Annotated in this window: 49 protein-coding genes and 1 tRNA gene (1 of these 50 running past the window's edge); 36 read left to right on the forward strand and 14 right to left on the reverse strand. The window is 66.0% G+C overall.

Annotation, left to right across the window (positions count from 1 at the left end; all coding sequences use genetic code 11):
- Window positions 1–143: 143 nt before the first annotated feature.
- The 7 genes from DN824_RS04660 to DN824_RS04690 all read left to right on the forward strand — a co-directional run bounded on the left by DN824_RS04660 (window position 144) and on the right by DN824_RS04690 (window position 8,203).
- Window positions 144–644: a DUF2059 domain-containing protein gene (locus tag DN824_RS04660; RefSeq protein ID WP_138407174.1), complete on the forward strand. Its 501-nt coding sequence runs from the start codon at window positions 144–146 to the stop codon at window positions 642–644.
- A 13-nt stretch (window positions 645–657) separates the two neighbouring features.
- Entirely contained in the window at window positions 658–969 is a 312-nt protein-coding gene (locus DN824_RS04665) for a BolA family protein (RefSeq protein WP_138407175.1), read from the forward strand.
- 167 nt (window positions 970–1,136) lie between these two features.
- Entirely contained in the window at window positions 1,137–2,072 is a 936-nt protein-coding gene (gene trhO, locus DN824_RS04670) for an oxygen-dependent tRNA uridine(34) hydroxylase TrhO (RefSeq protein WP_138407176.1), read from the forward strand.
- Between the two features lie 40 nt (window positions 2,073–2,112).
- Window positions 2,113–2,745 carry a DsbA family protein gene (locus DN824_RS04675; protein WP_138407177.1) on the forward strand — a complete coding sequence of 211 codons (633 nt, stop codon included), beginning with the start codon at window positions 2,113–2,115 and terminating at the stop codon, window positions 2,743–2,745.
- Window positions 2,738–4,519, forward strand: a complete 1,782-nt coding sequence (locus DN824_RS04680; RefSeq protein ID WP_138407178.1) for an ABC transporter ATP-binding protein — start codon at window positions 2,738–2,740, stop codon at window positions 4,517–4,519. The genes DN824_RS04675 and DN824_RS04680 overlap by 8 nt, the downstream gene beginning before the upstream one ends.
- A gap of 217 nt (window positions 4,520–4,736) precedes the next feature.
- A complete protein-coding gene (locus tag DN824_RS04685; protein ID WP_138407179.1) occupies window positions 4,737–6,692 on the forward strand; it encodes a HAMP domain-containing methyl-accepting chemotaxis protein in 1,956 nt (651 codons plus the stop codon).
- Window positions 6,693–6,886: 194 nt separating this feature from the next.
- Entirely contained in the window at window positions 6,887–8,203 is a 1,317-nt protein-coding gene (locus tag DN824_RS04690; protein ID WP_138407180.1) for an APC family permease, read from the forward strand.
- Here DN824_RS04690 and DN824_RS04695 read toward each other — a convergent pair.
- Window positions 8,190–9,230 (reverse strand): metal-dependent hydrolase, encoded by a 1,041-nt coding sequence (locus tag DN824_RS04695; protein WP_138407181.1) that lies wholly within the window; start codon window positions 9,228–9,230, stop codon window positions 8,190–8,192. The two genes, DN824_RS04690 and DN824_RS04695, sit on opposite strands and share 14 nt — an antisense overlap.
- A 137-nt stretch (window positions 9,231–9,367) precedes the next feature.
- On the opposite strand from DN824_RS04695, the gene arfB reads away from it, so the two are divergent.
- Window positions 9,368–9,781: an alternative ribosome rescue aminoacyl-tRNA hydrolase ArfB gene (gene arfB, locus DN824_RS04700; protein ID WP_138407248.1), complete on the forward strand. Its 414-nt coding sequence runs from the start codon at window positions 9,368–9,370 to the stop codon at window positions 9,779–9,781.
- Window positions 9,782–9,820: 39 nt separating this feature from the next.
- On the opposite strand, the gene DN824_RS04705 is transcribed toward arfB, so the two are convergent.
- The 3 genes from DN824_RS04705 to DN824_RS04715 all read right to left on the reverse strand — a co-directional run bounded on the left by DN824_RS04705 (window position 9,821) and on the right by DN824_RS04715 (window position 13,595).
- Window positions 9,821–11,131 carry an MFS transporter gene (locus DN824_RS04705; protein WP_138407182.1) on the reverse strand — a complete coding sequence of 437 codons (1,311 nt, stop codon included), beginning with the start codon at window positions 11,129–11,131 and terminating at the stop codon, window positions 9,821–9,823.
- Between the two features lie 140 nt (window positions 11,132–11,271).
- Window positions 11,272–12,603 (reverse strand): DUF2254 domain-containing protein, encoded by a 1,332-nt coding sequence (locus DN824_RS04710; RefSeq protein ID WP_138407183.1) that lies wholly within the window; start codon window positions 12,601–12,603, stop codon window positions 11,272–11,274.
- 101 nt (window positions 12,604–12,704) lie between these two features.
- A complete protein-coding gene (locus DN824_RS04715; protein ID WP_138407184.1) occupies window positions 12,705–13,595 on the reverse strand; it encodes a LysR family transcriptional regulator in 891 nt (296 codons plus the stop codon).
- Window positions 13,596–13,726: 131 nt separating this feature from the next.
- Between DN824_RS04715 and DN824_RS04720 the strand changes: the two genes are divergently transcribed.
- From DN824_RS04720 to DN824_RS04755, 8 genes are all read left to right on the forward strand, one after another.
- On the forward strand, window positions 13,727–14,554 hold the full coding sequence (locus DN824_RS04720; RefSeq protein ID WP_138407185.1) for an HTD2 family dehydratase: 828 nt from the start codon (window positions 13,727–13,729) through the stop codon (window positions 14,552–14,554).
- A gap of 144 nt (window positions 14,555–14,698) precedes the next feature.
- A complete protein-coding gene (locus tag DN824_RS04725; protein ID WP_138407186.1) occupies window positions 14,699–15,862 on the forward strand; it encodes an acyl-CoA dehydrogenase family protein in 1,164 nt (387 codons plus the stop codon).
- A gap of 106 nt (window positions 15,863–15,968) precedes the next feature.
- A complete protein-coding gene (locus tag DN824_RS04730) occupies window positions 15,969–16,352 on the forward strand; it encodes a VOC family protein (protein WP_138407187.1) in 384 nt (127 codons plus the stop codon).
- Between the two features lie 18 nt (window positions 16,353–16,370).
- Complete coding sequence (locus tag DN824_RS04735; RefSeq protein WP_138407188.1) at window positions 16,371–17,723, forward strand: MmgE/PrpD family protein; 1,353 nt, start codon at window positions 16,371–16,373, stop codon at window positions 17,721–17,723.
- Window positions 17,724–18,013: 290 nt separating this feature from the next.
- Entirely contained in the window at window positions 18,014–19,219 is a 1,206-nt protein-coding gene (locus tag DN824_RS04740; RefSeq protein ID WP_138407189.1) for a CaiB/BaiF CoA transferase family protein, read from the forward strand.
- Between the two features lie 60 nt (window positions 19,220–19,279).
- Complete coding sequence (locus tag DN824_RS04745; protein ID WP_138407190.1) at window positions 19,280–20,107, forward strand: HpcH/HpaI aldolase/citrate lyase family protein; 828 nt, start codon at window positions 19,280–19,282, stop codon at window positions 20,105–20,107.
- Between the two features lie 59 nt (window positions 20,108–20,166).
- A complete protein-coding gene (gene dctP / locus DN824_RS04750; RefSeq protein ID WP_138407191.1) occupies window positions 20,167–21,156 on the forward strand; it encodes a C4-dicarboxylate TRAP substrate-binding protein DctP in 990 nt (329 codons plus the stop codon).
- Between the two features lie 105 nt (window positions 21,157–21,261).
- Window positions 21,262–21,930 (forward strand): nitroreductase, encoded by a 669-nt coding sequence (locus DN824_RS04755; RefSeq protein WP_138407192.1) that lies wholly within the window; start codon window positions 21,262–21,264, stop codon window positions 21,928–21,930.
- 10 nt (window positions 21,931–21,940) lie between these two features.
- Here the strand turns inward: DN824_RS04755 and DN824_RS04760 are convergent, their stop codons facing one another.
- From DN824_RS04760 to DN824_RS04770, 3 genes are all read right to left on the reverse strand, one after another.
- Window positions 21,941–24,646: a S8 family peptidase gene (locus DN824_RS04760; protein WP_158295366.1), complete on the reverse strand. Its 2,706-nt coding sequence runs from the start codon at window positions 24,644–24,646 to the stop codon at window positions 21,941–21,943.
- A 239-nt stretch (window positions 24,647–24,885) separates the two neighbouring features.
- Window positions 24,886–25,815, reverse strand: coding sequence for a hydroxymethylglutaryl-CoA lyase (locus tag DN824_RS04765; protein WP_138407194.1), 930 nt, complete (start codon window positions 25,813–25,815; stop codon window positions 24,886–24,888).
- A 153-nt stretch (window positions 25,816–25,968) separates the two neighbouring features.
- A complete protein-coding gene (locus DN824_RS04770) occupies window positions 25,969–27,171 on the reverse strand; it encodes a CaiB/BaiF CoA transferase family protein (protein ID WP_138407195.1) in 1,203 nt (400 codons plus the stop codon).
- A 185-nt stretch (window positions 27,172–27,356) separates the two neighbouring features.
- Here DN824_RS04770 and DN824_RS04775 point away from each other — a divergent pair, with 185 nt between their 5' ends.
- Together DN824_RS04775 and DN824_RS04780 are read left to right on the forward strand one after the other, a co-directional pair.
- Window positions 27,357–28,253 (forward strand): LysR family transcriptional regulator, encoded by an 897-nt coding sequence (locus DN824_RS04775; protein WP_138407196.1) that lies wholly within the window; start codon window positions 27,357–27,359, stop codon window positions 28,251–28,253.
- Between the two features lie 124 nt (window positions 28,254–28,377).
- A complete protein-coding gene (locus DN824_RS04780; RefSeq protein ID WP_138407197.1) occupies window positions 28,378–29,379 on the forward strand; it encodes a TRAP transporter substrate-binding protein in 1,002 nt (333 codons plus the stop codon).
- 144 nt (window positions 29,380–29,523) lie between these two features.
- Here DN824_RS04780 and DN824_RS04785 read toward each other — a convergent pair whose 3' ends face one another.
- Complete coding sequence (locus DN824_RS04785) at window positions 29,524–30,849, reverse strand: DUF2254 domain-containing protein (protein WP_138407198.1); 1,326 nt, start codon at window positions 30,847–30,849, stop codon at window positions 29,524–29,526.
- 234 nt (window positions 30,850–31,083) lie between these two features.
- Between DN824_RS04785 and acs the strand changes: the two genes are divergently transcribed.
- The 5 genes from acs (at window position 31,084) to DN824_RS04810 (ending at window position 37,371) form a co-directional block, all read left to right on the forward strand.
- On the forward strand, window positions 31,084–33,039 hold the full coding sequence (gene acs, locus DN824_RS04790; RefSeq protein WP_138407199.1) for an acetate--CoA ligase: 1,956 nt from the start codon (window positions 31,084–31,086) through the stop codon (window positions 33,037–33,039).
- A 361-nt stretch (window positions 33,040–33,400) separates the two neighbouring features.
- On the forward strand, window positions 33,401–34,810 hold the full coding sequence (locus DN824_RS04795; RefSeq protein ID WP_138407200.1) for a circularly permuted type 2 ATP-grasp protein: 1,410 nt from the start codon (window positions 33,401–33,403) through the stop codon (window positions 34,808–34,810).
- A 2-nt stretch (window positions 34,811–34,812) separates the two neighbouring features.
- Window positions 34,813–35,763 carry an alpha-E domain-containing protein gene (locus tag DN824_RS04800; RefSeq protein ID WP_138407201.1) on the forward strand — a complete coding sequence of 317 codons (951 nt, stop codon included), beginning with the start codon at window positions 34,813–34,815 and terminating at the stop codon, window positions 35,761–35,763.
- Window positions 35,760–36,554, forward strand: coding sequence for a transglutaminase family protein (locus DN824_RS04805; RefSeq protein WP_138407202.1), 795 nt, complete (start codon window positions 35,760–35,762; stop codon window positions 36,552–36,554). The genes DN824_RS04800 and DN824_RS04805 overlap by 4 nt, the downstream gene beginning before the upstream one ends.
- A gap of 82 nt (window positions 36,555–36,636) precedes the next feature.
- The gene (locus DN824_RS04810) at window positions 36,637–37,371 is read left to right on the forward strand and encodes a proteasome-type protease (RefSeq protein WP_138407203.1); all 735 of its coding nucleotides are present in this window, start codon (window positions 36,637–36,639) and stop codon (window positions 37,369–37,371) included.
- Window positions 37,372–37,396: 25 nt separating this feature from the next.
- On the opposite strand, the gene DN824_RS04815 is transcribed toward DN824_RS04810, so the two are convergent.
- Window positions 37,397–38,518, reverse strand: a complete 1,122-nt coding sequence (locus DN824_RS04815) for a mechanosensitive ion channel family protein (protein ID WP_138407204.1) — start codon at window positions 38,516–38,518, stop codon at window positions 37,397–37,399.
- A 688-nt stretch (window positions 38,519–39,206) separates the two neighbouring features.
- Here DN824_RS04815 and DN824_RS04820 point away from each other — a divergent pair.
- On the forward strand, window positions 39,207–39,698 hold the full coding sequence (locus DN824_RS04820) for a hypothetical protein (RefSeq protein WP_138407205.1): 492 nt from the start codon (window positions 39,207–39,209) through the stop codon (window positions 39,696–39,698).
- Window positions 39,699–39,750: 52 nt separating this feature from the next.
- Here the strand turns inward: DN824_RS04820 and DN824_RS04825 are convergent.
- Window positions 39,751–39,840: transfer RNA gene (locus tag DN824_RS04825), tRNA-Ser, on the reverse strand.
- A gap of 212 nt (window positions 39,841–40,052) precedes the next feature.
- On the opposite strand from DN824_RS04825, the gene DN824_RS04830 reads away from it, so the two are divergent.
- The 5 genes from DN824_RS04830 (at window position 40,053) to DN824_RS04850 (ending at window position 44,829) form a co-directional block, all read left to right on the forward strand.
- Window positions 40,053–41,357, forward strand: coding sequence for an HD-GYP domain-containing protein (locus DN824_RS04830; protein ID WP_138407206.1), 1,305 nt, complete (start codon window positions 40,053–40,055; stop codon window positions 41,355–41,357).
- A gap of 89 nt (window positions 41,358–41,446) precedes the next feature.
- Complete coding sequence (locus DN824_RS04835) at window positions 41,447–42,136, forward strand: crotonase/enoyl-CoA hydratase family protein (RefSeq protein WP_138407207.1); 690 nt, start codon at window positions 41,447–41,449, stop codon at window positions 42,134–42,136.
- A gap of 133 nt (window positions 42,137–42,269) precedes the next feature.
- Window positions 42,270–43,490 (forward strand): aspartate aminotransferase family protein, encoded by a 1,221-nt coding sequence (locus DN824_RS04840; protein ID WP_138407208.1) that lies wholly within the window; start codon window positions 42,270–42,272, stop codon window positions 43,488–43,490.
- Window positions 43,491–43,543: 53 nt separating this feature from the next.
- Entirely contained in the window at window positions 43,544–43,825 is a 282-nt protein-coding gene (locus tag DN824_RS04845) for a topoisomerase II (RefSeq protein WP_138407209.1), read from the forward strand.
- A gap of 11 nt (window positions 43,826–43,836) precedes the next feature.
- Window positions 43,837–44,829 carry a succinylglutamate desuccinylase gene (locus DN824_RS04850; protein ID WP_138407210.1) on the forward strand — a complete coding sequence of 331 codons (993 nt, stop codon included), beginning with the start codon at window positions 43,837–43,839 and terminating at the stop codon, window positions 44,827–44,829.
- A 35-nt stretch (window positions 44,830–44,864) separates the two neighbouring features.
- On the opposite strand, the gene DN824_RS04855 is transcribed toward DN824_RS04850, so the two are convergent.
- Both DN824_RS04855 and DN824_RS04860 read right to left on the reverse strand, forming a co-directional pair.
- Window positions 44,865–45,233, reverse strand: a complete 369-nt coding sequence (locus tag DN824_RS04855) for a YgaP family membrane protein (RefSeq protein WP_138407211.1) — start codon at window positions 45,231–45,233, stop codon at window positions 44,865–44,867.
- A gap of 110 nt (window positions 45,234–45,343) precedes the next feature.
- Window positions 45,344–47,374 carry a S9 family peptidase gene (locus DN824_RS04860; protein ID WP_138407212.1) on the reverse strand — a complete coding sequence of 677 codons (2,031 nt, stop codon included), beginning with the start codon at window positions 47,372–47,374 and terminating at the stop codon, window positions 45,344–45,346.
- Between the two features lie 449 nt (window positions 47,375–47,823).
- Here DN824_RS04860 and fadB point away from each other — a divergent pair, with 449 nt between their 5' ends.
- From fadB to DN824_RS04890, 6 genes are all read left to right on the forward strand, one after another.
- On the forward strand, window positions 47,824–49,971 hold the full coding sequence (fadB, locus tag DN824_RS04865; protein ID WP_138407213.1) for a fatty acid oxidation complex subunit alpha FadB: 2,148 nt from the start codon (window positions 47,824–47,826) through the stop codon (window positions 49,969–49,971).
- Window positions 49,972–49,989: 18 nt separating this feature from the next.
- Window positions 49,990–51,165 (forward strand): acetyl-CoA C-acyltransferase FadA, encoded by a 1,176-nt coding sequence (fadA, locus tag DN824_RS04870; RefSeq protein ID WP_138407214.1) that lies wholly within the window; start codon window positions 49,990–49,992, stop codon window positions 51,163–51,165.
- A 62-nt stretch (window positions 51,166–51,227) separates the two neighbouring features.
- Window positions 51,228–51,455, forward strand: coding sequence for a DUF1653 domain-containing protein (locus DN824_RS04875; protein ID WP_138407215.1), 228 nt, complete (start codon window positions 51,228–51,230; stop codon window positions 51,453–51,455).
- A 238-nt stretch (window positions 51,456–51,693) separates the two neighbouring features.
- Window positions 51,694–54,297 carry a type I DNA topoisomerase gene (gene topA / locus DN824_RS04880; protein ID WP_138407216.1) on the forward strand — a complete coding sequence of 868 codons (2,604 nt, stop codon included), beginning with the start codon at window positions 51,694–51,696 and terminating at the stop codon, window positions 54,295–54,297.
- A 111-nt stretch (window positions 54,298–54,408) separates the two neighbouring features.
- Window positions 54,409–54,933, forward strand: a complete 525-nt coding sequence (locus tag DN824_RS04885) for a DUF6586 family protein (protein ID WP_138407217.1) — start codon at window positions 54,409–54,411, stop codon at window positions 54,931–54,933.
- Between the two features lie 75 nt (window positions 54,934–55,008).
- Entirely contained in the window at window positions 55,009–55,245 is a 237-nt protein-coding gene (locus DN824_RS04890) for a hypothetical protein (protein ID WP_138407218.1), read from the forward strand.
- Between the two features lie 40 nt (window positions 55,246–55,285).
- Here the strand turns inward: DN824_RS04890 and sulA are convergent, their stop codons facing one another.
- Window positions 55,286–55,762: an SOS-induced cell division inhibitor SulA gene (gene sulA, locus DN824_RS04895; protein ID WP_138407219.1), complete on the reverse strand. Its 477-nt coding sequence runs from the start codon at window positions 55,760–55,762 to the stop codon at window positions 55,286–55,288.
- A 9-nt stretch (window positions 55,763–55,771) separates the two neighbouring features.
- Window positions 55,772–56,380: a transcriptional repressor LexA gene (lexA, locus tag DN824_RS04900; protein ID WP_138407220.1), complete on the reverse strand. Its 609-nt coding sequence runs from the start codon at window positions 56,378–56,380 to the stop codon at window positions 55,772–55,774.
- 199 nt (window positions 56,381–56,579) lie between these two features.
- On the opposite strand from lexA, the gene DN824_RS04905 reads away from it, so the two are divergent.
- Window positions 56,580–56,960, forward strand: partial view of a TetR/AcrR family transcriptional regulator gene (locus DN824_RS04905; RefSeq protein ID WP_138407221.1) — the 5' portion only. Its footprint extends 327 nt past the window's final position; 381 of the gene's 708 nt are visible here — the first part of the coding sequence; it begins with the start codon at window positions 56,580–56,582; its stop codon lies off the right edge, out of view.

Below are 56,960 nucleotides of genomic sequence, written 5' to 3' on the forward strand. Positions count from 1 at the left end.
GCCGGAATGTGACCGAGCGGTTCCCCTCGGGCCGTTCGGGATCGACCCTGCCGGCGCTTGCCCCACCGCGCCTTGAGGCCGGTGGGGTGAGGGCGTAGAGTGACCCGCCTTGGGGTACCCCTGCCAGAATCGAAGGAAACCGCATGTCCCGACTGCTCACCCTCATGACCGCCTCGCTGCTGACCTTCAGCAGCCTTCAGGTCCACGCCGACGCCCGCAGCCATCAGGCCGATGCCGAGCGTTTCCTGCAGATGGTCCAGGCCGACAAGCTCGCCGTGCCGGTGTACGGGCAGGTGCAGCAGATGTTCGCCCAGCGCTTCGCCCAGCTCGAGGCGCCGGCCGACAAGCAGGCCACGCTGGAGCGCTACGTCGCCAAGGCCGATGCCGAACTGGACAAGGCCATCGGCTGGCCCAAGCTCAAGCCCGAGATCGTCGAGCTCTACACCAGCACCTTCACCGAGCAGGAGCTCAAGGAGCTGATCGCCTTCTACGAGTCTCCGATCGGCAAGAAAATGATGGCGCGCCTGCCCGAGCTCAACGCGCGCTCGGCGCAGCTGACCCAGGTCAAGCTGGAAGCGGCCGTTCCCCCGGTGAACAAGCTGCTCGAAGACATGACCGCCGAACTTCAACCGAAAAAGCCCTGAGGGAGCCCTCGTGATGTCCAAGCGCGACCAGATCGCAGCCGCCCTGCAGGCCATGGAGCCGCAGCACCTGGAGGTGCTCGATGAAAGCCACATGCACAGCCGCGGGCTGGAAACCCACTACAAGGTCATACTGGTGAGCCCGGCGTTCGAGGGGCTGAACGCGGTCAAGCGCCACCAGAAGGTCTACGCGACCCTGGGTGAGCTGATGGGGCAGTTCCATGCCCTGGCGCTGCACACCTACACCCCGGGCGAATGGCAGCAACAGGGCGTGGCGCCCGATTCACCCACCTGCCGTGGCGGCAGCAAGCACGACCTGGCGCACTGAAGCGGCGCACCGGGCAATCCGGTGCGGTCGCCCGCGTCTGGGGTGCGGCGATCGCCGGCAGGACTCGGTCCGGCGCTTTTGCTAGACTGCGCCACCCGCCGGCCCGGAGCCGGCGCCCCGTTGAATCCCGGTCCGCCCTTTGCGAGGGCGACCACTGAGGAAGCCCCATGAGCGATACCATCGTCGTGGCGGCGCTGTACAAGTTCGTCTCCCTGCCGGACTACGTCGCGCTGCGCGAACCCCTGCTGCAAACCCTCCTGGACAACGACATCAAAGGCACGCTGCTGCTGGCCGAAGAAGGCATCAACGGCACCGTCTCGGGCACCCGCGCCGCGATCGACGCGCTGCTCGAATGGCTCAGGCGCGATCCTCGCCTGGCCGATGTCGATCACAAGGAATCCTACTGCGACGCTCAGCCCTTCTACCGGACCAAGGTCAAGCTGAAGAAGGAGATCGTCACCCTCGGCGTGCCGGGCGTGGACCCCAATCAGCGGGTCGGCACCTACGTCGAGCCGCAGGACTGGAACGCGCTGATCGACGATCCCGAGGTGCTGCTGATCGATACCCGCAACGACTACGAAGTGGCGATCGGCACCTTCGAAGGCGCGGTCGATCCGCAGACAAAATCCTTCCGCGAATTCCCCGAGTACGTGCGCAAGCACTACGACCCGGCCCGCCACAAGAAGATCGCCATGTTCTGCACCGGCGGCATTCGCTGCGAGAAGGCCTCCAGCTTCATGCTCGGCGAGGGCTTCGAGGAGGTCTATCACCTCAAGGGCGGCATTCTCAAATATCTGGAGCAGGTGCCCGAGGCCGAAACGCGCTGGCGTGGCGACTGCTTCGTGTTCGACAACCGGGTGACGGTGCGCCATGACCTGTCCGAGGGTGATTACGACCAGTGCCATGCCTGCCGCAACCCGATCTCGGTGGAGAATCGCCAGTCCGAGCACTACGCGCCGGGCATCAGCTGCCCGCATTGCTGGGACAGCCTGAGCGAGAAGACCCGCGCCAGCGCCCGCGAGCGGCAGAAGCAGATCGAGCTGGCCCGCCAGCGTAACCAGCCTCATCCGATCGGCCGCGATCCGCGTCAGGCCGACAGCTGAGAACACCGGTGCGACGGCACCTTCGACACGAGGCAAGGCGATGACAGCTCGGCTGGTGTACGTGATGGACCCGATGTGTTCCTGGTGCTGGGGCTTCGCTCCGGTGCTGGACGCGCTGGCCGGGCAGGCAGAGGCCGCGGGCGTCGGTCTGCATCTCGTGGTGGGCGGCCTGCGCAGCGAGCACAGCCCGATGGATGCGGCCGGGCGCGAGCGTATCCAGTCCTACTGGCGGGCCGTCGAACAGGCCACCGGCCAGCGCTTCGATTACCAGGCGGGCATGCCCGCCGGCTTCGTCTACGACACCGAGAGGGCCTGTCGCGCGCTGGTGGCCGCGCGGCTGCTCGACGTCGCGGCGGTATTGCCGCTGGCCCACGCCATCCAGCAGGCGTTCTACCTGCAGGGGAGCGACACGGGGTCGGCGCCGGTGCTGGTGGACCTGGCCGAGGGCGTCGGGCTGGCGCGCGACGCGTTCGCCGAGCGTTTCGACAGCCTCGAGGCGCTCGAGCAGACCCGCGCCGATTTCGCCTGGGCACAGAACCTCGGCATCGCCGGCTTCCCGACGCTGCTTGCCGAGCGCGACGGCCAGCTCGCGCTGCTCACCAATGGCTACCAGCCGCTGGAGCGTCTGTCGCCCTTGCTGGCGCGCTGGCTGGAGCAGGGCGCCCATGCCTGATCGGTTGAGCTGGGCGGAGATCCGTCGCCTCGCACTGCAGCACCGCAAGTCGCTGATCTTCGCCAACCTGATCGCCGTGCTGGCGACGCTGTGCAGCGTGCCGATTCCGCTGCTGCTGCCGTTGCTGGTGGACGAGGTGTTGCTGGGGCAGGGGGATGCGGCGCTGCGCGTGATGGACCGCCTGTTGCCCGAGGGGTTGCAGAGCGCGGTCGGTTACATCGGCCTGATGTTGCTCCTGACCCTGCTGCTGCGCAGCGCGGCGCTGGTGTTCAGCGTGCTGCAGGCACGGCTGTTCGCGCGGCTGTCGAAGGACATCGTCTATCGCATCCGCGTGCGTCTGATCGAGCGCCTCAAGCGCATCGCCCTGGCCGAATACGAGAGCCTGGGCGGCGGCACCGTGGCCGCGCACCTGGTCACCGATCTGGAGACCATCGACAAGTTCATCGGCGAGACCCTGAGCCGCCTGCTGGTGGCGGTGCTGTCGATCACCGGCACCGCCGCGATCCTGATGTGGATGCACTGGAAGCTGGCCCTGCTGATCCTGCTGTTCAATCCGCTGGTGATCTACGCCACGGTGCAGCTGGGCAAGCGCGTCAAGCACCTGAAGAAACTCGAGAACGACAGCACCTCGCTGTTCACCCAGACGCTGACCGAAACCCTCGACTCGATTCAGGAAGTGCGCGCCAGCAACCGCCAGGGCTTCTTCCTCGGCCGGCTCGGGCTGCGGGCGCGCGAAGTGCGCGACTACGCCGTCGCCTCGCAGTGGAAGACCGATGCCTCCAACCGCGCCAGCGGCCTGCTGTTCCAGTTCGGCATCGACGTGTTCCGCGCCGCGGCGATGCTCACCGTGCTGTTCTCGGACCTGTCCATCGGGCAGATGCTCGCGGTGTTCAGCTACCTCTGGTTCATGATCGGCCCGGTCGAGCAACTGCTCAACCTTCAGTACGGCTATTACGCCGCGGGTGGCGCGCTGAGCCGGATCAACCAGCTGCTGGCGCGTGCCGACGAACCCCGCTACGCCGGCACCCGGAACCCGTTCGAAGGCCGCCGCACCGTCGGCATCGAAGTTGGCGGCCTGCGCTTCTCCTACGGCGAGGAAAGGGTGCTCGAAGGCCTCGACCTGCACATCGAGCCAGGCGAAAAGGTGGCGATCGTCGGTGCCAGCGGCGGCGGCAAGAGCACCCTGGTGCAGTTGCTGCTCGGGCTCTACCAGCCGCAGGCGGGGGAGATCCGCTTCGATGGCGTGCCCCTCGAGCAGATCGGCCTGGACAGGGTGCGCGACAACGTGGCGGTGGTGCTGCAGCACCCTGCGCTGTTCAACGACAGCGTGCGCGCCAACCTCAACATGGGCCGCGAGCGTGACGACGCGGCCTGCTGGCAGGCGCTGGAGATCGCCCAGCTGGCCGAGACCGTCAGGCAGCTGCCGCAGGGGCTGGACAGCATCGTTGGCCGTTCCGGGGTGCGCCTCTCCGGTGGCCAGCGTCAGCGGCTGGCGATCGCCCGGATGATTCTCGCCGACCCCAAGGTGGTGATCCTCGACGAGGCCACCTCGGCCCTCGACGCGGCGACCGAATACGCCTTGCACCAGGCGCTGGCGCGCTTCCTCGAAGGGCGTACCACGCTGATCATCGCCCACCGGCTGTCGGCCGTTAAGCAGGCCGACCGGGTGCTGGTGTTCGACGAGGGGCGCATCGCCGAGCAGGGCGAACATCGTCAGCTGATCGCCGACGGCGGGCTCTACGCCAAGCTCTACGGCAGCGTCCAGCAGCACTGATGACGAGTGCTGCCGGAAGCGACGCCTCCTGGCGGCGCATAGGGTGATGGCATATTGCTTTATCACCATCTTTGATTATGATCCGCCAGGGAATCATGGCGCCTTTTTATTGACGCAAGTCAGCACAGGGCCCGCTTGTTCGTGCTCGGGCCTCAACTTTTGCCGGGTCTGGCCGATGCCTAGTCAATCGCTCCCTTTTCATGGATAGGATCTCAACATGCAGCTTGTCATTCGTGCCTTCGCCAACATGGCGGTGGGAAAGAAGATGCTGCTGGGCTTTGGCCTGGTAATTCTGCTGACACTGGCGGTGGTCGCCACCGGCTTCTTCGCGGTCGACGCGATTCGCTCCCGTGGCGACCAGATGATCGAGGTGTCCAAGGTCAACGCGGCGATCCTCGGCATCCGCGCCCTGGAGCGCGGTTTCGCACTGTCCCGCGACCCCAAGGCCGCCGATGCGCTGCGCCAGCAGCTCCAGGCGCTCAAGGCCGAGATCGATCGCTTGCACGGGGCGGCCGATGCCGGTGAGCAGGCCGCGTTGCGCCAGATCCGCGAGGCGGTGCTCGCCTATGAAAAGCAGTTCGAACGTTACACCCTGCTGCTCGGCAAGGCGGGCGAGGCCCGCGTGGCGATGGGCGAGGCCGCGCTGGAAAGCCGCGATCAGTTCGACACCATCGAGATGGACATGTACGACGAGGTGCGGGTGATGCGCCTGGAAGGCGACCGCCTCAAGGGCAGCGACCCGCTGACTCTGGCGGAAACCGCCTCGGGCCTGAGCAAGCGCATGCTCGATCTGCGCGGCCACGAGAGCCAGTACATCATCGATACCAGCGAGGAGTCGGTGCAGAACTGGCAAGAGATCTATGACGACCTCAGCACCATCGCCCGCAACCTGACCGTCTGGCTGAACGATTCGCAGAAGGAATCCATCGAAGCCGCGCTGGTGGCGCTGGATACCTACCGCAGCAGCTTCGCCAACTTCCGCCAGACCCGTTCCGACCTGATGGCCAGTGAGCGGGAGATGGCCAATCAGTCCCAGGCCGTGATGGCTGCCGCCGACGGTCTGCTGAACAACGCAACGGCCGACGTGCAGCAGGCCCAGGCGCGCTCCTACATGACGCTGTCGGTCATCGGCGTCCTGGCCACCCTCATCGGCATCTTCGCGTCCTTCGTCATCACCCGGCTGATCGTTTCTCCGCTGCGCTACACCGTGGAGCTGGCGCAGAAGGTCGCCGCGGGGGATCTGAGCCAGGCGCAGGTGGCCAGTGGTCGCCGCGACGAGCTGGGCCAGCTGCAGGACGCCATGCAGAGCATGACCGGCAACCTGCGCAGCCTGGTGGGCAGCATCGGCAGCGGCGTCGGCCAGATCGCCACGGCCGCCGACCAGCTGTCGTCGATCACGGCGCAGACCAGCCGCGGCGTGCAGAACCAGCGCGAGGAAACCGAGCAGACCGCCACCGCCATGCACCAGATGGCCGCCACCGTACAGGAAGTGGCCCGCAACGCCGAGCAAGCCTCCGAAGCGGCGCGCCAGGCCGACCGCGAAGCGCGCCAGGGCGACCTGGTGGTGCGCGAGGCGGTCAGCGAAATCGGCAACCTCGCCCATGAAGTCGAGCAGACCGCCGAAGCCATCGTCGCCCTGAACGAGGAAAGCGGGCGCATCGGCAGCGTGCTGGAAGTGATCCGCAGCGTTGCCGAACAGACCAACCTGCTCGCGCTCAACGCCGCCATCGAGGCGGCACGCGCCGGCGAACAGGGCCGCGGCTTCGCGGTGGTGGCCGACGAGGTGCGGGCGCTGGCCATGCGCACCCATACCTCGACCGAGGAAATCGAAGGGTTGATCGCCAACCTCCAGCGCGTCGCGCAGAAGGCGGTGGAAAAGATGGACAGCAGCCGCAGCCTGACCCAGCGCACCGTGACGCTGGCCGGCGAAGCGGGCTCGGCGCTGGGCCGCATCACCGATGCGGTGTCCACCATCGAGCAGATGAACCAGCAGATCGCCGCGGCTGCCGAAGAGCAGAGCGTGGTGGCCGAGACCATCAACGAGAGCGTGACCCGGGTGCGCGACATCGGTGAGCAGAGCGCCACCGCCAGCCACCAGATCGCCGGCTCCAGCGCCGAGCTGGCACGCCTCGGTGGCGATCTCCAGGGTCTGGTCGGTCGCTTCCGGACCTGACGACAGCCTCACCCCGAAAACCCGGCGTTTCGCCGGGTTTTTTCGTTTCGGCCGGTCCTGAACTCCATCGGCCGTCGTCGATCTAGAAAGAGGTCAGGCGCCCGCCAGGCACCTATTGCCGACCTGTTCTGGAACCGCACCATGCCGATGCCTGTTTCCGATACCGATACGCCTGCGCAACGGCGGGCCATGCCATGAGCGCCCCGGCTTCCGGCGAAACCCGGTTGCACCGCGCCATCACCGGCCCGGCGCTGTTCCTGTTCATCCTCGGCGACGTGCTCGGGGCCGGGGTCTATGCCCTGGTCGGCAAGGTCGCGGGCGAGGTGGGCGGCGCGGTCTGGGTGCCGCTGCTCGTCGCGCTCGGTTTCGCCATGCTGACCGCGGCCTCCTACGCCGAACTGGTGACCAAGTACCCCAGGGCCGGCGGTGCGGCGGTGTTCGCCGAACGCGCCTTCGGCAGCCCGCTGGTGTCCTTCCTGGTCGGCTTCTGCATGCTCGCGGCCGGCGTGACCAGCGCGGCGGGCCTCTCACTGGCTTTTTCCGGGGACTACCTCGGTGCCTTTCTCGACACACCGACGGTACCGACGGCGCTGGTGTTCCTGCTCCTGGTGGCGCTGCTCAACGCGCGCGGAATACGGGAGTCGCTGGGCGCCAATGCGGTGATGACGGTGGTGGAGGTGTGCGGGCTGCTGTTCGTGGTGATCCTGGCCGCGCGCTTCGTGCTGTCCGGACAGGGGGAGCCGTCCCGGGTGATGGAATTCACCCCCGGCGTGTCGCCCGCATTCGCGGTGCTGGGGGCGGCGCTGATCGCGTTCTATTCGTTCGTCGGCTTCGAGGTCTCGGCGAACGTCGCCGAAGAGGTCAAGGACGTCCAGCGGGTCTATCCCCGTGCGCTGTTCGGCGCGCTGCTGACCGCGGGACTGATCTACGTGGGCGTGGGCATGGCGGCCACCGCGGTGCTGTCGCCGGAGCGCCTGGGCGATTCATCGGCGCCGTTGCTCGATGTGGTCCGGGCCACCGGCTATGCGGTGCCGGACGGGCTGTTCGCGGTCGTGGCGCTGGTGGCGGTCGCCAATGGCGCCTTGCTCACCATGATCATGTCCAGCCGGCTCGCCTACGGCATGGCGGACCATGGGCTGCTGCCCGATCCGCTGACCCGGGTGCTGCCCCGGCGGCGCACGCCATGGGTGGCGATCGTCGCGACCACCGTGCTGGCCATGCTGCTGACGGTCACCGGGACGCTCGCGGCGCTGGCCGAAACCGTGGTGCTCCTGCTGCTGTTCGTGTTCATCAGCAGCAACGTCGCGGTGCTGGTGCTGCGCAGGGATACCGTCGCCCATCCTCACTTCCGGGCGCCAACCTTCCTGCCGGTGCTGGCGATCGGCTCCTGCCTGCTGCTGCTCTCCCAGCAGAGCGCCGGCACCTGGTTGCGGGCCGGGCTACTGCTGGGGTTGGGCGTCGGCCTGTATGCGCTCAGCCGTTGGCATCGCGGTCGCGCTAGCGCCGCTTGAGCTCGGCCGTCCATTCGGCCAGGGGCACCTCCGGCTGCTGATGCCAGATGCGCTGCCAGAGCACGGCCAGCCGGCTCAGGTCGCCGCGTTCGGCGGGCAGGCGTTCCACGTAGCCGATCGGCTGCCACTGGCCGTCCACGCGCTCGGCCATGGGAAAGCGAAACGGGTGGAAACCGGTCATGCCCAGCCGAAGATCCGTGACCAGCAACTGGTCGTCGATTTCGTCATAGCGCAACACCCCGCCGGTGAACCACATCAGCCGGTGGTGCTGGGTCGAGCGCTCGAGCTGCGCGGCCAGCTCGCCGCCGCGGTCCAGGCGCACCAGCGCCGGCGGCTCGCGGTCGAACCAGCTCACCAGCGCCTCGTAGTAATCGTTGCCATCGACCACCACGGCGCGCCACAACAGGCTGTTGAAGGGCGTCGGGGTGGTGAACACCGTGTCGGGCTCGATGCCCCGGTCGGCCAGCGCCTGGTCGATGCGATGGTCGGCCATCAGCTTGCCGCCGACGGTGAACGCCAGGTACGCGGTGGAAACGCCCAGGGCCACTGCCGGCCAGCGCGCCACGCGCCCGTGGAGCCCGGCGAAGGCGCCGGCGACCACCGCCAGCAGCAGTGGAACGGTGTAGAGCGGATCGATGATGAAAATGGTCGACCAGGCGGTCGGCTGCACCGGAAAGGGCCAGAACAGCTGGGTGCCATAGCTGGTGAAGGCGTCGAGCAACGGATGGGTGATGAGCACCAGCCACAGGGTCAGGAACAGCCGGCCCGTGGTGTAGCCGGCGTTCGGCCAACATCGCCGCACCAGCCAGGTCAGCACGGCCGCCAGGGCGCTGAGCACCAGCAGCGAGTGGCTGAAGCCGCGGTGGTAGGTCATTTCGGCAATGGCGTCGCCGTAGTCGAGCACGACGTCCAGATCGGGAAGGGTGGCCAGGGCGGCCCCGTAGAGCAGCGCCTTGCGTCCCTGCCAGCGGCCCAGCAGCGCACCTTGCACGCTGGCGCCGAGAACAGCCTGGGTGATCGAATCCATACGAGGGTCCGGTGATTGAAGTGGCGCTACCTTAGCCCAGGCGCGAAGGCTCTAGCGCGCACAAAATGCGAAAAGGTATGTCTCGTCAGCCCGGGCATAGCACAATGACCGACGCCTCCGACGTCGAACGAACCGCCATGCTGGAAATCTCCAACGCCGTGCATCTGCCCGATGCCGAAATCGAACTGAACGCCATCCGCGCCCAGGGCGCCGGTGGGCAGAACGTCAACAAGGTCTCCAGCGCCGTGCACCTGCGCTTCGACATCCAGGCCTCGTCGTTGCCGCCGTTCTACAAGGAGCGGCTGCTGGCCCTGCGCGACAGCCGCATCAGCGGCGAAGGCGTGGTGGTGATCAAGGCCCAGCAGTACCGCACCCAGGAGCAGAACCGCGCCGATGCGCTGGAGCGTCTGGCCGAGCTGATCCGCAGCGTGACCCGGGTGGAAAAGGCGCGACGCCCGACCAAGCCGACCCTGGGCTCGAAAAAGCGCCGCCTGGAGGGCAAGAGCAAGCGCGGCGCGATCAAGGCCGGCCGCGGCAAGGTCGATTTCTGAGGGCGCTCCCTTGCCTCTGGCCGGCCGCGACGCACGCTTTCAGGCCTGGTGCTTGACCGGCTCCGGCTCCGCTTCCGCATACGCCGTCTGGGCTTCTTCTCCGGCTTCGTGCGGCTGGGCGTCATGGTCGACTTCGGGCGTGTCGGGCATCAGTTCGAGCACCGTGGGACTGGTGCGCAGCATCGGCGTGAAGTGCCCGTGCGGTTCGGTGAGCAGGTCGAACACGCGGCGCGAGCGGTAGAACGAGTAGAGCGCCAGAAAGCCGAGGGTGACGGCGAAGAAGACCGGCAGGGCAATGGCGCCGAAGAGCGTCATCAGGCCGCCTGCCACCACCGGGCCGAACGCCGCGCCGAAGCCGTTGGCCAGCAGCAGCCCGCTGGAGCCGGAGAGGATTTCGTCGGGATGCAGCTGGTCGACCATCTGCGCCACGGCGATCGAATAGATGGAAAACGCCAGCCCGCCCCAGATGAACATCAACCCGAGCAGCAGCGGGCCGGCGGTGAGCAGGCTCATGCCGACCGCCAGCACCACGGCCAGGGCGACCACCCAGAGCATCACCAGGCGCCTGTCGTGGGTGTCGGAGAACAGCCCGATCGGCCACTGCAGGACGGCGCCTCCGAGGATCGTCACGCTCATCATCAGGCCCACGCCGGCCGCGTCGAAGCCGACCTGGCCGGCATAGACCGGCGCCAGCCCCCAGAACCCGCCGAGCGCAAGGCCCGAAATACCGGCGGCCATCAGTGGCAGCGGGGCGATACGCGCCAGTTGCAGCAGGTCGGTGCTGGGCACGTCGGGAAGGGTGGGCTGTGCCTGGCGGGTCAGGGTGATCGGCATCAGCGCGCTGCAGATCAGGATCGCGGCGAGGGCGAAGAGGGTGAACTGCAGCGGGCTGTCGAGGCTCAGCAATTGCTGGGCGAGGGCCAGCGCGCCCAGGTTGACCGCCATGTAGAGGGCGAACACCTGGCCGCGCTTGTCGCCGCTGACCTGCGCGTTGAGCCAGCTCTCGATGACCATGTAGAGGGTCACCAGGGCGATGCCGTAGAGCACGCGCAGCACCAGCCAAACCCAGGGATTGACGATCAGCACGTGAAGCAGCGCGGCGATCGCGGCCAGGGCGGCATAGAAGGCGAAGGTGCGAATGTGGCCGACGCGGCGGATCAGCGAAGGCGCGAGCCAGGTGCCGACCAGGAAGCCGGCGAAGTAGCCGGACATCAGCATGCCGATCAGGCCGGTCGAGTAGCCTTCGGCGACGCCGCGAAGGGTCAGGAGGGTATTCAGCAGACCATGGCCGAGCAGCAGCAAGGCCACTCCACCCAGCAAGGAACCGATGGGGGCAAGTAAAGAGCTCATGAAACTACCTAAGCAAATGTGTCCGTGGTGACAAGTTGCCCATTGCCGCAGGCGTCCGTGCGAGAGCGGTAACGTGGCCAATTGTAGGGGAACGCAGCGCCGACGGCGCCCTTTCTCCAGGCTTGGGCAGCAATTGGCCGTCAGGATTCCAAGGGGCTGCCCCTTATCAGTGCATCGTGGTGCCTGATCGCCTCGTTCAGCCGGTCGACGGCGGCGCCGATCTCGGCCTGGTCGAGCGGATCGGACAGCGAGGCCATGGCCTGGCCGATGACCGCCGCCGCATGGCGCAGCAGCACTGCTTCGTGGGCCGCGCCGGGGTTGCAGAACAGCAGGTTCTTGTACGCCTGCAGCAGGTTGAGCATCACCTGCACGTCCTCTTTGCCGTAGGTGCACAGCGGGCCGAAGATGGCATGCAGCATCCGGTGCAGGTCCAGTTCGCGAAAGTACAGCCGCGCCGGCTGGTCGGGCAGGGGCGCGATGTCGAAGTCCGGCAGCTTCAGGCGCTCCGAGAAGAGCACGCTGAGCATGTCGGTCGCCTTGATGGCCGTGCCCGGGTCGTTGATGCCCGGGCTCAGCGCCTTGGTCGCGATCTCCGTCATCTGCTTGAAGCCGAAGAAGAAGTGGTGGCTGGCGTACTCCTCGACGAAGAAGTCGAAGCAGTCCAGCAGCGCGTCCACGGTTTCCTCGTCGGCGTGCCGGCTCAGCCTGAAAAGCGGGTGCCCGGGCATGACGAAGAACCCGAAGTGCACGCGTACCGTCATCTTCAGGTCGTGGCGGCAGAGCAGGTCGTTGGCGGCGTCCAGGTTGAGCGCCTTGAAGTAGCCGCTGCGACGGGAGCTGACCACCATCCACTGGTCGTCGTCCGGCCATTGGGGGCGTTGCGGCTGCCGCTCCAGGTTTTGCTGCTGGCGCAGCAGCTCCTGGCGGGTGTTCTTGAAGATGCCGTGGAGGATGTAGTCGACCTGGATCGATTGCGAGATCCCGCGGATGAAAGCGATGAACAGGCAGAGGCTGATGATCCCGAGCGCCAGCGCGACGAAGATGCCGAGGCTCGGGATGGTGATGTCCTCGCCTTCCTGGATGGTCAGGATCAGCAGCAGCGAATCGATGATCGTGCCCAGGTAGAAGCCGAGGATGATCTGGTGGCTGCGGCTGCTGATCAGGCTCGGGATAACCCGGGGGGAGAGCGTGGAGGAGGCCGAGTTCAGCACCACCATGACCATGCTGAAGCTGAACACCATCAGCGAGATGATGCCGCCCACCAGGGTGCCGAGAATCAAGCGCGCGTTGTCGGCGTCGTTCACCAGCCCGAGCCTCACGTCTTCCTTGTACGGCTGCAGCCAGGTCATCTCCAGCACGATGCTTATGACGCAAAGCAGCACCAGGGCGAGGGTGATCAGCGCGGGCACGAAGGCGATGCTGCTGACGATGCGCTGATAGAGGCGAAACAGTCGGTTGTTCGTCGCTGCCATGACCTTCTCGGTTCGGCCTTCTGGCCGCTGGGTGAGGAGCAAGAGCTTGTGCCCTTTGGCAGTGGCGCCGGACGAATGTTCGCTCCCGACCGGACGATGCGTCAGACCGCGTCCGGCGCCAACGTCGCGATCAGCGCCCGCACGCTGCCGGGCAGGGCGTCCAGTTCGCGGACCAGGATGCTGCGTTCGCGCACCGCCCAGGGTTCGTCCAGGGACACGGTGGCCAGCTGCATGGTGCGGCTGTGCCGCCGCGCCGCCGACTCGGGAATGATGCCGATGCCGACGCCGGCTTCGATCATCCGGCAGATGGCCTCGAAGCTGGACATCTGGATGCGCAGCGAAAGCGTCTCGCCGAGGCGCTCGACCTGGTCGCGCAGGAAGCTGAGCAGCGTGCTGCCTTCGTGCAGGCCGATGTGCTGGTAGGCCAGCGTCTGTCGCAGGCTCACCTGCTTTTCGGTGGCCAGCGGATGGCCGATCGGCAGCGCCAGCAGCAGCCGGTCGGTGCTGAAGTGCATCACCTGCAGGCCGCTGGCTTCCACGGGGCCGGCGATGATGCCGAGGTCGGCCGCGCCGTCGAGCACGCCACGCACGATGTCGCGCGAGAGCCGCTCCTGCAGGTCGACGCTGACGCCCGGACGAGCGGCGAGGAAGCCGGCAAGGATCTCCGGCAGGAATTCGGTCACCGCCGTGGTGTTGGCGAAGATGCGGATATGCCCGGCGGCGTCGGTCCCGTAGTCGGTGAACTCGCTCTTCAGGTAATCGACCTGGCGCAGGATCAGCCGCGCGTGCTGCAGCAACCGGTGGCCCGCGGGCGTCAGCTCCACGCCACGGCTGTCGCGGTAGAGCAGGCGGGTGCCGAGCTGCCCTTCGAGCGTCTTGATCCGGGCGCTGGCCGCCGCCGGCGAGAGGTGCGCGCGGCGGGCGCCCTGGGTCAGGCTCGGCGACTCGGCGATATGGATGAAAAGGCGCAGGTCGGCCAGATCGAAATGCATGCTCGTTGTCCTCACAACCCTGTGGTGGGCGTTCAGTTTATACGAACGCCGGTGTCATGAATTACAAATTCACAGAACGCCGGGGCCGGGCGCATGCTGGCACTACAACAACTAGCCGCGGATGACCTTCGATGACCGACGCAGCACCTTCTGCCTGGATCGGGCGAACCGAACAAGCCCACGATCAACTCAGCCGAAACCTGCTCAAGCGTATCTCCGCCACCCTGGGCGAACCCGCCGTGGGGCATGGCGAGCCGCTGCCGCCGCTGTGGCAATGGTGCTTTTTCCAGGAGCCGCTGGACGAGCGTGAGCTCGGGCAGGACGGTCATCCGGCCCGAGGGGGCTTCCTGCCCCCTGCCGACAACCGCAACCGCATGTGGGCCGGCGGACGTGTCGAGTTCTTCGAGCCGTTGATCGCCGGAGGCGAGGCGACGCGCATCTCCACCATCACCCAGGTCGAGGAAAAGCAGGGCCGTACCGGCTCGCTGCTGTTCGTCACCGTGCGCCACGACTACATGCAGGAGGGCCGCCTGGCGATTCGCGAAGAGCAGGACATCGTCTACCGCGAGCCCAGCCCGCCGAAGACCAGCAGCACCGAGGCGTTGATCCAGGGCGACTGGCGCGAGCCGGTCAACCCGACCCCGACGTTGCTGTTCCGCTATTCGGCGGTGACCTTCAACGGCCACCGCATCCATTACGACTGGCCCTACGTCACCGAGACCGAAGGCTATTCCGGGCTGGTGGTCCACGGCCCGCTGATCGCGACGCTCAGCCTGCGCGCGTTCTGCCGTGCCAACCCGCAGGCGCAGCTCAAGCGTTTCGCCTACCGCGGCCTGCGCCCGCTGATCGCCCCGCAGCCGTTCGAGGTGGGCGGGCGCATCGTCGCGCCGGGCAAGGCCGAACTCTGGGCCGGCGACGGCAGCGGCGTGGCTCAGAAGGCCGAGGTGGAATTCGAGTAAGGCACATCTCTCGTCCCGGCCCTGTCCCGAGGAAAGGGCCGGGCGACGAGAAAGGATCAGCGGCGGCGACCACCTGGCCGTTGCCAACAGAACGACGACTCAGCGCAACAGGCGCACCGGCAAGAAGCTTTCGAGGAACCCGAGATGAACGCGAACAAGATCGAAGAACTGAATTTCATCCGTGAAGGCGTGCGCGGCCTCTGTGCGGAGTTCCCGGCCGAATACTGGCGTCGGATCGACGAGGAGAAGGGCTTTCCAGAAGCCTTCGTCACCGCGCTGACCCAGGCCGGCTGGCTGTCGGCGATGATTCCGGAAGAATACGGCGGCTCCGGCCTGGGCCTGGCCGAAGCCTCGGTCATCCTCGAGGAAGTGAACCGCTGCGGCGGCAACTCCGGCACCGTGCACGGCCAGATGTACAACATGTTCACCCTGCTCAGGAACGGCAGCGACGAACAGAAGCGCTTCTACCTGCCGAAACTCGCCAGCGGCGAGCTGCGCCTGCAGTCCATGGGCGTCACCGAGCCCACCACCGGCACCGATACCACCAAGATCAAGACCACGGCGGTCAGGCAGGGCGACAAGTACGTCATCAATGGCCAGAAGGTGTGGATCTCGCGCATCCAGCATTCGGACCTGATGATTCTCCTGGCGCGCACCACGCCGCTGGCGGAGGTGAAGAAGAAGTCCGAGGGCATGTCGATCTTCCTGGTCGACCTGCGCGAAGCCATCGGCAACGGCCTGACCGTGCAGCCGATCGCCAACATGGTCAACCACGAGACCAACGAGCTGTTCTTCGACAACCTGGAAATCCCGGCCAGCAGCCTGATCGGCGAAGAGGGCAAGGGCTTCCGCTACATCCTCGACGGCCTCAACGCCGAACGCACCCTGATCGCCGCCGAATGCATCGGCGACGGCCGCTGGTTCATCGAGAAGGCCAGCCAGTACGCCCGCGACCGCGTGGTGTTCGGCCGTCCGATCGGACAGAACCAGGGCGTGCAGTTCCCCATCGCCGAAGCGCACATCGAGGTGGAAGCCGCGGACCTGATGCGCTGGCGCGCCTGCGAGGAATACGACAGCGGCAAGAACGCCGGCGCCGCCGCCAACATGGCCAAGTACCTCGCGGCCAAGGCCAGTTGGGAGGCCGCCAATGCCTGCCTGCAGACCCATGGCGGCTTCGGCTTCGCCAACGAATACGACGTCGAGCGCAAGTTCCGCGAAACGCGCCTGTACCAGGTGGCGCCGATCTCCACCAACCTGATCCTGTCGTACGTGGCCGAGCACCTGCTCGAGCTGCCGCGCTCGTTCTGACGGCGAGCGCAGGGTGGATCGGGGCGCGCATCGTCGCGCCGCGAATCCGCCGCCGCGTGGTGGAAATGCTTCGCGATTTCCGCCCTACGAAAGAGGGGAGAGCGTCATGAATATCAGCCACCTCGACCACCTGGTCCTCACCGTCGACGACCTCGAGGCAACGACCGATTTCTACACGCGCGTGCTCGGCATGCGGGCGGTGACCTTCGGCGAAGGGCGCAAGGCACTCGCCTTCGGCCAGCAGAAGATCAACCTGCACCAGGCCGGGCGCGAATTCGAACCCAGGGCCGGGCGGCCGACGCCCGGCTCGGCGGACCTCTGCTTCATCGTCGCGACACCGCTGGACGAGGTCGTTGCACACCTCGAACGCCAGGGCGTCGCGCGCGTCGAGGGGCCGGTGCAGCGCACCGGCGCCACCGGGCCGATCCGCTCGGTGTACGTGCGCGACCCCGATCAGAACCTCATCGAACTCTCCCAACCGATTGGCTAACCCCCTGGAGCCGATAGCATGAGCCAGCACACCCACGCGTTGACCGAATTTCTCGCCGGGCTGCGTTACGAGCAGATCCCCGATGCGGTGCTCGCCCGCACCGAAGACCTGTTCCTGGACTGGCTCGGCTCTGCCCTGGCCAGCGCCGGTGCGCACCCGATTCCGCTGTTCGAGCGCTATGCGCAGGAGATGGGGCCCACGTCCGGACCCTCCCGCATCTTCGTCAACCGGGGCAGCAGCTCGGCCTATTTCGCCGCGCTGGTGAATGGCGCGAGCTCCCACCTGGTGGAGCAGGACGACCTGCACAACAGCTCGGTGCTGCACCCGGCCACCGTGGTGTTCCCGGCCGCGCTGGCCGCGGCGCAGCATCTGCGCAAGTCCGGCCGCGAGCTGCTGCTGGCCTCGGTGGCCGGCTATGAGGCGGGCATCCGCATCGGCGAGTTCCTCGGTCGCTCGCACTACCGCATCTTCCACACCACCGCCACGGTCGGCACCCTGGCCGCCGCGGTGGCGGTGGGCAAGCTGCTGGAGTTCGACCAGAAGCAGTTCACCCATCTGCTCGGCAGCGCCGGCACCCAGGCCGCCGGGCTCTGGGAGTTCCTGCGTGATGCCGCCGATTCCAAGCAGCTGCACACCGCCAAGGCCGCCGCCGATGGCCTGCTCGCCGCCTACCTGACCCGCGAGGGCCTGACCGGCGCGCAGAACATCCTCGAAGGCGAGCAGGGCATGGCGGCGGGCATGTCGACCGACGCCGATCCGAGCAAGCTGTCCGACCGCCTCGGCACGCGCTGGGCGCTGGCGGAAACCTCCTTCAAGTTCCACGCCTCCTGCCGCCACACGCACCCGGCGGCCGATGCGCTGCTGGCGCTGATGCAGCGCGAAGGCCTGCGAGCCGACGCCATCGCCAGCGTCACCACCCGCGTGCACCAGGGCGCCATCGACGTACTCGGCCGCGTGACCGTGCCGCAGACGGTGCACCAGGCAAAATTCTCCATGGGCACGGTGCTCGGGCTGATCGCCGTGCATGGCAAGGCCGGGTTGACCGAATTCCATGAGCTGGCACTGACCGATCCGGCGGTGGCGGCCTTCCGCGACAAGGTCAGCATGATTCTGGACCCCGAGGTCGACGGCGCCTATCCGGCGCGCTGGCTCGGCCGCGTCGAGGTCACCACCTCCGACGGCCGCAGGCTGCAGGGCGCCATCGACGAACCCAAGGGCGATCCGGGCAACACGCTCAGCCGTGAAGAGCTGGAAGACAAGTTCCGCCGCCTGGTGCAGTTCTCGAACGCGCGCAGCGCTGACGAGGCGGGCGAGCTGATCGAACAGGTCTGGCGTCTGCGTGAGACGACCGACCTTAGCCAGTTGGGATAACGGCGCGAGAGCCGTCCGGGTGGGCGGTGAGGGGGCGTGGTCTTGGAAAAGGTGAACGCCTTTTCGCGGTCGAGACCGCTCCCACGAAAAACGGCATGGCTTGAGATCTTTCTCGCAAAAGCCAGCCGGAACGACGTGGTGATAGTGGTTTGGCGGTAAAAACGTGGGAGCGGTCGGAGACGCTTGGTCTTGACCGCGAATGGTCTCGGCGAACGGCTTCCACGGGAACACCTGAATGCAAGTGCGACCTGGTCGCGAATGGCCGTTGAACCGATTTGGCAGGAAACGAAATGAACGAGACAACTTCGAACCCCCGTCCCCTCGACGGCATCACGGTGGTCAGCCTGGAACACGCCATTGCCGCACCCTTCTGCACGCGGCAACTGGCTGATCTGGGTGCCCGGGTGATCAAGGTCGAGCGCCCCGGTGCCGGCGACTTCGCCCGAGGCTACGACGAGCGCGTCAATGGACTGGCCTCGCATTTCGTCTGGACCAACCGCAGCAAGGAGAGCCTGACGCTGGACCTCAAGCAGGGCGCCGCGATGCAGGTGCTCGAACAGCTCCTGGCCGACGCCGATGTGCTGGTGCAGAACCTCGCTCCGGGCGCTGCCGCGCGCATGGGCCTGTCGTTCGAAGCGCTGCACGAGCGCTTTCCGAAGCTGATCGTCTGCGACATTTCCGGTTATGGCGAAGGCGGCCCCTACGAACAGAAGAAGGCCTACGACCTGCTGATCCAGAGCGAGGGCGGTTTTCTCTCGGTGACCGGCGGGCCGGGCGAGGACGAGATGGCCAAGGCCGGTTGCTCGATCGCCGACATCGCGGCCGGCATGTATGCCTACACCAGCGTCCTCTCCGCCCTGATGCTGCGCATGCGCACCGGCAAGGGCAGCCGCATCGACGTCTCGATGCTCGAGAGTCTGGTCGAGTGGATGGGCTATCCGCTGTATTACGCCTACGAGGGCGCGACCCCGCCGCCGCGTGCCGGCGCGGCCCACGCCACCATCTATCCCTACGGGCCGTTCCCCACCGGCGGTGGCGGCACCGTGATGCTCGGCCTGCAGAACGAGCGCGAGTGGGTGCTGTTCTGCGAGAAGGTCCTGCTGCAGCCGCAGCTGGTCGAGGACGAACGCTTTTCCAGCAATGCCCGGCGATCCGAACACCGCGACGCGCTGCGGGCGATCATCGTCGAGCGCTTCGCCGGCCTGAGCGCCGAAGAAGTGATCGCGCGTCTCGACTCCGCGCCCATCGCCAATGCCCACGTCAACGACATGGCCGGCGTCTGGGCCCATCCCCAGCTCAAGGCGAGGCAGCGCTGGAGCGAGGTGGGCAGCCCGGCAGGTCCGTTGCCGGCCTTGCTGCCGCCGGGTCGCAACGCGGCCTTCGAGCCGCGCATGGACCCGGTTCCGGCGCTGGGAGAACACAGCAGCCGGCTGCTCGCCGAGCTCGGCTATGCCGAGGGCGATATCGAGCGCCTGCGTGAGCAGGGCGTGATCTAACGACCGCCGCAGGCGCCGATCCGCCACGGGCGGCAACGAGAACAACGAAGGACAGAACCAATGGCACAACCGATCATCCGCAGCGCACTGTTCGTCCCGGCGACGCGTCCCGAGCGCTTCGCCAAGGCGCTGGCCAGCGGCGCCGATGCCGTCATCGTCGATCTCGAGGATGCCGTTGCCGAACCGCTGAAGGCCGAGGCACGCGCCAGCCTCGACGATTTCCTGCAGACCAGCCCCGAGGCGCAGGTACTGGTGCGCATCAACGCGCCAGGGCATGCGCAGCAGGCCGAAGACCTCGCGCTTTGCGCACGTCATCGGGGCGTGGTCGGCATCCTGCTGCCCAAGGCCGAAAGCGCGGCGCACGTGCAGCAAGCCGCTGCGACCGGCAAGCCGGTCTGGCCGATCATCGAAAGCGCCCGCGGGCTCGATGCGCTGAGTGAAATCGCCGCTGCCGCCGGGGTCGAGCGCCTCTCGTTCGGCGCGCTGGACCTGGGGCTGGACCTGGGTTTGGCCAGCGGAAGCGAGGCGGCCGAGCGCGTGCTCGACCAGGCCCGTTATGCGGTACTCTTGCAGTCCCGGCTGCGTGAGCTGGCCATGCCGCTCGACAGCGTCTATCCGGACATCAGGAATTCGCAGGGCCTTGCCCGCACCGTTGCCGACGCCCGCGACATGGGTTTCGGCGGCCTGCTGTGCATTCATCCCAGCCAGGTGGCTGTGGTGCATGAAACGCTGATGCCCACCGGCGATGAGCTGGCCTGGGCGCAACGTGTCCTCGAGGCCGGATCGTCCGGCGAAGGGGTCTTCGTGGTTGACGGGCAAATGGTCGACGCTCCGGTGATCGGCCGCGCCCGCCGGCTGTTGCAACGTGCCGGCCAGACGCTGCCCTGAAGGGCGCTCTGCGGCGATACTCGTGCCAACCGACAAGAATAAAACAAGAGGGTACTACCATGCTGAAAACCACCGCCAAGGCGCTCGTCTGCGCGATTTCCCTGACCGTCGCCGGGTTCGTCCAGGCCGATCCGGTCGTCATCAAGTTCGCCCACGTGGTCGCGGACAACACCCCCAAAGGACAGGGCGCGCTGATGTTCAAGAAGCTCGCCGAGGAACGTCTGCCGGGGAAAGTGAAGGTCGAGGTGTATCCGAACTCCTCGCTGTTCGGGGACGGCAAGGAGATGGAAGCGCTGCTGATCGGTGACGTCCAGTTGCTGGCGCCATCGCTCGCCAAGTTTGAACACTATTCCAAGGCCATGCAGATCTACGATCTGCCGTTCCTGTTCGACGACCTCGCCGCCGCCGACCGCTTCCAGAGCAGCCCGGAGGGCAAGGCGCTGCTCACCTCGATGGAAGACAAGAACATCACCGGCCTGGCCTACTGGCACAACGGGACCAAGCAGCTGTCAGCCAACAAGCCGCTGCGCGAGCCGAGCGATGCCCGGGGTCTGAAGTTCCGCGTACAGGCTTCGGCGGTACTGGACGAGCAGTTCAAGGCCGTGCGCGCGAACCCGCGCAAGATGAGCTTCGCCGAGGTCTATCAGGGCCTGCAGACCGGCGTGGTCAATGGCACCGAGAACACCTGGTCGAACTACGAAAGCCAGAAGGTTCACGAGGTGCAGAAGTTCATGACCGAATCGGACCACGGCCTGATCGACTACATGGTCATCACCAACACCAAGTTCTGGAAAGGGCTGCCCGACGACGTCCGTGGCGAGCTGGAAGCGATCATGGCCGAGGTGACCGTCGAGGTTAACCGCCAGGCCGACGAGCTCAACCAGAAGGCCAAGCAGGCGATCGCGGCTGCCGGCACCACCGAAATCATCGAACTGACCCCCGAGCAGCGCGCCAAGTGGCGCGAGGCGATGCAGCCGGTGTGGAAGAAGTTCGAGAACGAGATCGGTGCTGACCTGATCAAGGCCGCCGAATCCGCCAACCAGCGCTGATGCACGACCGGCACCCGGCCCCGCGCCGGGTGCCTCGGTTGCGCAGGCGTCTGCGCGACGAGACACTGACCGCCTCTCGGCGATGTCTCGGCACAGGATATTTCCATGAAGGTAAGCGACGCGCTGCGCCAGCGGCGCAGCATCCGCGCGTTCGACCGCCGCCCGGTGGACAGCGACCTGTTGCGGTCGTTGCTCGATCAGGCCTGTCGCGCGCCTTCGAGCGGCAATCTGCAGCCCTGGCGAATCTTCGTCCTGCAGGGCGATGCGCTGGTGCGTTTTCGCGAGGCGATGCAGCGGCACCTGGCCGAGGCTCCCGCGCCGGACCCCCGGGACTATGCGATCTACCCGGAACCGCTCTTCGAACCCTACCGTGGCTACCGCTTCCGGGTCGGTGAAGGCATGTACCGCCTGCTCGGCATCGGCCGGGAAGACAAGGCGGCACGCCTGGCCTGGTTCGCACGCAACTTCACCTTCTTCGACGCGCCCTGTGCGCTGTTCTTTTTCGTCGATCGGCGCATGGGCCCCGGGCAGTGGGCCGATCTTGGCATGTATCAGCAGAGTCTGATGCTGCTGCTCAAGGAGCACGGCCTCGACAGCTGCGCCCAGGCCTGCTGGGCGCGTTATCCGCGACAGGTGAGCCAGTGGCTGGATGCGCCGCCGGAGCTGGTGCTGCATTGCGGCATGGCGGTGGGCTATGCCGACCCGCAGGCGGCGGTCAACCAGCTGCGCAGCGAGCGGATGCCGCTGGCGGACTACTGCCGGTTCGTCGACTGACCGCAGCGCATCAGTAGAGCATGGCGGCGTTGAGCATCAGCAGGGTGTCGTTGTTGCCCGCCTGGTTGTTGTAGTCCTCGATGCGCAGCAGGCTGCCCTTGAAGCTGAGCGCCCACACCGGCAGTTCGTAGCGGAAGAACATCTCGTACTCCATGTGCCTTCCGCTGGCGTTCAGGTCCAGCTCGACGCGGTTCCAGACCACGCCGTTGTCTTGGCCGAGTCCCGTCGGCAGCGATGCCGACAGCGCACCACCCCTGATCCGCAGCGGCTGGTAGGCGAGGGCGCCCAGCTGCCACTGGCGGGTCGGCTGGCCGACGACACCCAGAGTGAAGCTGTCGCTGCGCAGGCTTGCCCCATGCGCCCAGCCGGCTCCGGAGAGACGGCTGCGTCCGCTGTTGTAGCGACCGTAGAGATGCCAGCGCTCGTCCAGCGGCAACGCCAGGTTCAGGCCACCGAAGACCGTTCGCGCCGCGCTGTCGCCGAACAGGGCGTCGCTCTGCGAGCCGAGCAGGCGCTGCTCTTCCTCGAGTACGCCCAGTTGCACGCTGGCGGCCAGGCCCGATGCGCCGACGTAGCCCCATTCGGTCTGCACGCTCTGCTGGAGGTCCGGACTCGAACGATCGGCGAAGCGCTGCGGCGCCTTGCCGGTCTGTACCTGCAGGCCGCCATGCCAGTGGCTGCCCAGCTGCCAGCGCATGCCGGCGCCACTGGCTTCTTCGTTCAGGCTGAGGAAGGGGTTGCCGAAGGCCTGGGTGAGGGTGGCGTACTTCAAGCGGGGGGTGAGCTGTTGCAGGCCCTGGCTCCAGGACGGGTCGGTATTGACGCTGGCGCTGAACGCCAGGCTGGAGCCGAGCTGCTGCCAGGCCTGCACCTGGCCGAGCGCATCGACTCCGCTGCCTTTGCCGCCCGCGCTGTAGTGCAGGCTCAGCCCGCCCTCGGTGCTGAAGGATTGCATGCGGTATTCCTGGTCGAAGCGCGTCAGGTACCGATCGGTGTCGATGCGACTGCGCTCGGCGAACCCGTTACTCAGGGTGGCGCCACTGAACAGGAAGGGCGCGTCGAGGCTGTCCTTGAGAACCAGGTCCACCCTGGCCAGCGAGTCACGGATCGCACTGCCCATCGCCGAGCTTTCGGAAACGACCGCGCTGCTGAAGGGCAGTATCCGGCCCGTGGAGGTCTCGATCATCAGTACGCCGATCGGCCGCGTGGCGGCGTTGAGGTCCATCACGCCCTGGCCGTATACGGCCTGGTCCGAATAGGGTCCGCTCTTGCTCGCCGACACCAGCAGACGCTCGACCACCTGCGAGGGGCTCAGGGTGGGGAACAGGTCCATCAGCAGGGCGACGCCGCCACTGACCTGCGGTGCGGCGATCGAGGTGCCGGCCACCTGTTGGTTTCTGCCGTCGGCCCCGACGTCCACGGTGATCTGTCCCGGCGCTGCGATGCACCAGGCGGCCGCGTCTCCGCAGCGGTTCGAATAGCTGGAGATCGTTCCGGTGGACCGGCCGTTGTTGTCCACGGCGACTACTGCGAGCCACTGGCCCTGCAGCCCCGGGACGAGCACCGGCAGGGCCGCCAGCGAACTGGGCTGGCTGTCGCCGCTGTTGCCCGCGGCCCAGACGTAGACGATGCCGGCGTCCACGCCCCGCTGGTAGATCGGCCCGAAGTGGTCGCGCACCCAGGCGCCGCCGTCGGCGTTGTCTTCGATGCGCGAGGTGCCGCCGCCGCTGCGGGTCAGCCCCCAGCTGTTGTTGGAGACGCGGGCGCCATACTGGATTTCGCGGGCGACCTGATCCCGATCGCTCAACGCGCCGCTGCCCATCACGCGGATCGGCAGCAGTTCGGCGCCATAGGCCACGCCATGCGCGGCAGCGCCGTTCTTCTCCGCCGCCAGGGCCTTGGCCACCGCGGTGCCATGGGTACCGGTGTCGGACATGCGCTCCCCGCCATTGGTGACGAAATTCCCGCCGGGAGCGATCTGATTGCGCAATTCCGGATCGTCGATGTCGACGCCGGTGTCCTTGACCGCCACGACGATGCCCTGGCCGGTCGCGCCGCGGGCATAGGCGTAATCGGCGCCCAGCAGCGACAGGTGATTGGCGCGGTTGAACTCGGCGGTGCGGAAGTCCTCCGGCGCGGAGACCGGCGGCGTGGGTGTCGGAGCCGGCCCGGGCTGCGGCGACGGGGCGGGTTGCGGCGCGGGCTCCGGTTGCGGCGCCGGCGCAGGAGCCGGTTCAGGCGTCGGTGCCGGGGTGGGCGTCGGCTGTGGAGCAGGAGCAGGGCCCGGCTGGGCGTCGTCGGCCGATCTGGAATGGCTGCCGGAGCGATTGCTGGCAATCAGGACGGCCGCGGTCGCGACGCCGCCGGCCACCGCCAGCTCGCGTCCGCGGCGCGTCTGGAACCAGGCCTGGCGCTCGTCCTCGGAGGCGTGGGAGAGTTCCGCCAGGAGCTTCTGGCGCTCGGGGCTGGCCTCCTGCGCGAGGTACTGGAGCAACGCGCTGCGGTACTCGGGAAAGATCTCCAGCGCAGGCTCGACCTGCAGGCTCAACAGCGGGTCGGGCAGCTCGTACAGGCGGATGAATTCCCGCTGGATCTCGGGCAGCAGATCCGCTGGCGGCAGCGGTGCGCCCCAGGCGCTGGTGCAGATCGACATGCCCAGCAGGGTCCTGCGGGCCATGATCCCTGGCGTGAAAGCCGATCGGCTGCCTTTGCCCATCTGCGATGCTCCTTGTTCTCGGTAATGAGACCGATAGGCAAGGGGTGCGCCACTTATTTGTCGTAAGACTTGCTGATAGTCATCTTTGTGACGCGCGACCCGAAGAGCGCACTGCGGCAGTGAAGCGGTTAACGGCCCGGGCGAGCGGGTCGAGACGCCCAGGGGCCGGGCGGGGCGGTTGAACTGCCCCGTTTGGTCAGTTTTTCCGACACAGGGTCAGTCGCCGCGACGGCGAGCGTTCAGGGCGTCTCCATCCATTTCGGCTTCGGATAGCGCCGGTCGGCCTTGCCCGCCTTGAGGATCGCGCTCGGCACGTCGTGACCGACCAGCTCCGGCAGCCGTGCGGAGGCTTCGAGCAGGCGGTCCAGGTCGACCCCGGTCTCGAGGCCCATGCGCTGGAACATGTGTACCAGGTCCTCGGTGCAGATGTTGCCGCTGGCGCCCGGGGCGTAGGGACAACCGCCGAGCCCTCCGAGGGATGCGTCGAAGCGGTCGATCCCCGCGTTGAGCGCCGCCAGTGCGTTGGTCAGGCCCATGCCGCGGGTGTTGTGGAAGTGCGCGGTGAAGACGACCTGCGGCCAGCGCTGCGACACCTCGCGGCACAGGCGCTCCACCTGGCCGGGGTCGGCCATGCCGGTGGTGTCGCACAGGGTCACGCCGCGCACGCCGATCGCCAGCAGTCGCTCGACCAGCTCCAGCACCCGCGCCTCGGGCACTTCGCCCTCGAACGGACAGCCGAAGGTGGTGGACAGCGAGGCGTTGACGAACACGTCGGTGCCCGAGGTGACTTCGATGATCGCCTTGAACTGCTCCAGCGACTGCTCCGGCGTCATCCTCAGGTTGGCCAGGCCGTGGGTGTCGCTGGCCGACATCACCAGGTTGATCTCGTCCACCTCGCAGGCCAGCGCGCGCTCGCAGCCCTTCACGTTGGGCACCAGTACGGTGTACTCGACGCCCTCCACCCGGCGGATGCCGCGCATCACCTCTTCGGCGTCGCGCAGGTTGGGGATCGCCTTGGGCGAGGTGAACGAAGTGACTTCGATCTTCGCCAGTCCGGTCAGCGAAAGCTGGTCGATCAGCGCGATCTTGTCTTCGGTGGGCACGAAGGCCGATTCGATCTGGAAACCGTCGCGGGTGGCGACGTCCTGGATGTAGAGGCGTTTGCTCATGGTGAAGTCCTGTCGGTGATGCCCGGTTCGTAGGGTGGATGGCGCTCCACCCATCCACCGTGCCGGGAATGTCACGGTGGATGAAAAAGGCGTCATCCACCCAACGCGGTACGTTGTCGCCTGAAGCCTGTGGCTTGCAGCTTGGCGCGTCTATCAGATGATCCCGCGCTCGCGCAGGCCCTGGCGTTGCTCATCGGTCAGGCCGAGCCCGGCGAGCACGTCGTCGGTGTGCTCGCCCAGTCGCGGGCCGCCGGCGCCGATGCGGCCGGGCGTGCGGCTGAGCTTGGGCAGTACGCCGGGTACCTTGAGCGGGCCGGCGCTGGTCTGCACCTGCTCGATCATCTGCCGGGCCAGGTAGTGCGGGTCGCTGACGATGTCCGCGGCGGTGTAGGGATAGCCGGCTGGCACCCGGGCGCCCTTGAGCGCTTCGATCACCTCGTCGCGGCCGCGCGTGCCGGTCCACTCGCCGATGGCGGCGTCGATCATCTCGGCGTGCTGGCTGCGCCCGTCGTTGTGCGCCAGGCGCGGATCGTCGGCCAGGTCCTGGCGACCGATCAGCAGCATCAGGCGCTTGTAGATGCTGTCCCCGTTGCCGGCGATCAGCACGTAGCTGCCGTCGTTGCAGGGGTAGGAGTTGGACGGCGTGATACCGGGCAGGGCGCTGCCGGCCGGTTCGCGGACATAGCCGAAGGCGTCGTATTCGGGCACCAGGCTTTCCATCATCGCGAACACCGATTCATACAGCGCCACGTCGATTTCCTGGCCGACGCCGCTGCGGGCACGCTCCTGCAGGGCCAGCAGCACGCCGATCACCCCGTAGAGCGACGACAGCGAGTCGCCAATGCTGATGCCGACGCGCACGGGCGCCTGGCCGGGGTAGCCGGACAGGTGGCGCAGGCCGCCCATCGCTTCGCCGATCACGCCGAAGCCGGGCAGGTCGCGGTAGGGGCCGGTCTGCCCGTAGCCGGAGATGCGCAGCATGATCAGCCTGGGGTTGAGCGCGGCCAGTTCGGCGTAGCTCAGACCCCAGCCCTCCAGCGTGCCGGGACGGAAGTTCTCCACCAGGATGTCGGCTTCGCCGATGAGTCGGCGGGCGATGTCCTGGCCCTCGGCTTCCTTCAGGTCCAGAGTGATCGAGCGCTTGTTGCGCGACTGCACATGCCACCAGAGCGAGGTGCCGTCCTTGATCTTGCGCCACTTGCGCAGCGGGTCGCCGACACCTGGCGGCTCGATCTTGATCACGTCGGCGCCGAACTCTCCGAGGAGCTTGCTGGCGAAGGGGCCGGCGATCAGCTGGCCCATCTCGACCACCTTGAGGCCCTGCAGCGGCATGCCGCCTGATATCTGTTGCGTCATCTGTTCACCCTGTCTGAGCGGTTGTCGGGCAGCCTGGCCCGCGACTGTCCGCAGCATGACCACGCTGCGTCCGGGGAGCAATTGGCTGTTCACCAATGAAGGCTTCGCGATCGGCGAAGGCAAGGCTGACATGACCGTACCGCAGGCCTTAGGCTTGTCGCCCGTCCATGCAGGAGGCCCATGACATGCGCCGCATCGATTTCGTGACCCTCCGGCTGTTCGTCGCCATCGCCGACGAGCGCAACCTGACCCGCGCCGCCGAACGGGAGCACCTGGCGCTGGCCGCGGTGAGCAAGCGCATCAGCGACCTGGAAGGGCAGCTGGGCATCGCGCTGCTCTACCGCCAGTCCAAGGGTGTCGAGCTGACGCCCGCCGGCCATGCCTTGCTGCATCACGCGCGCCACATCCTCGACAACCTGCAGCAGATGAGCGCCGATCTCAGCGAATTCAGCGAGGGCGTAAAGGGCCACGTACGCATCCATGCCAACACCTCGGCGGTGATCGAGTTCCTGCCCGAGGACCTGAGCGCGTTCAGCCAGCGCCATCCCGAAGTGAAGATCGACCTGGAGGAGCGGGTCAGCAGCGAGACCCTGCATGCGGTGCGCGAAGGGCTCACCGATATCGGCATCTTCGCCGGGCATATGCCGGCCGAGGGGTTGCAGGTCTATCCCTACCGGCACGACCAGCTGGTGCTGGTGACGCCGCGCACCCATCCGCTGGCGGGGCGCGAACGCATCAGCCTGGGCGAGGCGGCGGGGTACGACTTCATCGGCCTGCAGCAGGACGCCTCCCTGCATACCCTGCTTCAGCAGACCGCGGCCCAGCTCGGCACACCGCTGCGCCTGAGGATTCAGGTGCGCAGCTTCGAAGCGATCTGCCGGATGATCCACACCGGCATGGGCATCGGCGTGCTGCCCGAGCAGGTGGTGCGCAACTACCTGCCGGTGCTGGACGTCTCGACGATACCGCTCAGCGACGCCTGGGCGCGACGTGAACTGAAGATCGGCGTGCGCAACCTCGACGGCCTTTCCGTCACGGCGCGGCAGATGCTCGAGCACCTGATCGGCGACCCGCCGGGCTGACGGTCTTGCCGGCAAGCCTTCGCGGATGCCGAAGGCTCGCTTGCTCAAATGTGAATTTTGGTCGGCCACCGGCCGGCGTAGAGTCGACCCCGCTACCGCTCAACAACGATAAATAGGAGCTCCCATGGCGCGTTTGACCCTGCGCGGCGCCGTCCGCGTGCTTGCCGCATCCGCCCTGTTCGCTGCGTTCAGCGTCCAGGCCGACCCGATTCTCATCAAGTTCTCCCACATCACCGCGGACAACACGCCCAAGGGCCAGGGCGCGCTGATGTTCAAGAAGCTGGTCGAAGAGCGACTGGCCGGACAGGTCCAGGTTCAGGTCTATTCGAACTCCTCGCTGTTCGGCGACGGCAAGGAAATGGAGGCGCTGCTGCTCAACGACGTGCAGATGCTCGCACCGGCGCCGTCCAAGCTCGAGCAGTACACCAAGCAGTTGCAGCTGTTCGACCTGATGTTCCTGTTCGACGACATGGCCGCGGCCCAGCGCTTCCAGCAGTCCGAAAAAGGCCGCGCGATGCTCGCCTCGATGGAGGACAAGGGCATCACCGGGCTCGCCTACTGGCTCAACGGCATGCGCCAGTTCACCGCCAACAAGGCGCTGCGCGAGCCGGCCGATGCCCGCGGGCAGAAATTCCGCGTGCAGCCTTCCGACCTTCAGGCCGCGCAGTATTCCGCCCTGCGCGCGGTGCCGCGCAAGATGTCGTTCGCCGAGATCTACCAGGGGCTGCAGACCGGCGTGGTCAATGCCCAGGACAACCCCTGGTCCAACATCTACAGCCAGAAGTACTACGAAGTTCAGAAGTACATGACCGAGTCCAACCATGGCATCGGCAACTATGTGCTGATCACCAACACGAAGTTCTGGCACAGCCTGCCGGACGAAGTGCGCGGCGAGCTGGAGAAGATCGTCGACGAGGTCACCGTCGAAGTGAACCGCCAGGCGGCGGCCCTCAACGAGGAGGCCAAGCAGGCCATTCTCGCCACCGGCAAGACCGAGCTGATCACCCTCACGGCGGAGCAGCGCAGCGCATGGCGCGACGCGGTGCGCCCGGCCTGGAAGAGCTTCGAAAAGGATATCGGCACGGACCTGATCGAGGCCGCCCAGGCCGCCAACACCGCGCCCTGAGCCTTAGACCTTGGTGCAATGGCCGCACCGCCCGGTGCGGCGTAGAACTGCAGCGACAAATCTGCGTGATCGGATTTGGAGCGTGTTACGCAATCAGCTGATTGCGAGGACGGCCCCCAGGGCCGTCTTTTTTTTTGCCCGCGCTCAGTCGCCCGGATGGGGCGGTAGGGGACGCAGGCGCGGCGTCGGCAGGTCCAGCGCGTTCAAGCGTTCGATCAGGTCGTTGATGGCCGAGCGGTCCCGGCAATTGTTCACGCAGTCATCCGCTTCGTCGCGCACCGCATGGGCTTCCTCCCACAGCGCATCCAGCTGATCGGGCGAGGGGTCGAACCGGATCGCGTTCTCGAGGCATTGCAGCAGCGCGATGATCACCTGGGGGTCGCCGCGCCCGTAGTTGCGGATCGGGCTGGTGACGGCCGTCAGCACACGGTGAATGGGCAGTTGCCGGTAGAACAGGCGTGGCTTGCCGTTATCGAAGCAGCCCACGTCATAGGGGGGCACGCCCATCATCCGGCCCAGCAGGACGCCGATCAGGTTCAGGGTGCGGATGGCGGTGCCCGGGTCGTTCACGGCCGGGCTGATGGCCTTCACCGCGATCTCCGACATCTGGCGCATGCCGTAGGCGGCATTCGAGGACGCGTATTCGTCGTTGCTGAAGTCCATGCAGTCCTGCACTTCCTGGGCTTCGCGCTCCGACAGTTCGCCGCTGAGCTTGATCAGCGGGTGCCCCTCGATGAGAAAGAAGCCCGGTTCGACCTGCAGCGTGGCCACCCTGTCGCGTTTTCCGAGCAGCTCGCCCAGGCGCTTCTCGTTCACGTTGCGCAGATAGCCGGGGCGCTGCGCCACCAGGCACGGCCACTGGCTGTCGTCCGGCACCGGCGGTGCCTGCCGCAGGCGTTTTTTCCGCGCCTCCAGTTGCTTCAGGGCCTCCTGGTGAAGACGGTTGACGTTCCAGTCCACCTGTATCGATTGCGAGACCGAGCGGATGAACACCACGAACAGGATCAGGCAGACCGCGGCGAACAGCACCGCCAGCAGCATGCCGAGGGTCGGGATGCTCTGCGGGTCGTTCTTGTTGATCAGGATGATCTGCGACAGGTAGTACAGGATGCTGCCCAGGTAGACGCCGAGAATCACCCGGTTGCGCAGGTCGCTGATCAGGCCCGGCAGCACCCGTGGTGACAGCCGCGTCGCGGCGCCGTTGAGCACCACCATCACCATGGAAAAGCTGAACACCATGAGCGAGACGATGCTGGTGATCAGCGTGCCGAGGATTTCCCGCGCATTGTCGGCGTCGGTCAGGCCGCTGGGCAGGTCGTCGCGCAAGCGCGATGCCAGGGGTGTTGCCTCGAAGGCGATGACCAGTCCGCTGGCCACGAGGTACGCGGCGGCGATGACGGTCGGGTAGAAGGCGATGCTATGGCGGATGCGGTACAGCGCGCGGAACAGGGCGTTCGAAGCTTGTGCCATGGGGACGTCCAACGATCGGGCTTGCCGCACATCAGACAACGCCCGTTGCAAAGGTGCGTCCGGCAATCGCGGCTATGCTCAGGAGAGCCGCGCGCGTCTCCAACGCGCGGTCGCGATTGTCCGGTCCCCCGTCAGGCGGGCCGCGCAGGCGTTTGGACTATGGTCGTATGGTCCGCGCGGGGAGGGGCGGGCTACAACTGAGGGCATAACAAAACAGATTCGAGGTGTTATTCCATGAGTGCTGCGTCCCTGTATCCCGTGCGTCCCGAAGTGGCGGCCCAGTCGCTGACCGACGAGGCCACCTACAAAGCCATGTACCAGCAGTCGGTGGTCAACCCTGACGGTTTCTGGCGCGAGCAGGCCAAGCGCATCGACTGGATCAAGCCCTTCACCAAGGTCAAGCAGACCTCCTTCGACGACCACCACGTCGATATCAAATGGTTCGCCGACGGCACCCTGAACGTGTCGGCCAACTGCCTGGACCGCCACCTCGAGGAGCGCGGCGACCAGATCGCGATCATCTGGGAGGGCGACGACCCGTCCGAGCACCGCAACATCACCTATCGCGAACTGCACGAGGAAGTCTGCAAGCTGGCCAACGCCCTGCGCGGGCAGGACGTGCACCGGGGCGACGTGGTGACCATCTACATGCCGATGATCCCCGAGGCGGCCGTGGCGATGCTGGCGTGCGCGCGCATCGGCGCCATCCACTCGGTGGTGTTCGGCGGCTTCTCGCCCGAGGCGCTGGCCGGCCGGATCATCGATGGCTGCTCGAAGGTGGTGATCACCGCCGACGAGGGCGTGCGTGGCGGCAAGAAGGTGCCGCTCAAGGAAAACGTCGACGAGGCGCTGACCAACCCGCAGACCAACTGCGTGCAGAAGATCATCGTGGTCAAGCGCACCGGCGGGAACATCAAGTGGAACCAGCACCGCGACATCTGGTACGACGACCTGCTCAAGGTCGCCGGCACCGTCTGCGCGCCCAAGGAAATGGGCGCCGAGGAAGCGCTGTTCATTCTTTATACCTCCGGCTCCACCGGCAAGCCCAAGGGCGTGCTGCACACCTGCGGCGGATACCTGCTCTACGCCTCGCTGACCCATGAGCGCGTGTTCGACTACAGGCCTGGCGAGATCTACTGGTGCACCGCGGACGTCGGCTGGGTGACCGGGCACAGCTACATCGTCTATGGCCCGCTGGCCAACGGAGCGACGACGCTGATGTTCGAGGGCGTGCCCAACTACCCGGACGTGACCCGCGTCGCCAAGATCATCGACAAGCACAAGGTCAACATTCTCTACACCGCCCCAACCGCCATCCGCGCGATGATGGCGCAGGGCCGCGCCGCGGTCGAAGGCGCGGACGGCTCGAGCCTGCGCCTGCTGGGTTCGGTGGGCGAGCCGATCAACCCCGAGGCCTGGAACTGGTACTACGAGGCGGTTGGCCAGAGCCGCTGCCCGATCGTCGATACCTGGTGGCAGACCGAGACCGGCGGCATTCTGATCAGCCCGCTGCCAGGGGCCACGGCGCTCAAGCCGGGATCGGCGACCCGTCCGTTCTTCGGCGTGGTTCCGGCGCTGGTCGACAACCTCGGCAACCTGATCGAGGGCCCCGCCGAGGGCAACCTGGTGATCCTCGACTCCTGGCCCGGCCAGATGCGCACCATCTATCGGGATCACGACCGCTTCGTCGACACCTACTTCAAGACCTTCAAGGGGATGTACTTCACCGGCGACGGCGCACGCCGCGACGAGGATGGCTACTACTGGATCACCGGTCGCGTGGACGACGTGCTCAACGTCTCCGGCCACCGCATGGGGACCGCCGAGATCGAAAGCGCGATGGTCGCCCACAGCAAGGTGGCCGAGGCGGCGGTGGTGGGCGTGCCGCACGACATCAAGGGGCAGGGCATCTATGTCTACGTCACCCTGATCGCCGGCGAGGAGCCTTCCGAGCAGCTGCGTCAGGAGCTCAAGCAGTGGGTGCGCCGCGAGATCGGTCCGATCGCGGTGCCGGACATCATCCAGTGGGCGCCCGGACTGCCCAAGACCCGTTCGGGCAAGATCATGCGCCGCATCCTGCGCAAGATCGCCACCGGCGAGTACGACGCGCTGGGCGACATTTCCACCTTGGCCGACCCGGGCGTGGTGCAGCATCTGGTCGATACGCACAAGACCATGCAGGTCGCCTGACCCCAAAAAACCGCTTCGACGAAACCCCGGCCCTGCCGGGGTTTTTTCATGCCGTCGGAACGCAGGCAAAGCGTGCTGGCCGGTGCTCGCCGGCCGGTGCCGGTAGCGCCCGTGCAGAGGGCGCAAGCGTCGGATTTATCCGCAAGGCCAGGGAAATCGCGGTTGCCGATGCTGTCAATAACGAAACGGCCGCGCGATGACCGCCTCGCTTTGGGGCGAGGCTTGGAGCGCGCCCATCGTCAAGTGCTCCACTGTGGTGCGTCAGAGTAGAGGGGTTTCGCCAGGTCATTGATCCTGAATGAATTTTCTTCTGGCATGGCGCTTGCGAAGCATCGACTGTTGCGACAGGCAGGAGCGCTGAATGACGCGGGTCTTCTACGATGAGATGTACGACGCCAACGGCCAGTGCCGCCCGCATTATCGAGCGTTCGCCCAATGGCTGGCCGACACCCCGGCGGACGAGCTGGCCAAGCGCAGGCAGGAAGCCGACCTGCTGTTTCATAGGGCCGGCATCACCTTCACGCTGTACGGCGACGAGCAGGGCACCGAGCGGCTGATCCCCTTCGACACCATCCCGCGCAGCATCCCGGCCAGCGAGTGGCGAACCGTGGAGAAGGGCTGCATCCAGCGCGTCCAGGCGCTGAACCTTTTTCTCGACGATCTCTACCATGGCCAGCGGATCCTCAAGGACGGCGTGATACCCACCGAGCAGGTGCTGACCAACGACGGCTACCAGATGGCGATGCAGGGGCTGGACCTGCACCGCGGGCTATATGCGCACATCGCCGGGGTCGACCTGGTGCGTGACGGCGACGGTCGCTACTTCGTGCTCGAGGACAACCTGCGCACCCCGAGCGGGGTGAGCTACATGCTCGAAGACCGCAAGATGATGATGCGGCTGTTTCCCGAGCTCTTTGCCGCGCAGCGCATCGCGCCGGTCAACCACTACCCGAACCTGCTGCTCACCACGCTCAAGGAATCCAGCCCGCTGGACAACCCCAGCGTGGCGGTCCTGACCCCGGGTCGGTTCAACAGCGCCTATTTCGAGCATGCCTTCCTCGCCCGGGAGATGGGGGTGGAGCTGGTCGAGGGTGCGGATCTTTTCGTGCGCGACGAGCGCGTCTACATGCGCACCACGGCCGGGCCGCAGCGCGTCGATGTGCTCTATCGCCGGCTCGACGATGCCTTCCTCGACCCGCTCGCCTTCCACCCTGAATCCATGCTGGGCGTGCCGGGGCTGCTGGCGGCCTATCGCGCCGGCAACCTGGTGCTGGCCAACGCCATCGGCACCGGCGTGGCCGACGACAAGTCGATCTATCCCTACGTCAACGACATGATCCGCTTCTACCTGAGCGAGGAGCCGATCCTGAACAACGTGCCCACCTGGCAGTGCCGCAAGCCCGAGGACCTGTCCCACGTGCTGGCGAACCTGCCGGAGCTGGTGGTCAAGGAAACCCAGGGCTCCGGCGGCTACGGCATGCTCGTCGGGCCGGCGTCCACCAAGGCGCAGATCGAGGCGTTCCGCGAGCGCCTCAAGGCCAACCCGGCGGCCTATATCGCGCAGCCGACGCTGAGCCTGTCCACCTGCCCGACCTTCGTCGAGAGCGGTATCGCGCCGCGGCACATCGACCTGCGGCCCTTCGTGCTCTCCGGACGTGAAACCCGCCTGGTACCGGGCGGGCTGACGCGCGTGGCGCTGCGCGAGGGGTCGCTGGTGGTCAATTCGTCCCAGGGGGGCGGTACCAAGGACACCTGGGTGGTGGAGGACTGACCATGCTTTCCAGAACCGCTTCCGATCTCTACTGGATGTCGCGCTACCTCGAGCGGGCCGAGAACCTGGCACGCATGCTCGAGGTGAGCTATTCGCTGTCGCTGATGCCGCAGAAGGGGCTGGGCGATGGCCTTGACGAACTGGCGATGCCCTTGCTGATCACCGGCACGCTCGACGATTACCTGCTGCGCCACGGCCCGCTGGACGGCAAGCGCCTGCTGCATCATTTCGCCTTCGATCCGGACAATCCCGGCAGCATCTACAACTGCTTCCAGTCGGCGCGGATCAACGCCCATGCGGTGCGCGGGCGGATCACCACCGACATGTGGGAGAACATCAACGCGACCTGGCTGGAGATGCGCATCATCGCCACCCAGGACCTCAGCCGCTACGGCATCAGCCGCTTCTGCGAATGGGTCAAGGAGCGTTCCCACATCTTCCGCGGCGCCACCTACGGCACCATCATGCGCAGCGACGCCTACCGCTTCATCCGCCTGGGCACCTTCATCGAGCGCGCCGACAACACCTTGCGCCTGCTCGACGCGCGCTACGAGCTTTTGGGCGACGACATCGACGACATCGATGACGGTTCGGCCCGTGCCTATTACCAGTGGAGCGCGCTGTTGCGCGCGGTGTCCTCGTTCGAGGCCTTCGCCGAGATCTACCGGGGCTCGCCCAAGGTACGCAAGGTGGCCGAGATGCTGCTGTTGCGTCCGGACGTACCCCGCTCGGTGCGGGCCTGCACCGATGAACTGAACCAGATGCTGGCCAGCCTGCCCGGCATCAACGGCCGGCCGGCCCAGCGCATGGCGGCGGAGCTCGAAGCCCGCCTGCGCTATACCGGCGTCGACGAAATCCTCGAGGCGGGCCTGCACGACTGGCTGACCGAGTGCATCCAGGAGGTCAACCGGCTCGGACAGGCCATCCACAGTTCGTACCTGGAGGCCGCATGAGACTCTCCATCAGCCATGACACCAGCTATCACTACGACGACACGGTACGCACCAGCATCCAGTACCTGCGGCTCACGCCCCAGGAAAGCGAGCGCCAGCGCGTCATCAACTGGCGGCTTGACCTGCCGCGTCCGGCGCGTAGCCAGATCGACCCCTACGGCAACATCCTGCACGTGCTGTCGCTGGAGGAGCCCCACGAGGAGATCCTCATCCATGCCAGCGGACAGGTGGAAATCGACGAGCGCTGCGAGGCCGAGCGCGAAACCCAGTCGCCGTTCCCGTTCCTGCGCATGACGCGGCTCACCCATCCCGACGAGGCGCTGCGCGAGCTCGCCGGGCGCAGCGCCGGCGACCGGCGCGACCGTACCGGGTTGACCGAGCTGATGCGCGCCCTGGGCGAACACATGCGCTACAGCCCGGGCTCGACCGACGTGGGGAGCACCGCCGCGCAGGCGTTCGCCGCCCGCGCCGGGGTCTGTCAGGACCATACCCATGCGTTCCTGGCCTGCGCCCGCAGCCTCGGTGTCCCGGCGCGCTACGTGTCCGGCTACCTGCTGACCGACGACCAGACCCACCTGGCCAGCCACGCCTGGGCCGAGGCCTGGCTGGATGGCGCCTGGTACAGCTTCGACGTGACCAACCAGCTGGATCGCCCGGAGCGCCATCTCAAGCTCGCCGTCGGCCTGGATTACCTCGATGCCTGCCCGGTTCGTGGAAGCCGTCGCGGCGGTGGCATCGAAACCATGCACGCCCGGGTATTTGTCTCGCCAATGACACAGGCCCAGCAGTAAAGTGGCGCCAGCGGGCGCCCAGGTCTGCCGAGAGAAACAGGCCGGGCGACGCCGTGTTTCGTCCTGACAGTCCGGATCCGCCATGACTTATTGCGTTGCCATGAACCTGAGCGAGGGCCTGGTGTTCGTGTCCGACTCCCGTACCAATGCCGGGGTCGACCATATCGCCACCTTCCGCAAACTCTACATTTTCGGGGTGCCGGGGGAGCGGCTGATCGTCCTGCAGGCGGCGGGCAATCTCGCCACCTCGCAGTCGGTCATCAGCCTGCTGCGCCAGCGCCTCAAGAAGGACGGGCCTCACCTGTACAGCGTCGACAGCCTGTTCGAAGCGGCGCAACTGGTCGGCCGAACCATGCGTGAAGTGGTCTCGCGGGACGCCGAGCCGACCATGTCCGCGGGGGTGGACATGACCTGCTCGTTCCTGCTGGGTGGGCAGATCGGTGACGAGCCGCCAGCGCTGTTCAACCTCTACCCGCAGGGCAACTTCATCGCGGCGACGCCCGACACGCCGTATTTCCAGATCGGTGAAAGCAAGTACGGCAAGCCGATCCTCGATCGCGCGCTGACCTACGAGACGCCCCTGGACCACGCCTTGCGCTGTGCGCTGATTTCGTTCGACTCCACCATCCGCAGCAACCTGTCGGTCGCCTTGCCGCTGGACGTGCTGGTCTACCGCAGCGGCAGCCTGGACGTCCCGAAGGGCTATCGCGTCAAGGAGGGAGACCCGTACTTCGAGGAGATTCGCGACTACTGGGGCGGCGGGTTGCGCCGCCTGCTGGGAGAACTCAGCTCGCCGCCGGACGGTTACTGGAACTGACCGAGCCGGCGGCGAACGCAGGGGCTCAGGCCGGCTGGGGTTCCGCGCCCTGGTCGCCGTTGGCGGCGGGGCGATCCTTGGGCACGCCCGCGACGGTGATTTCCGGCAGCGTGCCACCGATGAACTCGACGCTCTGAGTGGGGAAGGCGAACTGCACTTCCATCTCGGCGAACCGCTCCATCAGCTTCAGGTTGATTTCCTGCTGAATGTCCATGTAGCGGTTGTACTCGGAACTGAGCACCATGTAGACCACTTCGAAGGTCAGCTGGTAGTCGTCTAAGGCGAGGAAATGCGCCCGGTCGAAGCGGGTCATCTCGATCCCCTCGATGATGCCGCGAACCACGCCGCCGATCTCGCGCACCTTCGCCGGCGGCGTGTTGTAGGTGACACCGAACTTGAAGACGATGCGCCGCTGCTGCATGCGCTTGTAGTTGTGCAGCGTCTGCTTGAGCAGGTCCGCGTTGGAGACGACGATCTGTTCCCCGCTCAGGGCGCGGATGCGGGTGGTCTTCAAACCGATATGCTCGATGGTGCCGGCGACGTCGCCGAAGACCACGAAATCACCGACCTCGAAGGGCTTGTCGATCCCGATCGACAGCGAGGCGAAGACGTCGCTGAGCAGCGTCTGCACCGCGAGCGCGATGGCGATACCGCCGACGCCGAGGCTGGCGATCAGTGCCGTGATGTCGACCCCGAGGTTCGCCAGGATCGACAGCAGCATCATGGTCCAGACCACCAGCCGGATCATGATGCCGATGATGGTGGTGGTCACCGGGTTTCGCGTCTTACCGTCGTGGGTCAGGCTTTCCATCCACAGCCGCACGCCACAGTCGAGCCAGAGCGCGATCTGGAAGGCGAGGGCCACGAACCAGCCGTGCGCCATGGTGGCTTCCCAGCGCGGGGAAAGCTCGACGATCTTCAGGCCGATCAGCAGGGAGAAGGCGAAGATCAACAGCCGGCTGGTGCGGCTCAGCATCTCGGCGGCGAAGGCGTAGATGCGGGTCTTCGAGCCCTTGGACATGGCGTGCAGGCGCCTGGTCAGGATCTTGACCAGGGTGCGCAGCACCCAGTAGCTGATGACCGTCACGGCGGTGACGATGGCGATATCGATCCAGATCGACTCGTTCAACAGAACGTCCCAATTCATCAAGAAATGGCTCCTGTGAGGCCGCGCGCAGGGCGCGGGGAGATGGGCGGGGCTGTTTTTTCAGTCGGTCACAGGCGCGATAAGTTCCCCTTGGGCGGCTACGCAGCGCAGCGCCGGGGATCGAGTCGGGGCGTTGCGCGCAGCGCTTCCGGAGCCGGGATGGGGGCGGAGCGGCCTCCAGGGCCCAGCCGTTACGGCCGGGGATGACGGGGCGATGGGGGTGATCGCGGCGGCTCGCCGGGCGCTCTCAACTGAGCATCCGGGTGAGGTTGGGGAGAATCAGCACAACGGCTGTGGCGAGAAGGATCAGCGTTGCCTGGCGCAGTTTTTTTTGTTTGAACATGGGTTCGGCCTTTTATTTTTCTGGCGCCTGCGGCGAGTCGCTCCGGCAGGCGCGTTGACGCAAGGTTTCGTCCCGGCCTTGAGCCGGCGGCACGTTTGGTCTGAACAAGTGACCGGTAAATTCCGCTCTTGCATGCATCCGTTGGGCGGCTCGCCGCGGCGGGACCGGTCACTCGCATTGCCGGAATCGTCGCAATTCCCATGCCAGAGGGCCTGCGCCACCACCCGGGCCGCCACTGCCGTTCGTCGCTTCGCCGTTGCTGCATCCGGTAACGGCGCAGGAGGGGCACCTTCGGTGTCGTGGGGCGGTCCACTTCATGTATCGACCCCAGTTTTGGAGGCAGTCATGAAGTGCACAGCTTTTCCCCTGATCCTGCTGGCGGTGGCCCTGTCCGGTGCTGCGCTGGCGCAGGAGGACATGACGTTGCAGCAGGAGCGAGACCAGATCGGCGCCGACATGGTGGACAATCGCCGGCAGGTCGGACAGGACATCAACGGCATACGCGAGCCCGTGCCGGCGGGGACAGCCGAAGAAGCCGCCGGCGGCGCAACCGGCCCCGACATCGGCGTGAACAGTCCCCGCTTCGACACGTCCCCGGCGACTTCGCCCAGTCGGACCATTCAGGATCGACCCGCGACCACGCCGGCCCCCACCGGCTCGACCACCGCGCCTGCCGGCGGCACGGTCAGTCCGGTGCCGCCGAACACGGGTGGAGGGGTGGACGTGCAGCCGGGTGCCGGCAGTACGGGTGGAAACGGAACACCCGCCAATAGCGGAGGCGCGGCGACACCCTCCGGCGGCGCCGCAACGCCCTCTGGCGGAGGTCGTGTCGACTAGCGCTTTTGTCGACGCAAAAAAAAGCCCGACTTGCGTCGGGCTTTTTCGTATCTGGCGGTGAGGGAGGGATTCGAACCCTCGATACGGTTTCCCGTATACACACTTTCCAGGCGTGCTCCTTCAACCGCTCGGACACCTCACCGGATCTCGCCAGACGGTCAGGTCTGTCGAGGCGCGCTAATGTAGCGGAAGACTCCGGGCATGGCAAAAGTTTTTTTAGTTTATTCATGTGGTTATTAGGCTTCGGCAGAAACTGACGTCGGTCTCGTTTCTGGCCATATGATGGCCCACCTGTGTCAGTCGTCTGATAACCTCCGGCCGTTCAGATCGCAGCCCCGTCCAGCCAGGTATGGCATGAAACTGTTTCGCAAGCTGAGGAAGCGCCCCGACACTACGCTCGTGATGACCAAGCGTCGCGTCGATGTCGCTCGCCTGGAGCTCGGGATGTACGTCTGCGAACTCGATCGGCCCTGGAGCGAAACGACGTTCCTTTTCCAGGGCTTCCCGCTGTTGCGGTTGTCCGACCTGAATGCGGTCAGGAAACGCTGCGACTACGTCTACGTCGACGATACCCGGCGCGTGGCATTGAATCCGATCGAGCAGAGCGCGCCTGTCGCGCTCAAGCCCACGGCGCGGCGCGAGCGTGTGCGTGAGCCTCTGTATGCGGAAATCGATCAGGCACGAACCGCCTTCCAGGACAGCTCCCTGGTGCTGGGCGAGCTGCTTGCCGACGTGCAGCAGGGCAGGCCCATCGACACTTCGGCGTGCCAGGCGGCCGTCAGGCGCAACCTCGAAAGCCTGCTGCGCAACGAGAGCGCCATGCTCTGGCTGACCCGCTTGAAGGACCAGGACGTCTATACCAGTCTGCACTGCCTGTCGGTGTCGATCATGGCGATGGGCTTCGGCAACCACCTGCAATTGTCCGATGCCGAGCTCGAGCTGCTGGGGCTGGGCGGCCTGCTGCACGATGTCGGCAAGGTTCGCATCGACCCCGACGTGCTGAACAAGCCGGGCAAGCTCACGGCCGAGGAGTTCGCCCACGTCAAGCTGCATCCGGTATTCGGCTACGAAGCGCTCAAGGGCCAGGCCGACATCCCGGTCGCCGCTGCCCAGGCCGCGTACGGCCATCATGAACGCCTCGATGGCAAGGGCTACCCGCAGGGTGTCGCGGAGCGCCAGATTCCCTTCATGACGCGCATCATCACCATCGTCGATGCGTTCGACGCCATCACCAGCCACCGTTCCTACGACAAGCCGCGCCCGGTGCAGGTGGCGTTCGACATCCTGCGCGAGGGCAGCGGCACCCAGTTCGATTCGAAGCTGGTACGCGACTTCATCCAGTGGCTCGGCGTGTTCCCGGTGGGCACGCTGGTCGAGCTGCACACCGGCGAAGTCGCGCTGGTGCTGGAAAAACACGATCGGCTGCAGCTGCGTCCCCGGGTCGTCGTGCTGCGCGATGCGGACAAGCAGCCTTGCGAGCCGCGCTATCTGGATCTCGCCCGGATCTGCGTCGACGCGGAGGGCCATCCGTATCGGATCAGCAACGGTCTGCCGGATGGCTCCTATGGGTTGTTCATTGCCGATTCCGCCCTTCAGGCGATCCTCCATCCCGAGGCGCTGTTCGAGTTCGAAGTCGGGTTCGGCGTCGAGGACGAGTGATGCGGGGCTGACCGGCCGGTCAGTCACGGCGCTTTACCTCGTGGGTAGCGATGGTTAACGTCTGCGCTATTCAAACAAGGAAAACCGCCATGACTGAGCTGATCGCCTACCAACTCGAAGACGGCATCGCCACGCTGACGCTTGCCAACGGTAAGGTCAACGCCATCTCCCCTGACGTCGTCCAGGCATTCAATGCGGCGCTGGACCGCGCCGAGCAGGACCGCGCCATCGTCATCATCACCGGGCAGCCGGGGATCCTCTCCGGGGGTTACGACCTGAAAGTGATGACCTCGAGTCCCGAGAATGCCGTGGCGCTGGTCGCCAGCGGTTCGACGCTGGCGCGGCGCATGCTCGCCCATCCGTTCCCGATCATCATCGCCTGCCCGGGGCACGCCGTGGCCAAGGGGGCGTTCCTCCTGCTTTCGGCCGATTACCGTATCGGCGCCGAGGGCGCGTTCAGCATCGGACTCAACGAGGTGCAGATCGGCATGACCATGCACCACGCGGGTATCGAACTGGCCCGCGACCGGCTGCGCAAGTCGGCGTTCCACCGGTCGGTGATCAACGGCGAGATGTTCGACCCCCAGGGCGCCCTCGAAGCCGGCTTCCTCGACCGTGTCGTGCCGGCGGGCGAGCTGATGGCGGTGGCCAGGGCGACGGCCCAGCAGATGAAGAAAATCCAGATGACGGCCCATCGCAACACCAAGTTGAAGGTGCGCAAGGCGCTGCTGGAAACCCTGGACCGGGCCATCGAGCTCGACCGCCAGCACCAGCTCTGAGCATGCGCGGCGCGACAGAAATGCGTGCGCCGCTGCCCAAGGCCTCGATCCTGCGTTTACACTGAGCGTTCGGTGTCGGCGGTCCGCTGGCGCCTCCCTCATTCGATTCCCATCGCCTCGCAGGAGAGCCCTGATGTCCGCCCCGCATACCCCGGTAGAACGCGCCGATTTCGACCAGGTCATTGTTCCCAGTTTCGCGCCTGCCCGCTTCATTCCGGTACGCGGTCAGGGCTCGCGAGTATGGGACCAGGCGGGGCGCGAGCTGGTGGACTTCTCTGGCGGCATCGCCGTGAACGTGCTGGGCCACGCCCATCCCGAACTGGTTGCCGCGCTGACGGAGCAGGCTGGCAAGCTCTGGCACATTTCCAACATCTTCACCAACGAGCCGACGCTGCGCCTGGCCAAGAAGCTGGTGGCGGCGACCTTCGCCGACCGGGTGTTCTTCTGCAACTCCGGCGCCGAGGCCAACGAGGCCGCGTTCAAGCTGGCCCGGCGCTACGCCCATGATGTCCACGGGCCGCAGAAGTTCGAGATCATTTCGGCCGTGAACAGCTTCCACGGGCGTACCCTGTTCACCGTCACGGTGGGCGGCCAGCCCAAGTATTCCGATGGTTTCGGGCCCAGGATCGAAGGCATCACCCACGTGCCCTACAACGATCTGGAGGCCCTCAAGGCGGCCATTTCCGACAAGACCTGCGCCGTGGTGCTCGAGCCGATCCAGGGCGAAAGCGGCATCCTGCCGGCCGAGCAGGCCTACCTGGAAGGCGCGCGCGCGCTGTGCGACGAGCACAATGCACTGCTGATCTTCGACGAGGTGCAGTGCGGCATGGGGCGGACCGGCGAGCTGTTCGCCTACATGCACTACAACGTGGTGCCGGACATCCTCTCCAGCGCCAAGAGCCTGGGCGGCGGCTTCCCGATCGGGGCCATGCTCACCACCCACGAGATCGCGGCGCACTTCAGCGTCGGCACCCATGGCACGACCTACGGCGGCAATCCGCTGGCCTGCGCCGTCGCGGAGCGGGTGCTGGACATCGTCAACACGCCCGAGGTGCTCGAGGGCGTCAAGGCCCGCCATGAGCGGTTCAAGACGCGACTGATGCAGATCGGCGAGCGCTACGGGCTGTTCAGCCAGATCCGTGGTCGCGGCATGCTCATCGGCTGCGTGCTTTCCGATGCCTGGAAAGGGCGTGCCCGGGACGTCTTCGATGCGGCCGAACGCGAGGCGGTGATGGTGCTGCAGGCCGGCCCCGATGTCGTGCGTCTGGCGCCGAGCCTGGTGATCGACGAAGCCGATATCGACGAGGGGCTGGACCGTTTCGAGCGCGCCGTCGCGACCCTGACCCAGGCCTGAACCTTCCTTCCTGCGCGGGGCGTTCGCCCCGCGCCACTGACAGAGAACCCATCATGAGCGACAGCCTTCAACTCATCCTCGAAGACGTGGACGGTACCCAGCTTGAAACCTCCTGCACCCGATTCGCCGTCATGTGGCAGGGCAAGGAAGTGTGGATCCAGCAGGTCGGCAACGGCCAGCTGATGATCGGCGTGGACGTCGAGGACGGCGATACCGAATACGCCAACCTGGTGCTGCGGCCGCTGGCGACCAACCTGGTCAGCCTGCAGCTGGAGATGGAGCCGGTCGAAGCGGACGACCACGTGCACGGTCCCGACTGTAACCACGACCACTAAGGCAGGCCTGGATGCTTTCTCTGGGTAAGCTGCTCGAGTTAAGCCTCGCCGGTCGTGAGCCGGCCGAAAAGATCCAGGTCACCAGCCGCGGCGTGAAGTTGCACTGGCTGTCCGATGGCGTGCTTCAGGTAACGCCGCCCGCCAGCGACGACTGTGGCGTCGACCTGCTCCTGTCCGCGGGTATCCACGGGAACGAGATCATCCCGATCGAGTTGCTCGATCGGCTGATCCGTGCGGTCGCCCGTGGCGACCTGCGTCCGCGGGCCCGTCTGTTGTTCCTGTTCGGCAACCTCGACGCGATTCGTCGCGGGGTGCGTCACCTCGGCAACGACCTCAACCGGCTGTTCTGTGGTGCCCACGTGGAGGCCGGCGGCGCCGAGGCGATGAGGGCGATGGAGCTCGAGCGCATGACCTCGAGCTTCTTCTCGCTCGAAGGCAGGACGCGCCGCCACTACGACCTCCATAGCGCGATGCGCCCGTCGCTGCTGAGCCAGTTCGCCATCTGCCCCTGGCGCAACGGACGTCCTCTGCCCGAGGGCGCGCTCGGACGTCTGCGCGCGGCGTCGATGGATGGCGTGCTGATGCAGCGTGCGGCGTCCACCACCTTCAGTGCCTACACCGCCAACGAGCACGGCGCCGAAGCCTTCACCCTGGAGCTTGCCGAAGAAAGCGCGGCGCGCTGGCCGGCGTGCCTGCAGGCTTTCGAACGGGCGATGCAGGCGCAGATCCTCGATCAATCGCTGGAGGCCGAGACCGGGCCGGAGTCGTTCCAGGTGTTCAGCGTCTCGCGAGAGATCATCAAGCGCAGCGAGCGGTTCCGGCTGTGTCTGCCGAGCGACGTGGAGAACTTCGCGCAACTGGCGCCCGGGACCTTGCTGGCCGAGGACGGCGAGGGCGACCCTTGGGTGGTCGAGGAGGAAGAGGCCCGCATTCTGTTCCCGATGGCTCAGGTCGCCATCGGCCAGCGGGCCGGACTGGTGGTGGTACCGGGCGAACCTGCCTGAACGGAGCCGGGCACTGCGCCCGGCCTTGTCCTGACTCAGGCGCCGGCAGGCGGCGTGCTCAGCGAATCGTTGCCGGTCACCGTCGCGCTGCCGGTGGCCGCCTGGGCATTCTGCTTCATGCGTTGCTGGTCGTTGACCGAGGGTTCCAGCGGCATCTGGCTCGAGTGAGTGTCCGCCATGGCCGTGTGCTCGTTGATTTCGCACAGTACGCGCTTGGCCTCGCAATGGCCGGTCACGCCACGCGCCAGTGCCATGCCGCCCACGGCCAGTTGCAACAGGCCACCGATGCCTCCGCGCCGCAACCCCTTGCCCAGGAAATACAGGCCGCCCACGACCGAGGCGGTGCGCTCCCAGCCATGAACGTTCTCGGTCTTGGAACCATCGGAAGGAAGAGTGCGATTCATCATCAGGTCTCCGGGAAGATGTTGTCCTTTAACAGACTCTGGCGCGTCCCGGCTGTTCATGCCGCAGGTCGGATAATCCGCCCGCGGCATTGACGGGAACGGCCGGCCGGTCATGCCATGGAGAACACCTTCAGCACGAAGGCATATTCCAGCGCCACGTCCTTGAGCGCCTGGTAACGGCCGCTCATGCCGCCGTGGCCGGCGCCGAACTCGGTCTTGAGCAGCAACAGCGCGTCGTTGGTGCGCAACGCCCGCAGCCGGGCGACCCACTTGGCCGCTTCCCAGTACTGGACGCGGCTGTCGTGGTAGCCGGCGACGGCGAGGATCGCCGGATAATCCTGGGCGCGCACGTTCTCGTAAGGCGCATAGGCCTTGATCCGGGCGTGCACCTCGGGGTCGTTCGGGTCGCCCCATTCGTCGTACTCGGTGACGGTCAGCGGAAGGTCGGGATTGAGCATGGTGTTGAGCACGTCGACGAAGGGCACCTCGGCGATGGCCGCGCCGAACAGCTCGGGGCGCAGGTTGAGGACCGCGCCGATCAGCAGGCCGCCGGCACTACCGCCGCTGACGACCAGTTGCGAAGGTTGCGTGTAACCCTCGGCGATCAGGGTCTCGGCGCAGGCGATGAAGTCGCTGAAGGTGTTGGGCTTGTGTTCGAGCTTGCCGGCGCGGTACCAGGCCTCGCCCAGGTCGCCGCCGCCGCGTACGTGGGCGATGGCGAAGACGAACCCGCGGTCGAGCAGCGACAGCCGCGCATGGGAGAACCAGGGATCGAGGCTGTGGCCGTAGGCCCCGTAGCCATAGAGGTAGAGGGGGGCCGGTTTGCCGAAGGTCTCGCGCCTCGCCACCAGGCTCACCGGCACCCGGGTGCCGTCTGGCGCGGTCGCCCAGATGCGTCGGCTTTCGTAGGCGTCCGCCTCGAAGGGGCCTTCCACCGGGGTTTCCTTGAGCACCCGCTGGCTGCCGTCGGCGAGGATCAGCTCGCGGATCTGGGCCGGGCGGTTGAGCGCCTCGTAGCGCAGCCGGATCGCCGTGCTGGTGAATTCCAGGCTGTTCTGCACGTGCAGGCTGTAGACCGCATCGGGCAGCTGGACGCGGTAGGGTGCGACGCCCTGCGGGCGCACCTCGATCAGCGGCAGCCCCTCGGCGCGCAGCGTCAGGGTGATGGCCTCGGCGTTCAGGCTGACGTCTTCGAGCATCACGGCCTGGTCATGCGGGACCAGCTCCTGCCAGTGCTCACGTTGCGGGCGATCTTCGTCGGCTGCGTAGAGCGCGAAGTTGATGCCTGCCTGGTTACTGCGGATCAGCCAGCTCCAGCGCCCCTCGTGCAGGCCGTGGTCGGGGAAGTACTCGTGCTCTTCCTCGCGGGTGGCAAGGCAGGTCCAGGTGCCTTCCGGCGTGTCGGCCGGCAGCACCCAGGCCTCGCTGGTGGTCTTGCTGTGGGAGAGGATGACCAGTTGCCGGTCGGAGCTGGCGCGGTAGCAGTGCACGAAGTAGCGGCCGTCCGGGTCGTGGAACACCTCGGTGGAGCTCGCTTCGCCCAGGCGATAGCGGTTGATGCGATGTGGACGGTGGGTCTCGTCCAGCTCGCCGAAGAACAGCGTCTGGCTGTCGTTGGCCCAGGTCATGCTGCCGTCGCAGTGTTCGAAGGGCAGGGCGGTGATCTCGCCGCTCTGCAGGTCCTTGACGAACAGCTGGTAGATCTCGTCGCCCTGGGTATCGAGGCTGTAGGCGAGCCTGTTGTGGTCCTGGCTGACGCTGAAGGCGCCCAGCGACAGAAAGCCCCCGTTGGCCAGCGCGTTCGGGTCGAGCAGCAGTTGCTCGGCCGCCTCGTCCACCTCGAGCGATCCATCGACCGGCCTCGGGCAGCGGTAATGACGCGGGTATTCGTCGCCGGCAGTGGTGCGCTGGTAATACAGCCAGGGGCCCCAGGGGCTGGGCAACGACAGATCGGTCTCGCGAATGCGACCTTTTATTTCATGAAAGAGCGCCTCGCGCAGCTCGGCCTGTTCGGCCAGTTGCTCCTCCAGATAGGCGTTCTCCGCCTTGAGATAGTCGATCACGTCCGCGGCGTCGCGGTTTTCCAGCCAACGGTAGGGATCGTCTCCCTGGTCTACTCTGGCAGTCGGGGCTTTGCTCATGGGTACTCCGGGCAGGGCGGCTGCAGGCGCAGCGGCGGCGTTGAAATCGAATCCGGCTCATGTGTCTCATGGACATAGACCGGTGGTTGGCCGAGTTTACCCGGCTCGTTCATCGATCAGTCGAGTGGGGCGGATTTCGAGGCTGTCGAGCCGTGAATGATCGCTCATCATCGCCTCGGGAAGGCGTCCGCACGGCATTCGGGCGCCTTGAGGACGGGCCCGGCGGCGGCCGCTACGGACGGCCAATTGACAATGCAACGCTTTTCCCTGAAGGTGTGCGCACCCAAATCAAACGGGCGTATGAATCGAGTGTTTGCCTGCGCAGGAGCCCGGTTCATGCCCGACTATCGTGTCGGTGGGTGTCGTATCCGTGCGTCACGGCGGATGGCCAAATGGCCTGGCGACGAGCGACGCGTAACGTTCAGCTTCCATACCGTGGAGATCAGTTGATGATTTACGAAGGTAAAGCCATCACGGTTAAGGCTCTTGAGAGCGGCATCGTCGAATTGAATTTCGACCTCAAGGGTGAGTCCGTCAATAAATTCAATAGCCTCACTCTTAACGAACTCCGTCAGGCCGTGGATGCCATCAAGGCAGACACTTCCGTCAAAGGCGTGATCGTCAGCAGCGGCAAGGACGTCTTCATCGTCGGTGCCGATATCACCGAGTTCGTCGACAACTTCAAAATGCCCGACGAGGAGCTGGTCGCCGGCAACCTCGAAGCCAACAAGATCTTCAGCGACTTCGAAGACCTGGGCGTGCCCACCGTCGCCGCCATCAACGGCATCGCCCTGGGTGGCGGTTTCGAGATGTGCCTGGCCGCCGACTACCGCGTGATGTCCGCTACCGCCAAGGTCGGCCTGCCGGAAGTCAAGCTGGGCATCTACCCGGGCTTCGGCGGGACCGTGCGTCTGCCGCGCCTGATCGGTGTGGACAACGCGGTCGAGTGGATCGCCTCCGGCAAGGAAAACCGCGCTGAAGACGCGATGAAAGTCGGCGCCGTCGATGCGGTCGTCGCGCCCGAGAAGCTGCACGAGGCAGCGCTGGACCTGGTCAAGCGCGCCATTTCCGGCGAGCTGGACTTCAAGGCCAAGCGCCAGCCCAAGCTCGAGAAGCTCAAGCTCAACCCCATCGAACAGATGATGGCCTTCGAGACCTCCAAGGGTTTCGTCGCCGGCCAGGCGGGCCCGAACTACCCGGCCCCGGTCGAGGCGATCAAGACCATCCAGAAGGCGGCCAGCTTCGGTCGCGACAAGGCGCTGGAAGTCGAGGCCGCAGGCTTCGTCAAACTCGCCAAGACCTCCGTCGCGCAAAGCCTGGTCGGCCTGTTCCTGAGCGATCAGGAACTGAAGAAGAAGGCCAAGGCCTACGACAAGCAGGCGCGTGAGGTCAAACTCGCCGCGGTGCTCGGCGCCGGCATCATGGGTGGCGGCATCGCCTACCAGTCCGCGCTCAAGGGCACGCCGATCCTGATGAAGGATATCCGTGAAGAGGGTATCCAGATGGGCCTGAACGAGGCGTCCAAGCTGCTCGGCAAGCGCGTCGAGAAGGGGCGTCTGACCCCGGCGAAGATGGCCGAGGCGCTCAACGCCATCCGTCCGACCATGTCCTACGGCGACTTCGGCCACGTCGACATCGTCGTCGAGGCGGTGGTCGAGAACCCGAAGATCAAGCAGTCGGTCCTGGCTGAAGTGGAAGGCCTGGTGCGCGACGACGCGATCATCGCCTCGAACACCTCGACCATCTCGATCAGCCTGCTGGCCCAGGCGCTCAAGCGTCCGGAAAACTTCTGCGGCATGCACTTCTTCAACCCGGTGCACATGATGCCCCTGGTCGAGGTGATTCGCGGCGAGAAGACCAGCGAAACCGCCATTGCCACCACCGTCGCCTACGCCAAGAAGATGGGCAAGAGCCCCGTCGTGGTCAACGACTGCCCGGGCTTCCTGGTCAACCGCGTGCTGTTCCCGTACTTCGGCGGCTTCGCTCGCCTGGTCAGCGCTGGCGTCGACTTCGTGCGCATCGACAAGGTGATGGAGAAGTTCGGCTGGCCCATGGGCCCGGCCTACCTGATGGACGTGGTCGGCATGGACACCGGCCACCACGGCCGCGACGTGATGGCCGAGGGTTTCCCGGACCGCATGAAGGACGATCGCAAGACCGCCGTCGATGCGCTCTACGAAGCCAACCGCCTGGGCCAGAAGAACGGCAAGGGCTTCTACAGCTACGAGACCGACAAGCGCGGCAAGCCGAAGAAGGTCGTTGATGACAGCGTGCAGAGCGTGCTGGCCCCGATCGTCTACGAGCAGCGTGACGTCACCGACGAGGACATCATCAACTTCATGATGATCCCGCTGTGCCTGGAAACCGTGCGCTGCCTGGAAGACAACATCGTCGAGACCGCTGCCGAGGCCGACATGGGCCTGATCTACGGCATCGGCTTCCCTCCCTTCCGCGGGGGCGCGCTGCGCTACATCGATTCGATCGGCGTCGCCGAGTTCGTGGCGCTGGCCGACAAGTACGCCGACCTGGGCCCGCTGTACCACCCGACCGCCAAGCTGCGTGAAATGGCCGCCAACGGCCAGCGCTTCTACGGTTAATCGAGCGAGAACGAGAATATGAGCCTGAATCCGAGAGACGTCGTCATTGTCGACTTCGGCCGCACCCCGATGGGCCGTTCCAAGGGCGGCATGCACCGCAACACTCGCGCCGAAACCCTGTCGGCGCACCTGATCGACAGCCTGCTGGCACGCAATTCGAAAATCGACCCGGCCGAGGTCGAGGACGTGATCTGGGGCTGCGTCAACCAGACCCTGGAGCAGGGCTGGAACATCGCCCGCATGGCCTCGCTGCTGACCCGCATCCCGCACACCAGTGCCGGTCAGACGGTGAGCCGTCTGTGCGGTTCGTCGATGAGCGCCCTGCACACCGCCGCGCAGGCGATCATGACCGGCAACGGCGACGTCTTCGTCGTCGGCGGCGTGGAGCACATGGGGCACGTCGGCATGATGCACGGCGTCGACCCGAACCCGCAGCTGTCCCTGCACGCCGCCAAGGCGTCCGGCATGATGGGCCTGACCGCCGAAATGCTGGGCAAGATGCATGGCATCTCCCGCGAGCAGCAGGATGCGTTCGGCGAGCGTTCCCATCGCCTGGCCCACAAGGCCACCGTCGAAGGCAAGTTCAAGGATGAGATCATCCCGATGCAGGGCTACGACGAGAACGGCTTCCTGAAGATGTTCGACTACGACGAAACCATTCGTCCGGAGACGACCCTCGAAAGCCTCGCGCAGCTCAAGCCGGCATTCAATCCCAAAGGCGGCACCGTGACTGCCGGTACCTCCTCGCAGATCACCGACGGCGCGTCCTGCATGATCGTGATGTCGGCGCAGCGTGCCCAGGACCTGGGCATCCAGCCGATGGCCGTGATCCGTGCCATGGCCGTTGCCGGCGTGGACCCGGCGATCATGGGTTACGGCCCCGTGCCGTCCACCCAGAAGGCGCTCAAGCGTGCCGGCCTGACCATCGACGACATCGACTTCGTCGAGCTCAACGAGGCGTTCGCGGCCCAGGCGCTGCCTGTGCTCAAGGACCTCAAGCTGCTCGACAAGATGGACCAGAAGGTCAACCTGCACGGCGGCGCGATCGCCCTGGGTCACCCGTTCGGTTGCTCCGGTGCGCGCATCTCTGGCACCCTGTTGAACGTGATGAAGCAGAACGGCGGTACTCTGGGCGTGTCCACCATGTGCGTGGGTCTCGGCCAGGGGATCACCACGGTGTTCGAGCGCGTCTGATCGCGCATCGTCGACCGGAACCGGGGCCACGTGCCCCGGTTTTTCTTTTTCGAGGACAGCACATGCAGATACAGCCCGGGCGCTATCGCCATTACAAGGGCCCCGAATACCGTGTGTTCGCCGTGGCCCGCCACTCCGAGACCGAGGAAGCCCTGGTGTTCTATCAGGCGCTGTATGGCGAACAGGGTCTCTGGGTTCGCCCGTTGTCGATGTTCACCGAGACGGTGGAAGTCGACGGCGAGACGGTTCCGCGCTTCGCCCTGATCGAGGCCGAGCCGTCCCGTTTCTGATGCATGGGGCGGAGCGCTCGGCAGGCCATGCGCTTGACCTCGGCTTCGTCGCCACTATATATAGCGGTGCTTTTGTGGCTCCGTGAATCCGCCATGCCTGCCCTGGCATCCGCGGAAGGGCCTCGCACCCCGGCGTCATCGTGTCGCTTCAGCTCAGGCTGCGCACCGACGTCGGTTTGCTTTACTGCAGTTCGGGCATCTACCGCCTTCACATCTCGATTCAGGAACTCTCCTCTCCATGGGTAAATCGCTGGTCATCGTGGAATCACCGGCCAAGGCCAAGACCATCAACAAGTATTTGGGCAACCAGTACGTGGTGAAGTCGAGTATCGGCCACATCCGCGACCTTCCCACCAGCGGCTCGGGCACTGCCAGCAAAGAGCCGGCCAAGCGCACCAAGAGCGCCGAAACCGCCGCCCTGTCGCCGAAGGAAAAATCCAAGCGCCAGCTCTTCGCCCGCATGGGCGTCGACCCCGAGGCGGGATGGAAGGCCAAGTACGAGATCCTGCCGGGCAAGGAAAAGGTGATCGAGGAGCTGCGCCGCCTGGCCAAGGAAGCCGACACCATCTATCTCGCGACCGACTTGGACCGCGAGGGGGAAGCCATCGCCTGGCACCTGCGCGAGTCCATCGGTGGCGATGACAGCCGCTACAAGCGCGTGGTGTTCAACGAGATCACCAAGAAGGCGATCCAGGAGGCCTTCTCCAAGCCCGGCGACCTGGACATCAACCGCGTCAATGCGCAGCAGGCCCGCCGTTTCCTCGACCGCGTCGTTGGTTACATGGTCTCGCCGCTGCTCTGGCAGAAGATCGCCCGTGGGCTTTCGGCCGGGCGCGTGCAGTCGGTGGCGGTGAAGCTGGTGGTCGAGCGGGAGCGCGAGATCCGCGCCTTCGTGCCCGAGGAATACTGGGAAGTCCATGCCGATCTGGCGACCGCGAAAAAGGCCGCGGTGCGCTTCGAGGTCGCCCGCCAGAATGGCGAAGCCTTCAAGCCGCTCAACGAAGCCCAGGCCAACGCCGCGCTGGAAAAGCTCAAGGGCGCCAGCTACAGCGTCGTCAAGCGCGAGGACAAGCCCACCAGCAGCCGTCCCTCGGCACCGTTCATCACTTCCACGCTGCAGCAGGCGGCGAGCAATCGCCTCGGTTTCGGCGTGAAGAAGACCATGATGATGGCCCAGCGTCTCTACGAGGCCGGCTACATTACCTACATGCGAACCGACTCGACCAATCTCTCGGCCGACGCCCTCACCATGGCCAGGGGCTTCATCGAAAGCGAGTTCGGGGCCCAGTACCTGCCGGAGAAGCCGAACTTCTATTCCAGCAAGGAAGGTGCGCAGGAGGCCCACGAGGCGATCCGTCCCTCTGACGTGAACCTGCGGCCGAACCAGCTTTCGGGCATGGAGCGCGATGCCGAGCGGCTGTACGACCTGATCTGGCGCCAGTTCGTGGCCTGCCAGATGCCGCCCGCCGAATACCTGTCCACCAGCGTCACGGTGGCCGCCGCCGATTTCGAGCTGCGTGCCAAGGGCCGTATCCTCAAGTTCGACGGTTACACCCGGGTCATGCCGCAGCAGAGCAAGTCCGGCGAGGACGATGTGCTGCCGGAGATGAAGCAGGGCGACGCCATGACCTTGCTCAAGCTCGACCCGAGCCAGCATTTCACCAAGCCGCCGGCGCGCTATTCCGAAGCCAGCCTGGTCAAGGAGATGGAGAAGCGCGGCATCGGCCGGCCTTCGACCTATGCGGCGATCATTTCGACCATCCAGGACCGGGGCTACGTCTCGCTGCACAACCGGCGGTTCTACTCGGAAAAGATGGGCGATATCGTCACCGAGCGTCTCTCGGAGAGCTTCAACAACCTGATGGACTACGGCTTCACCGCCGCCATGGAAGAGAACCTGGACGACGTCGCCCAGGGCGAGCGTGAGTGGAAGCACCTGCTCGACGAGTTCTATGGCGATTTCCGCGGCAAGCTGGAAGCGGCCGAAAGCGGCGAGGGCGGCATGCGGGCCAATCTGCCGACGCTCACCGACATTCCCTGCAAGGTCTGCGGCCGCCCGATGATGATCCGCACGGCCTCCACCGGCGTGTTCCTCGGCTGCTCCGGCTACAGCCTGCCGCCGAAGGAGCGCTGCAAGTCGACGGTCAACCTGATCCCCGGTGACGAGATCGCGGCCGATGACGAGGGCGAATCGGAATCGCGGGTTCTGCTGGGCAAGCATCGCTGCCCGATCTGCAGCACGGCGATGGATGCCTATCTGCTCGACGAAAAGCACAAGCTCCACATCTGCGGCAACAACCCCGACTGCTCCGGCTACGAGATCGAGGAAGGGCAGTACCGCATCAAGGGCTACGAAGGTCCGAGTCTGGAATGCGACAAGTGCGGCAGCGAGATGCAGCTCAAGACCGGCCGCTTCGGCAAGTTCTTCGGCTGCACCAACGCCGATTGCAAGAACACCCGCAAGCTGCTGAAGAACGGCGAGCCGGCGCCGCCGAAGATGGACGCGGTGAAGATGCCCGAGCTCAAGTGCGAGAAGGTCGACGACACCTACGTCCTGCGCGACGGTGCCTCGGGGTTGTTCCTGGCCGCCAGCCAGTTCCCGAAGAACCGCGAAACCCGTGCGCCGCTGGTGGTCGAGCTGCTGCCGCACAAGGACGAGATCGACCCGAAGTACCACTTCCTGCTCGAGGCGCCGCAAAAGGATCCGGAGGGGCGTCCCGCGGTGATCCGCTTCAGCCGCAAGACCAAGGAGCAGTACGTGCAGACCGAAGTCGAGGGCAAGCCGACCGGCTGGCGCGCCTTCTACGACGGCGGCAAGTGGAAGGTCGAGGACAAGCGCTGAGTCTTTCCTGAAGAAGGCGGCCGCCCGGCGGCGGCTGCCTTCGGCCTTCATCGCTTGCTGTCCGGGCGCCGCCCGATCATGCTGGTTTCGATCCCTGTCGCGGAGAACGCCATGGCCCACGAGCTCTATACCCGAACCAATCAGAAGATCTACTTTGCCGGTCTGTCGCTGGAAAGCTGGCGCCAGAGCGAGCAGGGTGGGTCGATGAATGCTCAGGGCCTGATCCAGGCCGAGCGCGAAGCCTGCGTCTTCCACCTGTACGGGGCCTTGCTCGGGCTTTGTCACGAGATCGCGGGCTATTACCGCTCGGCCGATGCCGGCGCTCCGCAGGTCGAGACGATGCTCACCCCCGGTTCGCTGGAAGCCTATCCGAGCCCGGAGCGGGGCGAACTGGTCGAGCTGGCAAGCCAGCCGGAAACCTGGCTCGGGCAGCTGCTGGCCGCCTACGCGGCGCTGTTCCGGCCTCCGCAAGCGCCGTCCAGGGCCAAGGTCGATCCGCGTACCCCCTTGATCGAGGTGGTCAGCGACGACGAAGCGTCCGAAGCACCTGGCCTGACCCGCGAAGAGGCCGAAGCCTGGCGGCAGAACCTCAAGCAGCTGGCCCTGCGCTTTCGCGAATCGATGACCGAATGCTGAGGCCTCGTCTGCCAGGCGAGCCTGTGGCGATTGCGCTCGGCTGGTACAATGCGCCCTTTCATGGAGGGTGATCTCATGCCTACGTCTTTTCTCGAAATCGTCGAACTGCCTGACGGGCGCATCGTCCTGCGCCGCGCGGACGACGAAGAAGCGCTGCTTACGCTGGATTTTTCCAGCGACGCGAAACTCTTTCTGCAAGGGCAGCACGTTGAGGTCGCCAAGGCGATGATCAATGTCGGCGTGCAAATGGCGGGGCGGATGTCGGAAGGGGAATTGGAGCGGGAAGAAGAGGTATCGCGGGTCTTGCATTGAGGTGGTGGGTCGGCACGTCCCTGTGCTGACGGGATTGTGATTACTGGCCCAGCCTGATGTTGAGGCTCTGGGCGCCTCCCTTACGTGCCGCGGCGCGCAGCTTGAGCCGTGTGGCACCGTCGAGTTTTCCGAGCCAGCTGATGACGGTATGGCTGCAGCCTGAAACCAGAGCCTTGCAAGCCAGATCGAGCGCATTGTGCGTGCCGCTCGGCTGCAGCAGCAGAATCCGCTCGCGATTGAGCCCGCTTTCCTTCAGCCATTCCTGCGTCAGCACCGTCGGTGGGGCGATCAACGTCAGCCATCGGCTGTCGGCCGCCTCGCTCAGGTCCCGCAGGATCGGCGCCAGCAGCAACCGGCAATGCGCGCTGCTGCCGCTCAGGCTCATCTCGCTGAGGCCTTCCGGTTCGGGTTCGCTGTCCTTGAGCTGTGGCAGCGCCGAGAAGGGCGCCATGTGGTGGGCGAGGAAGCCCTCGAATAGCGACAGCTGTGAGCGCGATGGGATGCTCTGGTACTGCATGGTTTCTCCTCAGCGGCGAATCACGCCGACACTCAAGCCTTCGATGACCAGTTCCTGCTGTTCGAGGTCGACCTCGATCGGCGCGAATTCGGGATTCTCCGCAAGCAGCCAGACCTTCTTGCCGTCGCGCTTGAGGCGCTTGACGGTGACCTCGTCACCGACGCGGGCGACGACGATCTGGCCGTTGCGGGCTTCGCGGGTGGTGTGCACGGCAAGCAGGTCGCCGTCGAAGATCCCGACGTCCTTCATGCTCATGCCGCGTACCCGCAACAGGTAATCGGCACGCGGGTGGAAAAACGTAGGATCGATCTGACAGGATTCCTCGACATGTTGCTGCGCCAGGATCGGGGCACCTGCCGCCACGCGTCCGATGATCGGCAGACCGGCCTCTTCGCCGGTCGCTTCGAAGCCGGGGATGCGGATGCCGCGCGACGCGCCGGGGGTCATCTCGATGGCGCCTTTCTTGGCCAGTGCCTTGAGGTGATCCTCGGCAGCGTTGGGCGACTTGAAGCCCAGTGCCTGGGCTATCTCGGCCCGGGTCGGGGGATAGCCGTTCTCTTCCAGGCAGTTCTTGATGAAGGCTAGGATTTCCGATTGGCGCGGCGTCAGCTTGATCATGGCGGGCTCTGTGCGTTTATCCAGTAGCTGGGATTATATACAGTGACCTGCGCTTGGCAATTGCTGTTTGTCCCTGCTGCGCGGGGTTTGCGTCGTTTGGCTTTGGGATATGATCCCAGCCACGGTCAGCAGGTTGTCTGTTGACTTGTGGGTGTTTGAAACGTAAGTTTCAAACAGGTGTTTGTCTGGTGGAGGGGTCATGGCGCAGTCCGAAACGGTGGAACGCATCCTGGATGCTGCGGAACAGCTGTTTGCGGAGAAAGGCTTCGCCGAGACCTCGCTTCGCCTGATCACCAGCAAGGCCGGCGTCAATCTCGCTGCGGTCAACTATCACTTCGGTTCGAAGAAGGCGCTGATCCAGGCGGTGTTCTCGCGCTTTCTCGGGCCCTTCTGCGCGAGTCTCGAGAAGGAACTCGATCGGCGGGAAGCCGAATCGGACGTGCCCGACACGCTCGAGCAGCTGCTGGGAATCCTCGTCGAGCAGACCATGGCGGTGAAGCCGCGCAGCGGCGACGATCTGTCGATCTTCATGCGGCTCCTGGGGCTGGCCTTCAGCCAGAGCCAGGGACACCTGCGGCGC

The organism is Stutzerimonas nosocomialis (assembly GCF_005876855.1).
Classification (GTDB): Bacteria; Pseudomonadota; Gammaproteobacteria; order Pseudomonadales; family Pseudomonadaceae; genus Stutzerimonas; species Stutzerimonas nosocomialis.

Bases quoted from the DNA above. Each gene is read 5' to 3' on its own strand.
- DN824_RS04660 (WP_138407174.1), top strand. From the start codon at position 144: ATGTCCCGACTGCTCACCCTCATGACCGCCTCGCTGCTGACCTTCAGC.
- DN824_RS04665 (WP_138407175.1), top strand. From the start codon at position 658: ATGTCCAAGCGCGACCAGATCGCAGCCGCCCTGCAGGCCATGGAGCCG.
- trhO (WP_138407176.1), top strand. From the start codon at position 1,137: ATGAGCGATACCATCGTCGTGGCGGCGCTGTACAAGTTCGTCTCCCTG.
- DN824_RS04675 (WP_138407177.1), top strand. From the start codon at position 2,113: ATGACAGCTCGGCTGGTGTACGTGATGGACCCGATGTGTTCCTGGTGC.
- DN824_RS04680 (WP_138407178.1), top strand. From the start codon at position 2,738: ATGCCTGATCGGTTGAGCTGGGCGGAGATCCGTCGCCTCGCACTGCAG.
- DN824_RS04685 (WP_138407179.1), top strand. From the start codon at position 4,737: ATGCAGCTTGTCATTCGTGCCTTCGCCAACATGGCGGTGGGAAAGAAG.
- DN824_RS04690 (WP_138407180.1), top strand. From the start codon at position 6,887: ATGAGCGCCCCGGCTTCCGGCGAAACCCGGTTGCACCGCGCCATCACC.
- DN824_RS04695 (WP_138407181.1), bottom strand. From the start codon at position 9,230: ATGGATTCGATCACCCAGGCTGTTCTCGGCGCCAGCGTGCAAGGTGCG.
- arfB (WP_138407248.1), top strand. From the start codon at position 9,368: ATGCTGGAAATCTCCAACGCCGTGCATCTGCCCGATGCCGAAATCGAA.
- DN824_RS04705 (WP_138407182.1), bottom strand. From the start codon at position 11,131: ATGAGCTCTTTACTTGCCCCCATCGGTTCCTTGCTGGGTGGAGTGGCC.
- DN824_RS04710 (WP_138407183.1), bottom strand. From the start codon at position 12,603: ATGGCAGCGACGAACAACCGACTGTTTCGCCTCTATCAGCGCATCGTC.
- DN824_RS04715 (WP_138407184.1), bottom strand. From the start codon at position 13,595: ATGCATTTCGATCTGGCCGACCTGCGCCTTTTCATCCATATCGCCGAG.
- DN824_RS04720 (WP_138407185.1), top strand. From the start codon at position 13,727: ATGACCGACGCAGCACCTTCTGCCTGGATCGGGCGAACCGAACAAGCC.
- DN824_RS04725 (WP_138407186.1), top strand. From the start codon at position 14,699: ATGAACGCGAACAAGATCGAAGAACTGAATTTCATCCGTGAAGGCGTG.
- DN824_RS04730 (WP_138407187.1), top strand. From the start codon at position 15,969: ATGAATATCAGCCACCTCGACCACCTGGTCCTCACCGTCGACGACCTC.
- DN824_RS04735 (WP_138407188.1), top strand. From the start codon at position 16,371: ATGAGCCAGCACACCCACGCGTTGACCGAATTTCTCGCCGGGCTGCGT.
- DN824_RS04740 (WP_138407189.1), top strand. From the start codon at position 18,014: ATGAACGAGACAACTTCGAACCCCCGTCCCCTCGACGGCATCACGGTG.
- DN824_RS04745 (WP_138407190.1), top strand. From the start codon at position 19,280: ATGGCACAACCGATCATCCGCAGCGCACTGTTCGTCCCGGCGACGCGT.
- dctP (WP_138407191.1), top strand. From the start codon at position 20,167: ATGCTGAAAACCACCGCCAAGGCGCTCGTCTGCGCGATTTCCCTGACC.
- DN824_RS04755 (WP_138407192.1), top strand. From the start codon at position 21,262: ATGAAGGTAAGCGACGCGCTGCGCCAGCGGCGCAGCATCCGCGCGTTC.
- DN824_RS04760 (WP_158295366.1), bottom strand. From the start codon at position 24,646: ATGGGCAAAGGCAGCCGATCGGCTTTCACGCCAGGGATCATGGCCCGC.
- DN824_RS04765 (WP_138407194.1), bottom strand. From the start codon at position 25,815: ATGAGCAAACGCCTCTACATCCAGGACGTCGCCACCCGCGACGGTTTC.
- DN824_RS04770 (WP_138407195.1), bottom strand. From the start codon at position 27,171: ATGACGCAACAGATATCAGGCGGCATGCCGCTGCAGGGCCTCAAGGTG.
- DN824_RS04775 (WP_138407196.1), top strand. From the start codon at position 27,357: ATGCGCCGCATCGATTTCGTGACCCTCCGGCTGTTCGTCGCCATCGCC.
- DN824_RS04780 (WP_138407197.1), top strand. From the start codon at position 28,378: ATGGCGCGTTTGACCCTGCGCGGCGCCGTCCGCGTGCTTGCCGCATCC.
- DN824_RS04785 (WP_138407198.1), bottom strand. From the start codon at position 30,849: ATGGCACAAGCTTCGAACGCCCTGTTCCGCGCGCTGTACCGCATCCGC.
- acs (WP_138407199.1), top strand. From the start codon at position 31,084: ATGAGTGCTGCGTCCCTGTATCCCGTGCGTCCCGAAGTGGCGGCCCAG.
- DN824_RS04795 (WP_138407200.1), top strand. From the start codon at position 33,401: ATGACGCGGGTCTTCTACGATGAGATGTACGACGCCAACGGCCAGTGC.
- DN824_RS04800 (WP_138407201.1), top strand. From the start codon at position 34,813: ATGCTTTCCAGAACCGCTTCCGATCTCTACTGGATGTCGCGCTACCTC.
- DN824_RS04805 (WP_138407202.1), top strand. From the start codon at position 35,760: ATGAGACTCTCCATCAGCCATGACACCAGCTATCACTACGACGACACG.
- DN824_RS04810 (WP_138407203.1), top strand. From the start codon at position 36,637: ATGACTTATTGCGTTGCCATGAACCTGAGCGAGGGCCTGGTGTTCGTG.
- DN824_RS04815 (WP_138407204.1), bottom strand. From the start codon at position 38,518: ATGAATTGGGACGTTCTGTTGAACGAGTCGATCTGGATCGATATCGCC.
- DN824_RS04820 (WP_138407205.1), top strand. From the start codon at position 39,207: ATGAAGTGCACAGCTTTTCCCCTGATCCTGCTGGCGGTGGCCCTGTCC.
- DN824_RS04830 (WP_138407206.1), top strand. From the start codon at position 40,053: ATGAAACTGTTTCGCAAGCTGAGGAAGCGCCCCGACACTACGCTCGTG.
- DN824_RS04835 (WP_138407207.1), top strand. From the start codon at position 41,447: ATGACTGAGCTGATCGCCTACCAACTCGAAGACGGCATCGCCACGCTG.
- DN824_RS04840 (WP_138407208.1), top strand. From the start codon at position 42,270: ATGTCCGCCCCGCATACCCCGGTAGAACGCGCCGATTTCGACCAGGTC.
- DN824_RS04845 (WP_138407209.1), top strand. From the start codon at position 43,544: ATGAGCGACAGCCTTCAACTCATCCTCGAAGACGTGGACGGTACCCAG.
- DN824_RS04850 (WP_138407210.1), top strand. From the start codon at position 43,837: ATGCTTTCTCTGGGTAAGCTGCTCGAGTTAAGCCTCGCCGGTCGTGAG.
- DN824_RS04855 (WP_138407211.1), bottom strand. From the start codon at position 45,233: ATGAATCGCACTCTTCCTTCCGATGGTTCCAAGACCGAGAACGTTCAT.
- DN824_RS04860 (WP_138407212.1), bottom strand. From the start codon at position 47,374: ATGAGCAAAGCCCCGACTGCCAGAGTAGACCAGGGAGACGATCCCTAC.
- fadB (WP_138407213.1), top strand. From the start codon at position 47,824: ATGATTTACGAAGGTAAAGCCATCACGGTTAAGGCTCTTGAGAGCGGC.
- fadA (WP_138407214.1), top strand. From the start codon at position 49,990: ATGAGCCTGAATCCGAGAGACGTCGTCATTGTCGACTTCGGCCGCACC.
- DN824_RS04875 (WP_138407215.1), top strand. From the start codon at position 51,228: ATGCAGATACAGCCCGGGCGCTATCGCCATTACAAGGGCCCCGAATAC.
- topA (WP_138407216.1), top strand. From the start codon at position 51,694: ATGGGTAAATCGCTGGTCATCGTGGAATCACCGGCCAAGGCCAAGACC.
- DN824_RS04885 (WP_138407217.1), top strand. From the start codon at position 54,409: ATGGCCCACGAGCTCTATACCCGAACCAATCAGAAGATCTACTTTGCC.
- DN824_RS04890 (WP_138407218.1), top strand. From the start codon at position 55,009: ATGCCTACGTCTTTTCTCGAAATCGTCGAACTGCCTGACGGGCGCATC.
- sulA (WP_138407219.1), bottom strand. From the start codon at position 55,762: ATGCAGTACCAGAGCATCCCATCGCGCTCACAGCTGTCGCTATTCGAG.
- lexA (WP_138407220.1), bottom strand. From the start codon at position 56,380: ATGATCAAGCTGACGCCGCGCCAATCGGAAATCCTAGCCTTCATCAAG.